The sequence below is a fragment of the Catenuloplanes sp. NPDC051500 genome (assembly GCF_044454585.1).
Lineage (GTDB): Bacteria > Actinomycetota > Actinomycetes > Mycobacteriales > Micromonosporaceae > Catenuloplanes.
In genome coordinates this window covers 1-57,671 of record NZ_JBITDX010000018.1, presented here as the reverse complement: position 1 = coordinate 57,671, position 57,671 = coordinate 1, and the positions used below count along the sequence as shown (strand labels likewise).

Here is a 57,671-nt window from a genome sequence, read left to right as displayed (position 1 = left end):
AAGTTCGCGTCGAGGCCCTGCGGCTGCACGTCCACCGCGTCGTGGCGCAGGCCGGCCGCGCGCAGCACCGTGGAGAGCCGGACGCCGTGCCAGCGCCCGACGCCGATCGCGCCGAGCTTCCACGCCGTACCGGAGACGGTCTGGCCCTGCTGGCTGGTGAAGAGGCTGCGCCCGTTCCCCGCGCACTCGACCGCGGCCGTGACCGTCGTCTTCGGCAGGCACTTGAGCTGGTCGAGGCTGAACTCCGCCGGGCCGCGCAGACCGGAGCCGAAGAGCCTCAGCCGGTACGCCACCGGGTCGACGACCGGCGTGCTGGTGTGGTTGCGGACGAAGAACCGGTCGACAGGCACCAGGTACCCGGCCCCCTTGAGCGCCTCCCACTTCGTCTCCGCGTTCGTCCCGAAGACCGTGAACAGCTCCGGGGGCAGCGGCTTCACGATCGGCCCGGCGGCGGCCCGTGCGGGTGCCGCGGCGCCGAGCACGCCACCGACCCCGAGCGCGGCCGCGAGTGTCATCAGGTCCCGGCGGCTGAACCCACGGCCGCTCGCCTGCCCGCCGCGCCACTGTTCCAGCCGCGTGCGGTCGTACGTCGTCTCCTCCATCGAGACAGCCAACCATATCTATCGGGCAAATAGGAATGGTGAGGCGGGAACCATCCCGTACCAGATGAGCCGCGCACGCGTCATCGGCCGAAGCGGTGGTGTGGGGGCGCCGTTGTCCGAACCTAAGGGCTCTTTCGGGCAATTCTCGTCCCTCGATTTCGATCCGAAACGGCCCCGTGCAAGGCTGCGGATTGTCCGGACAGGACCTATTACGGACAGTAGTCGTACGGCAGCGAATTGGCAACATGGTGAGCGGGGACAGCGGAATGGCCAGCATTGACATCGCACTGAAGGAAGCCATGACGATCGACGGCGCCATCGGCGTCGCGCTCGTCGACTACACGAGCGGCCTCACGCTCGGCGTCATCGGCGGCGGCGGCCTGGACATGACCGTCGCCGCGGCCGGCAACACCGACGTGGTGCGCGCCAAGCTGCGTACCCTCGAAATGCTCGGCCTTCCCGACGGCATCGAGGACCTGCTGATCACGCTCGACACCCAGTACCACTTGATCCGGCTCATGCAGCCGCGACGCCCGGGCGAGGCGCTGCTGCTCTACATGGCCCTGGACCGCAGCCGGGCGAACCTCGGACTGGCCCGCCACCGCCTGCGCCGCATCGAAGCGGAACTCGAGATCTGACCGTCCGCGCAGCGTGGGCGTGGCCGTGTGCCCGAATCCACGATGGACTGAATTGACAATCCGCCGGGCTGCCTCGACCATGTGCTCGTTCGCGGACCCCACCACGGGCGATGGAACACGCGCTGCCGGAGGCGTTCGGTGACCGGACCGGGTGTGGATCAGTCGGAGCACGAGTCGGAGAGGTCCCGGCCGCCGCTCCAGCGTGCGATCCCGCTGCGTGGCCTGCCGCCCTACGGCGAGCCGGCCGACGACCCAGACGATCCACAGGCATCAGCGGGTACGGGGAAGCTGCCCTCCTGGCCGTCCAGGCCGGTGCGCCCGGCGGGGCGGTCGGCGTCGGCGGATGCGTCAGGTGCGTCGGCTGTGCGGCCGGCTGAGGCCGTCCCGGATGCGAGGTCGCGTCGAGGTCCCGCGGTGCCGTCTGAGGCGGATGGCCCGGTGCCGCCGTCCCGTGCGACGGGTGCCGGGGGAGGACCGGGAGTGGTCGCGGGGCCGGGAGGTGCGTCCGCTGTGACGGCGGCGTCGGATTCGGCTCCGGCGGTGCCGAAACCCGCGCCGGGCTGGTCGGCCGGGACAACTGTTCCCGCCGCGTCGGGCCCGTCGGCGAGCGGGGCGACTACGTCGGGCGCGGTGCGCCCTTCGGCTGCCGTGTCGGCCGCTCCAACCGCGGTGAGCCCTTCGGCTGCCACGTCGGCCGCCTCAACCGCGTCGGGCTCGCTGTCGACCGTGTCGACTGCTGCGGCCGTGCCGGGGTCCGCGTCGGGCCCGGCGGCGGCGCTCTCCGTTCCGGCGACACGGCCCACTACTGCTGGTCCTTCCGGGACAGCGACGCCCGGCACCCCGGCCGAGCCCTCCGGTGCCGTACCCCCGGGGCAGTCCGTGTGGGCCTCGGACACGCGGCGGGTCAAGTCTTCGACCGGCGCCACCAGATTCGTGGATTCGCCCACGTTCGGGCCGGTGGAGACCGGGGAGACCACCGCCACCACAGTCATCGCGCCGGGGCGGGACCGGACCGGCCCGGCCTGGCGGCTGTGGCTCGTGCCGCTGGTGCTGATCGGCGCGATCGTGATCACCGCCGCCGCGCTTGTGAACCGGCCCCCGGGCTCCGGTGAGACCACCGCGGTGCCACCGGCGATCACGCCCGGCCCGCCACCGACCGGCGAGGTCACCATCGTCCCGCCGTCGCCGACAGGTGTCTCCGCGACGCCGTCCGCGTCCGCCGCCACACCGTCCGCGACGCCGTCCCCGTCGGCCTCGAAGAGTGCCGCGCCGACGCCGAGCAGGGCCGCCGCGGCAGCGCCCGCGGTGACCACCGGCGCGCCCGCGCAGCGCGGCCCGATCACCGGCGTGTCCGCCTGCTCCTCCGGCGGCACCGCGGTCTTCGCGGCGACGTTCACCGTCCCGTTCGAATGGCACCACGCGTTCATCGACGTGGACGGCAACGCCTCCACCGGATACGACGTGCCGGACGTGGGCACCCGCGTCGGCGCCGACTACATGGTCGAGAACGACTCGGTCTGGGAGTCGGCCGGCGCGGACTGGGCGTGGGACGAGGTCGACGGCAGCGGGCTGCGGTTCTCGCAGAACGGCAACGCGTTCCGGTGGCAGTTGCCGACGTCCGCGATCGGCTCGCCGGGCGGCAGCCTGCGCGTGGTCTTCAACGGCGCGGGCGGCACCCCGGACGTGAACAGCGCGGTCCTGACCACCGGCGCCTGCTGACGCGCGGCGCCCACGAGCGCGGGGAAGCGGACGCTGCGCGGGCCCGGATGCGGCGTCGGCCGCCCGTGCTCGCGGCCGCCGCCGTCCGCGACCACCTCGCCGGGTCCCCGCCGCGATCAGCCCAGGGCGTCCGCGACCGGGTGCCGGGCCGCGGTCAGCGCCGGGATCGCGGTGAGCGTGGTGACGGTCAGCAGGATAGCGAGACCGGCCGTGAGCAGCCAGGACAGCGGAGCGTGCTGTGCCGGTTCGCCCTCGAAGAACAGGTAGAGGTGCACGCCGAACGGGATACCGAGCACCACGCCCGGCACCGCGGGCAGCAGTTGCGCCGCCGCCAGTCCCAGCCCGGCCTGCGCGGGTGTCGCGCCGATCGCGCGTGCGACGGCCAGCGACTGCCGGGTGTCAAGCACCGCCGCCCGGGTGCTCACGATCGCGTTGCACAGCGCGAGCACGCAGACCGCGCCCGCGATCAGGTACATGGCCTGCAGCGTCCGGGCGACGCGCACGTCCGGCAGCTCGGCGTAGCCCAGGTCGACCGGGTCGAAGTTCTGCACAGTGAACGTCAGCAGGGCGGCTATCGCGACGCCGGTGATCAGCGCGTTGAGCGTGACGAGCCGGGCCCGGCGCGGGCGGCGTGCGTTGATCCGCACACCGATCAGCAGCGGGGCCGGCAGCAGGCGGGACAGCCGGATCATCGCGCCCCGGCGGCGTGGCGGCGTGGCGGCGTCGGCAAGCGCACCCGCGGTGTCGGTGGTGACCGCGCCGAGCACCGGCCCGAGCGTCGCCACGACCGCGATGACCAGCGCGAGGATCACGGCGGAGACCGCCATCCGCACCGGTGGTGGCTGGGCGCCGGCCGTGCCGATCAGGCTCTCGGCCGGGCCGAACAGCGCGGGCGCGGCGAACCAGCCGAGCGCCAGCCCTGCGCCGGCCGCGGCGAGCGCGATCACCAGGTACTCCGCGAGGTGGACCACGGCGATCATCGCGGGCCCGGCGCCGACCGCCTTGAGCAGCCCGACCCGGCGGCGCTCGCCGGTCACCCGCCCGGTGACGACCCCGGCGACCCCGGCGATCGCCAACCCGGTGACCAGCCAGCTGCCGACCACAAGGGTGTCCCGCGCCGGGGCGTTGAGCGCCTCGTGCGTGTCCGCGAGCTCCGCGCCGGTCCGGAAGTGCCAACCCCGGAACGCCGGATTCTTGTACGCGGGGTCCACGAGCCGCTGCCGGTCGACCGCGCTGATCCCGTGCTCAGGGTGTTCCAGCCGCAGATTCAGCACGTACGACGGCTGCTGGGTGCCGCCGAGCACCGGGATGTCGTCGCGGGGTACCCAGATCAGGCCGCCGCCCTCCATCTCGATCGTGCTGGGGATCCGCCATCCGGCGTGCGGGTAGGCGGTCCTGGCCGTGGAGACCGCCGTCCCGGACACGGTCAGCACGCGTCCGCTGATCGTCACCGTGTCGCCCGGCCCGACCCCGAGCGCGTCCGCGAACGCGCGCTCGACGACCACACCTCCCGGGCGTACCCAGGCGCCGTCAGTGACCGCCGGCCGGTCGACCTCGGCCGGTGCCGCGTCCCGCCCTTCGACGACGACACGCGCCGTGATGCCGTTCGCGGTAAGCGTCGTGAACAGCAGCGGAAACGGTCCACTGTGGGCAGTGACGCCGGGCGAGTCCGCGATCGGGGCGAGCGCGGCCAGCGCCGCCGGCCCGTTGCCGCCCGGCTCCACGGTCAGGTCCGGACCCGCGGTGACCGCCCTGGTGTCCTCGTACTGCCGGGAGACGAGCGCGTTGAGCGCCAGCCCGAGCGTCAGTGACGTGGTCGCCACCGTGATCGCGGCCATCAGCAGCAGCGTCTCGGCACGGCGCCGGCGCAGATCCCGCACCAGCAGTCGGCCGGCGAACAGCAGGCGTCCGGTCATCTGGCGTGTCTCCCCGCGGTCAAGTGCTGTGACCGCCTATGGATAACGGTTAGCTATGCATGTGTCAAATCCCGGGCCGGGCGTCACTCCTGCACCCACCCGAGATCGTCACCGAAGTCGTCGCGGGACGAGTTGAGTCGGCACCCCATCAGGGGCGCGGCCCGCTGCGCCGCCTCACGCACCCGGCCGGCGTCGGCGGGCGGGAAGGCGAAGCGGATCTGGTGCCGGTAGGCCGTCTCGTACAGCACCCGCCAGCGCCCGTCCGCGGCACCGATCCTGTCCTGCCTCGCCGCGTCCGGGCCGGTCGTCATCAGCAGCCGCGCCGGCGCCAGCGCCTCCAGCAGCGCCGCCAGCCGGACCTCGTACGGCGGCAGATTGCTGAGGGACAGGCCCACGGTGGCGTGCGCCAACTCCCGGGCCGGGTCGAACCACTGCGCGGTCGCCGTGAACTCCGCCGGGAACACGTCGGCGATCCCGCCGGACAGCCAGCCGTCCAGGAACCCCGCGACGCCGGTCGGGTAGAGCTTCCAGCCGGCGCCCCGCGGCTGCCAGACGACCACCGGCCAGGCGTCCGGCTCGCCCCCGGTCAGCCAGCACAGCCGCTCGCCGTTGCCGGTGCCGCCCCAGATCAGGACACCGCCCGGCTCGGGATGCAGCGGATACGGGTAGTCCTCGGGTTCGTCGTCGCGGTAATCCCGCTCCTCGTCGAGAATCTCCCGGTTCTGCGCGGCGAGCTGGTCCGGCCGGTACGCGAAGACCAGATCGCAGAACTCGCCGGCGCCGTACCGGCCGGTCAGCTCCTTGAAGTCGGCCGGCAGCGGCGTGCCCAGCGCCGCCTCGATCGCGTCCCAGTCGGCGTCCGCGTGGATCGGTGTGGCGGGCGGCGGTACCCGCAGTACCAGCCCGTCGATGATCGTCATGACTGATGACCCTACGAGCAGGCGACACGCCCAGGACCCCCGGTCACCCGTGGTGAGGACCGGGGGCCGATCAGGGCGGTGAGGTCACCTCGCGGCGTCGAAGAGCATCTTCACCCCGGCGCTGCTGGCCGCGCCCTGGAAGACGCGGACATCGTCGATCGCGCCGTCCCACTGCTCTCTTATCTCGCGGTCGCCGCGGGGACCGGTGCCGTGCCGGCGTTGAGGGCGGCCTCCTCGACCGGCGTGACGGGCTTGCCGCCGCGCAGCGGGACGTGCCGGATGAGCAGCGAGACCACGATGCCGAGTGCGGCGACCAGGCTGCCCCAGAGGAACAGGGTCGTGATGCCGTTCGTCACGGCCTGCTGGAACATGCCGCGGACGGCCGCCGGCAGTGCCCGCAGTACCTCCGGTGTCATCGACGAGACCGGGGCCGACGCGCCGCCGGTAGCGCCGGAGCCGGCGAACGAACTGGTCAGCTGGTGGGCGTAGATCGCGCCGAGCACGGAGACGCCCAGTGAGCTGCCCATGTTGCGCAGGAACGTGGACACACCGGTGCCGGCGCCGATGTCGCGCAGCGCGATGCTGTTCTGGGCGATGAGCGTGCTGGTCTGCATGAGGCCGCCCATGCCGGCGCCGAGCACGACCATGTAGAGCGCGGTGACGACCTGCGAGGTGCCGGTGTCGACGGTGCTGAACAGCAGCATGCCGGCCGTGACCAGGATGGTGCCGGCGATCGGGAAGATCCGGTAGCGGCCGGTGCGGCCGATGACCTGGCCGACGAGGATGCTGACCACCATCACCGCGATCATGAGCGGCATCAGGAGCAGGCCGCTGCTGGTGGCGGACGCGCCCTGGACGAACTGCTGGTACTGCGGCAGGTAACCGATCGCGCCGAACAGCGCGAAGCCGGACACGAACGCGATGCCGCCGGCCAGCACGAAGTTGCGGCTGCCGAACACGCGCAGCGGCATGATCGGCTCGGCGACGCGGCGCTGGACCACGATGAACGCGGCGAGTCCGGCGACGGTGAGCGCGATCAGGCCGAGGATCTGCGGGGACGCCCAGTCGTACTGGGTGCCGCCCCAGGTCGTGATCAGCACCAGCGAGGTGATCCACACGGTGAGCAGGCCGGCGCCGAGCCAGTCGATGCGGGCGTGGCCGGTGCCGCGGGGGAGCTTGGCGAGCGTGATCCACGAGACGACCAGCGCGATCGCGCCGAGCGGCAGGTTGACGTAGAACGCCCAGCGCCACGAAACGTGGTCGGTGATGAAGCCGCCGATCAGCGGTCCGCCGATCATGGCGACCGGCATGACCGCCATCATGACGCCCTGGTAGCGGCTGCGGTCGCGGGGCGGGATCATCTCGCCGACGATCGCGAGCACGCCGACGATCAGGCCGCCGGCGCCGAGGCCCTGCACCGCGCGGAACGCGACGAGTTCGCCCATGTTCTGCGACATGCCGCAGAGCACGGAGCCGACCAGGAACAGCGCGACCGAGGCGACGAACGTGATCCGCCGCCCGTAGAGGTCGCCGAGCTTGCCCCAGATCGGGGTGGCGACGGTGGACGCCAGGATGTAGCCGGTGGTGACCCAGGCCAGGTGCTCCAGGCCGCCGAGGTCGCCGACGATCGTGGGCAGCGCGGGCGCCACGATCATGTTGTCGAGCTGGGCGAGCAGCATGGCGATCATCAGGCCGCTCATCGTCACCAGGATCTGGCGATGGCTGAACCCGAGTCCCGCCCGCTCTTCGGTTGTCTCCATGGACGGGCCCCTTACACATAGCTAGACGACCGGTTAGGTTTCTAACCGTAGAGATTTGACTAGCCATCCGTCAAGTCATCTAATGATGAGCGAGAGGTGACACGTGACGCAGGACAGCACCAGGGTCGACAACCGCCGGACCGACACCCGCGACCGCATCCTTCAGGTCGCGCTGCGCCTGTTCGCCGACAACGGTTACGCCGCCACCTCGCTGCAGAAGATCGCGGACGAGCTGGGCGTCACCAAGGCGGCGCTCTACTTCCACTTCAAGACCAAGGAAGACATCCTCGGCGGCATCCTGCTCGGCCACCGCGGCAGCGTCGAGGACATGGTCGACAGGGTCGGGCCGCGCCTGCACACGCCGGCCGGCCGCGAGGAACTGCTGCGCCTGATATCCGACTACCAGGCCACCCGCAGCCAGTACCTGATCCGCCTCATCCGCGAGAACGCTGTCGAGATCGGGAACCTCTCGCTCGGCGCCCAGATCCGCGACGCCCAGCGCCGCCTGCTCGATGCGCTCGCCGGCCCCGACGCCACCCTGCTCGACCGCATCCGGGCGCGCACCGCCTTCTGCGCGCTGCACGTCGCCGTCAAGCACGGCGACGACCTGGACGCCTCCGCCGAGGAGATCCGCGAGGCCGCGCTCACCGTCGCCCTCGAGATCCTCCACGGCGTCGACCAGAACACCTGATCCGCCGGCAGTCGAAGGACTTCGCAATAGCCGACCCGGCAGTCGACGCGGCGCATTTCAGTCAAACATTTCGATTCTTCGACGTTACGGTGCCATCCGTGACGTTCTCCCCCGCGAAAGTCCTGGCGACACTGCTGCTCGCCGCCGCCTCACTGCCGCTGCCCGCCGCGCCCGCCGCGGCCGACCCCGCCTGCACCCGGCACCTGCTCAACATCGTTGCCCACCACGACGACGACATGTTCTTCCTCAGCCCGGACCTGTACGCGAACCTGGCCAACCCGGCGCTCTGCGTGCGGACCGTCTTCCTCGTCGCCTCCGACTACCACACCGACAGGGCGGAAACCCCCGACGTTGACGAGCGGATGGAGTACGTCGAAGCCCGTGAGGAGGGCATCCGGCACGCGTACGCGGCCGCGGCCGGACTCGACATCGACGACTGGCAATCATCCGCCTACTCCGCCGGCGGCGTCGCGGCGACCGGCTACACGCTCGGCGACCGCGTGTCAGTCATCGAGCTGCGCATCCCGGACAACGCCTCCGGCGGGCAGCTGTGGAATCTGTACGCCAACAACGGCGAACTCGTCACGGTGCAGGGCGAACTCAACGATCCGCAGACGCTGAGCCGCGACTCGCTCAGCGGCTTCCTGCGCGCGGTCGCCGCCGACTTCCAGCCCGACGTGATCAACACGGTGGATCCCACAGCGGACCAGCACCGGTGGGTGAACCTGACGGCCCTGCAAGCCAACGAGGCGATGAGGGCCCACCCGGACCACGTGACAGTCGCCCGTCTGGTCATGTGGACGTTCCCCGACGGCCCGGTGCGCTTCTACCGCGACTACTCCACGATGTACCTGCCGGAGAACATCACCGGCGCGGCCCACGACGCCCGGTACCAGATCTACGCGGAGTACGACGCGTACGACAGCGACATCCAGGTCTGCACCCCGAGCACGGCGCCGGACGCGTCGCCCTGCGATGGTTGGTGGTACTCCTGGCTGCACCGCCAGTACCGGGCCGAGGGCCCGTGGATGCGCGACCTCGTCGTGCCGCTGCCGGCCTCCATCCGCCCGGGACCGTACCTGGACCACGTCTACCGCCTGGAGAACGTGCAGACCGGACTGCGGCTCGGCATCGGGTCCGGCACGACCGGCGGCGCGCCGCTGATCTCCATGGACCCGGCCGGCGGCACCCACCAGCAGTTCCGCCTCCTCGCCACCGACGGCACCTGGCGGGCCGAGAAGGGCCAGGTCGGCACCGACGGCGGCTGGCTGCTGCAGAACGTCCAGTCCGGGCTGTGCCTGGCTGTCGAGGGCGCGAGCACGACATCACAGGCGCGCGTCGTACAGACCGGGTGCCGTGCGGGCCGGCAGGTCGTCCGGATCCACGGGAACGCGGCCTCCGGCTACCAGCTGCGGTTCGCCAACACCAGCAGCCAGGACGCGGCCGGTGTGCCGGACCTGGCGCTGACCGCCACCGGCGCCGCCACCACCGGTGTCGTCCAGCGGCCGGCCACCGACGGCCAGGAACAGTGGTGGCAGATCCTGCCGGTGAGCTGAAACCCGCGATCGCCGAGCACGTCAAAACCGGCTGACTGATCTTCCCGCTTCCGCGGTGGTGGCGGCCCGCACGCTCCCGCGGGCAAACCTCGCGTCGGGCTCCGCTGGCGCTCCGCTCGTCGCTCGGAGCCGGTTCCGCCGTGCGAAGAACACCACACCCCACGGTGTCCACAACGGACACAGCGGAAGTGTCGGAGCTCCGGCCGTACCCTCGAAATGGCTTGTGATGGTGGTTTCGGCGGCGGGACCCGTGGAGGGGCCCGCCGCCGGGGGAGTGCGAAAGTCAGGACCAGCCGAGGGCGGCGAGGGCGCGGCGGGCCTCGTCGGCGTCGTTCCAGTCGACCTTGCCGGTGGCGAGGATCTGGTAGTCCTCGTGACCCTTGCCGGCGAGCAGGACGGTGTCGCCGGGTCCGGCCTCGGACATCAGCTCGCGCAGTGCGTCGCCACGGTCGATGACGACGCGGACGTCGTCGGTGCCACCGGTGGCCTCCGCGGCGCCGGCGACGATCTCGGCGGAGATCGCCACCGGATCCTCGTGGGCGGGATTGTCCGACGTGATCATGACGGTGTCGGCCAGCTCCGCCGCGATTCTGCCCATCGGGCGGCGGTTGCCGGCATCCCGGCCGCCGGAGTGGCCGAACAGCACCCGCAGCCGTCCCTTGGTCTGGGCGCGCAGCGTGCGCAGGACCGTCTCCAGCGCGTACGGGGTGTGCGCGAAGTCCACGAACACCTCGAACGGCTGGCCGGCGGACACCGACTGCATGCGGCCGTCGACTGTCGCATGCGCGGCAGCGGCGACGACCGCGTCCAGGTCACCGCCGAGCCCGACAGTGACAGCGGTAGCGGCCAGCCAGTTCTTCACGTTCATCCGGCCCGGCATGGCCGAGACCACCTCGCGGCTGCCCCACGGGGTGAACATGGTGAACCGGCAGCTGTCCGGGGCGAGGCGGATGTTCTCCGCCCACAGGTCGAGGCCCTCGGACTCCAGGCCGAACCGGTAGAGCGTGGCCGGGCCGTCGCCGGCGATCAGCCGCCAGGACGGGTCGTCCGCGTTGACCACGCCGAACGAGTCCGAGCCGCGGGCCGCCGCCATCGTGAACAGGCGGGCCTTGGCCTTCGCGTAGTTCTCCATCGTGCCGTGAAAATCCAGGTGCTCCGGCGTCAGGTTCGTGAAGACCGCTGCCGAGAACGGCACCCCGCGCACCCGGTCCAGCTCCAGCGCGTGCGAGCTGACCTCGGTCACCGCTGCCGCACAGCCGGCCTCGACCATCTCGGCGAGCAGCCGCTGCAGATCGCCGGCCTCCGGCGTGGTGAACCCGGTGTGCACCGGGGGGTTGCCGCCGCCGGTGGTCATGCCGACAGTCGTCAACCGGCCGGTACGGATGCCGCTCTGCTCCATCGCCGCGTGAATCAGGTACGACGTGGTCGTCTTGCCGTCCGTGCCGGTGACACCGATCATCTTCATCGCGTCGCCCGGGTGCCGGTAGACGGCCACGGCCAGATCCGCGAGCGCCGCCCGCGCGGACGGCACCCGCACCAGCGCCGCGTCGCCGTCGATCTCGACCGGCCCCTCGGTCACGACGCCTGCCGCGCCCCGCTCCAGCGCCTGCCGCACGAACGTGCGCGCGTCATGCTGCGCCCCCGAGATCGCGACGAAAAGGTCACCCGGCGACACACGACGCGAATCGTGTGTGATGCCGGTGATCTCCCGGGTGGCGTCGCCCTGCACCAGCGTCGCCGCGGGAACCTCCGCGAGAACCTCATCCAGGTGCACAGTCGTCCTCTTGTCCATGGGTGTGTGTCTTACAGCGCGGCCGGCGGCTGACCGAGGCACGCGGCCTCCCAGGTACCCAGATTCTGCCGGTACCGTCCGCCGAACGACTGCTTGAACTCGGTGAACCCGGCCCACGGATGATCCGGCTCATCCTTCGGCGCCGCGCCGACGAAGTCGAACACCTGCTGACCGCGCTCCTGCGCGTCAAGCACCATCGTCGCCAGCATGACCGTGCCGGTGTGCAGCTTCCGCGCCTCCAGCAGGCTGCCCGAGTGGGCGTAGTAGCGCGTGGTGGGGCTGTCATAGACGATCGCGGCCGCGATCGGCTGGTCACCCTGCCGCGTGACGTAGAGCGTCGCCGCGTTGCGCTCCATCAGCGTCTTCGCCTGGATGCGGTAGTAGTCGTCGCCGTGCGGAATCATCCCGGTGTTCTTAGAAACGTCGTGAATCATCTGCAGCAGGATCTCGACGTCCGCCGGATCCTCGCTCGGAGCGACCGAGATCTCCTTCTTGTAGGCGTTGCGCCAGCGGTTACGCACGTTCGCCGCGAACTCGAGAACCAGCGCATCCCGGGTCTTGCCCTGCAGATCATCCTGAATCCAGGTGAGCCCCGGCTGCATGTTCCGCTTCGACGGGAGCAGGCCGAGCTTGCCGAGCTCGTCCCGCTCGACCGTCCGCGCCCACGGCTCGACACGGATGAAGCCGGCGCCCTCCTGCCTGCCGAGCGCCTGAAGCGCGTCCAGCGCCTCCTCGAGGCTGCTCTGATCGTCCGCCACGGGACCGTAGGGGCAGTAGAGGCGGCAGGCATCCCCCGCGCGCTCCACGATCGCCATGCACTGCCAGCCGTCGCCGCTGCCGAAATAGACCTCACGGCCGTTCGCGCGCTGGAAGGCGGCCCAGTGGCTGCTCTGCAGGAAGTGGCCGTCCCGCGGGGGTGAGAAGAGCTGGCCGTCCCAGACCTCTTCGTCAACTACACTCTGCCACGTTCCGGTTGTTTTCGGTGACATAAACCCTGCCGTCCGGTTCCTTGGTTCGCTTGAAGATGAGCCGGTGTACTGGTTCCCGGCGCCCAAGCATTCCCTACCGTGCCATCAGAGCACCGCGACACCCACCCCGCCACCGCCCATTCGGCGGTTGCCGCGAGTGAGGGTGGGGGCCGTGTGGAGGGGGCGTAGGGGCCGTGTAAAGTTTCCTCCTGTGCGGCCCGGAAGGGAGCGGACGAGGGGGTAAAAGCCCTGGTCAGTTCGGTGGAAGGGTTGTAGCGCAGGTCCGGGTGGCGGAATGGCAGACGCGCTAGCTTGAGGTGCTAGTGCCCTTAACGGGCGTGGGGGTTCAAGTCCCCCCTCGGACACAATCTTGGGGCATTCGTGCTCCTTACACACGCTGGGTGTTCAAGTGTGCTTGAACACCCAATTTTGCTGTCTACGTTCGGTTCCCTCGCAGAGGGGAGCCGTCGATGTCAGCCGTTCCTAGGCCCGCGCGGCTCGAAGCCCTGATTCCCTCGCCCGTGCTTGGCGAGCCGGACGCTCCGTCTCCCGTGCCGAGGAAGGCGTTGCCGCTGGCGCGGCTTCAGGCCCGGCGAAGCGGCCGGCTCGTGTACGGCCTTGCCACGCTGGACATGAAGGGGCGGGTGGCCGACCGCGTATTGATGCGGGAGCTGGGCTGGGAGCCCGGGACCCGCCTGGATATGCGCGAGCGTGGCGCGCTGTTGTTCATCACCGAGGACGAGGCCGGCGTGTTCAGCGTGCGGCGTGACGGTCGTCTCGTGTTGCCTGCGGGTGTGCGGCGTTGGGCGGGCTTGTCGGCGGGGTCGCGGGTGCTGCTGGTGGCCGATCCGAAGATCGGCCGGTTGGTGATTCACCCGCCGGTGGCGTTGGACGGCATGGTGGCTGCCGCGCAGGCGGCTGCGCTCGGCGGGGTGAGTGATCGTGGCTGATGCGGCGACGGTCGAGGCCGCGCTCAAGCTGTTGGGGACGTTGGGAGTCTCGGTCGAGGATCTGGCGAGGCTGCCGGTGGATCGGCCGGCGGTGCCGACGTTCTCGGAGTTCCTGCCGCGGGTCCGGAGCGCCACGACGGCCGGTACGGGGAAGGTGTACGAGTCGTACTGGCGGATGATGGAAGAGCGGTGGGGTGGTCGCCGGCTGGACGAGGTGACGGTTACGGAGATCGCGTCGGCGCGTAATCAGGTGCAGGCGAATGCGCGGGTTCGCCGGACGACGAGGGGTGGCACGTCGGCCGGGGAGCATTTCGTTGCGGCGGCCCGGCGGCTGTTCCGGTTCGCGGTCGACGACGGGCTGTTGAGTGAGAACCCCGCGTTGAAGGTGGAGAAGCCGCGCCGGCAGCCGAGCCTGCGGATGGCGATCGGCGACGCCCGCCTCGCGGAGATCTACGACGCGGCGATCACGCACTGCCATGATCCGTCGCTGGCGACGCTGTTGATCCGGTTTCACACGGAGACGGCGTGTCGGCGTGGTGGGGCGCTTGCGCTGCGGCCGATGGATCTCGATGAGGATCACTTGCTGGTGCGGCTTTTCGAGAAGGGCGGCCGGGAGCGGTGGCAGCCGGTGTCCCGCACGCTCATGGATCATCTTCTGCTCCATGTCGAGGAGCGTGAGGCGGGGGCGGGGGAGCCGCTGTTTCGTTCGTTGAGGAAGCGGCCGATCACCCGGAAGTTTTATGAGGTGATGTGGACGGCGATCAACGCACGTGTGCCGTGGGCGGCCCGGAACAACGTCAGCATGCACTGGATCCGCCATACGACCCTGACCTGGGTGGAACGGCGCTTCGGGCGTTCAGTCGCCTCCGCGTATGCCGGACACGCGCAAGGGCCGTCGCATGACGGCACGATCTCCGTCTACACGAAGGCGTCTCTCGCAGAGGTTGCTGCTGCACTGGCGGCGCTCGTTGGCGAGCCGCATCCGCTGGTGAGTTAGCGAGACGGTGGCCTGCGAAGCTTGCTCTGCGGGCCACCGCGCCTGGTGTGGTGCATCACCGCCGACGACGGCGCGGTCTACGAGGGGGCATCGAGATGACCGGCAGTGACATCAACCCGGTGGCGTTCCGACCTGTGCATCAGAACCCTGGTGTGTCGGTGGCGCAAATGAAGTGACACCCAGGCTGCGACTGCATACTCTGGTCAGCTCGGCATGGGATCCGGGCATGGTGTTGCGCCATCGACGACTCGTAGACCGGGCCGACATGCAGATCCTTACCCTGACTCAATTGCGCGAGACCGACGAACGTACACAGCGTTTCACCCCGCTTGGGCTCGGCCTGGATCGCATACTCGACCCGGAGTCCGCGGCCGCCTATCACCAGGAGTCGGTGGCCGAGTCTGACCTCGCTACCGTCGTGGCGCGGGGCACGCACAGTGCGTTCGAACGACTGCGTGAAATTCACGCCTACGGGGTGCTGTGCTACGAGATCTACACCCTGGTCAACGACCATGCGCTCCTGGTCATCGAGCAGGCGCTGCGAGACAGGTTCATCGACTTCCATGATGGATCCTGCGTCTTCGTGCATGCCGGCGGGCGCGAGGAGACGGTCCAGATCGGCGAGTACGCGGACGTGCACAGAGCCGCCAATCGGTTCTCCCCGAAGCGTCGCTATCGGCTGCGTGTGGGACAAGGCCCGGCAACAGTTGAGTTCAACGGCATGCTCGACGGTCTGCGTTCGTGGGCACGGGCCGCCGACCTGCTCCGCGGGCAACGCAACCGCCGCATCGAGAAACTGCTGGCGAAGCTACGCAACTCCGTAGCGCACCCCTCGTCAACGCATCTGCTCTCACCGGTCGACTGCGCGAGGACGTTGAGCGACCTGGCCGAGTTCATCAACCAGCTCTGGGGCGTACCCACGCCGGGCGGCCGCCTATACCCCGCGCCGGCCGAACGTGACGTGTTGTTCATCGGCTGGAACGCGACCGGCCGCATCATCATCGGTTCTGCCGATCACCTCACCGCCGACCACATGCGCTTCGACGACATCGAACAGTGCGCGATCGTACGCGCCTTCCTCAGCCCGGGAACCCCCCTGGTAGACCGCGACCTCCACTACTTCGACAGCCGCTACGAGAACACTCGGCTACCTGCCGAGTACCTGTGGGGGCCTGGCAGCCCTGCTGAAGCCGCCGCCTGGCTCGCCGCCACCCCTCCGGTGCGGGACTTTGTCGACCTGCTTGACCAGGTCTTCGCCATCCGGCACGACGGCGACCGTGTTTACCGGCCCATGAAACCCGGTATCGTCGCGCTGCTCGACCCGGCTGATCAAGCCGGCCACTGGTATATCGTCCAAGCCGACGTAGCTCAGGACGCCTTCGCGCACGTCCAGCAGCTCTTGACAGCCGCTGCCGGGTGCAGCCAGCACGGCGAATGCCCGGCATGCCCAGTCGAGACCATCGACCAGGGCACTGTGGAGAAACTCGTCGAACGCGGTCGTCTTGCCCCGACCAGCTCTATGCTGCCTCCGGCCTTTCACCTCTGCGACGACATCTCGCCCTGGCGGCTGGCACCGGTAAGCTCCAATCAGGAGTTGGGGCCACCTGGCAGGGGGTACCGCCGCCGGAGCGACGGTAGTTGACTCTAAGTAGTTGAAGTTGTGGTGGGACGACGATAGCGCCTGGATCTGGCTCTGAGGCCGGGGCGCGGAACGCTTCGCGACGTCGAACGACTTTCGTCAGGTTGTCTGCTGTGCCACAGATGGTTGGAACAGTGCGACTATCGTCGCCTCATGGCCGATGCAGTACCGCTCCGGATTTTTCTGGCGTCGCCCGACGATCTTGCATCTGAGCGCGAGGTCGTCCGCGTGTGCGTTGAGGAGCACAACGCCCGGCGAAGAGGGCATAGTGCCGTCACCTATGAGGTGGTGGGGTGGGATCAGGTCCGAGGAACGGCGAGGCGGCCGCAGGAGGCGATCAACGAGCTCATCAGCGAGAGTCACTTCATGGTCGTAATGTTCAAGGGCAAGTGGGGCAGTGAGCCGGGAAGCCCATGGGGATATACGTCTGGGACCGAGGAGGAACTGTTCACAGGCTTGCTCGAACTCGGCCGCGCCGAGCAGCCGATGCGGGATGTGTGGATTGCCTTCCTAGAGCACGAATCGCCTGATGATCAGATTGCGAGTCTTCGAGAGAGAATCTCCCACCGCCATTCTGTGATGTATGAGTCGGTTTCTGGCGCGGAAGAACTGAAGAGTCGAATTGCGGACCGTCTATCGACTTGGGAAACACTAGCAAGTTCCAAGTTTGTGCGGCACCTTGAGCTACTCCCTTCGTCCGGAAAAGATGTCTTGCGTGCTGCCAACTTGCGGCTGCGTGGCGAAAAGCTGGTCGAGCTCGGCCAATCGGAAGCAGGCAGGGAGTCGCTGAAAGAGTCCGCGACTCTGGGAGGGCCGAGTGAGCATCTGGCGTATGCAAGATTTTTAGCCAGGGACGGTGACTTTGCCAGCGCCCTGACCTCTACGCAACAGGCGATCAATCAGATTCTCGATGGCGCTTCAAATCTGTATTCGACGCTCGCAGCGGAGGCATTCGCAGCTCAGGCAGGAGTATTGCGTCGGGATGGGCGTCATGTCGATGCTATTGGAAGACTCGAGCAGGCGCTGACGCTCGTTTATGAGGGCGATGCCTTTGGTCAGAAGATTCGATGCAGGATTCTTGACGAACTTGGGCTTGCTTATCAGAACGTTGATGAGCTGTCGATGGCTCGGCAGAAGTTTGAAGATGCGCTGACGGTTAGACGTGACATGAGTGAAAAGCTCGATCTATGTCAGTCTCTAGTCAACCTTGCAAGGTTAGAGGTTCGTGCACGGAATCTTCAGGTGGCCGCCGAATACGCGGATGAAGCTATCATGACTTTGCGCGCCCTCCCTCCGACTGCGCTGCACGCCAATGCCGAGGTTCTAGGCGCTCAGGTACGGCTTCGGGAAGGTCGACCTAGCGAAGGGGTGTCGTTTGGTGAGCGGGCGATCTCACTCAATCGCCAACTCGGGAACAGGCGTGGGGAAGCAATCGCGCTGAAGGTTGTTGCGCAGTGCTACCGGGCGTCTGGCCGAAATGGAGAGGCTCAATCGTTTGCGCGCGCATGTGTTGAGCTGAATGAGTCTATGGGCAACGAGAGGGGTGTGCGGGAAGCGCGTTGGATTCTTGATAATCTAGATTCGTAATCAAGAAGTCATCCTATTTTAAGAGCGTGGCCGCTGCCGTCAACCTGCACGATCTTGCGGCTTGGCCAGAGGAGAGCGCTGAGTCGACCGGATTCGTTGCCGCAGCCGGTGTCGAGTAATGCCGAGTGGTGATCTACTCGCGGGAGCTTGCCGGCTGGAACATGTCCGCTGATACGGAACTTGGTCGTAGTTGCGGCAAGTGGAACGTGTTGGGCTATCAGATCGTCCGTCTCGTAGGTCTGCGGCATGGAACGCAGGGCGTTTAGATGCTCTCTCGGGAACTTTGCCCTGAACTCCTTAAGTACATCAGCCCCAACCCTTCCATTCATGTATGAACGTATTGTCATTGCACCACCCATTTTGAGAAATGGGGCCAAGTCTTCAGTCTCAAGCGCTTCTAGTAATGCGGACTCATGATTTCCCGAAAGCAGAGTTGCGCGACCGGAACGTGAAAGATCAAGGAGGTCGGCAACGACTGCGGCGGAATCTGGACCTTTGTTGATGTAGTCGCCGAGGAAAATCGTGTGCAGCCCGCTGTGGCGAGTGAGTAGTTCGCACAGCCCTCGCAGTGCATTTACGTTTCCGTGGACGTCGCCCACAAATGCAAGTTTACTCATAGGAGAATTTTCTCCACCTCAGCGTAATCCGATCCGTTTCCGGTGGCGCCAAGCGCCATAAAGGCCATAGAAAGTGTGTCGCTCGGTCGTCCCCACTCGTTGACGATGGTGGCCTCAAGGGAGCCGTTCTCGCTTACGGGAAATTCGCCAAGAAGTCTGCGTAACCATGACAGGCATTCAGTCAATTCGGCGATCCTCGGTTTGTCGAGCTGTCGCGACGCCAGAAGCTGCGTAAGATGGTGGTCTTGGTGTCGGATTGCCAGCTCGCGAACAGAGAAGCATGGTTTTCCGACCGCGATGGATTGTGCGTAGAGGCAACTGCGTAGCAGGTAGCGAGCCTGCCTCAGGAGGCCCGGTAGATACTTGGGAATGTCATGGTCGAGGTTGGTGAATAATGTAGACATGTTTTTCGCCCGATTGAAAAGCCGGTCGGTGTCGACCTCTCCCATCGACTTTAGGGCACGGCTCAGTCTGCCGTGTTGATCCCAAACGATTTTTGAATCTCGCTTCAGGTGGCTGCCGAAGAGCGTACCAATGCCGGTTGCTAGGCCTTGTGTCGTGTAAAAGCTGACGTTCACGACGCCCGAATAGGTGGTGGTGCGTGGGTTTGAAACGAGTGCCAAAATGTCCACATCGGAATCAGGTGTGGCGTCTCCTCGCGCTCGACTCCCGTAGACTAGAAGTGCTTCGGTGTCCGACGGGAGATGAGGGAAATCCATGGCAATATCTTCGGGGATGTTAAGGGCCAATAGTGCGGAAATTGCATCTCTACGCTTCATGTTCGATCGATTCCGCAGTGTCTAATTGCCGGGTATGTCGGTTTTGTTTGGTGAATAATGGTTACGGTATTCATCTCGATTCTTGCGCATCGATGATGCGGTTTGTGAGCTCGATTGTGGCGAGGTAGGTCCAGAAGATCCAGTCTAGATAAAAGTCATCGTAGTCGCGCTTCTGTTTTGCATCTTGATGACGTAGGTGAAAATTGTTGGCAAGATCAAAAAGTGCTCCCCGGTCGCTCTTGTCAAGCGCTTCGATAAGGACGTTGTGTCGGCGCTCCTCCAGCACTAATGCCAAGGCTACAACGGCTGAGCGTTTCTGGTTTCGGTCGGCTCCGCGTTGTCTGAAGAGCGTCAGTGCGTGGCGAACTTGATCGGCAGGACCGCCATCGGTGCGGTTCGTGACCGCCTGCACCAGTTCGGCTCTAGCAGTATCTGTAATGCCGACCAGTCTTCCAGTGTCGTCGCCCTCTTCGGCTAGCTGCAACCCAAATCCGCCGCGGGTGAGAATTTTGTTTACTCGCCAACGGTAGATGATTCGCCCTGGCTCCGCCTCGAATGTTTTGTGATGCCAGCCGCATTCTCCGTAGGTGTGCAACCAACGCGTTGTTGGCAGGGTGGCCTGATCGTGCAGTATCTCTACGATATCAAGAAAGATGTCAAGGTCGACTTCTAGCTTGCCTTGCTCTAGTGGCCAACCTTCTTTGATGCCCAGCTCGCGCTGAAAGAGGATTTCGGCAGATTTTTCACGAGGGCTGTCGATGCAGTCTTTTCCGAATCGTTGCTCGAAATAGCCTGCATTGTCGAGTTCGTCGACCAGGTGAATGAACTCTGAGATAGCGGATGCTTTGCCTGGCGTTGGGCCGGGGCGTTGGCCGTGCTTGCGCTCTCGCCAGTATGGCCGTCGCGGCGGTCCATCTTCGCGGAGCTTGTCAGCATTGTCTAGGAGGTTGCGCAGGAGTTGTTGCCTTGCATTCATGGACGAAGCGCTCGATGGAGGGCTTCCCCAGGATCCGGCGCCATCGACGATGCTGCGAAATTCGGCGGCAGGACCACCCGAGTATCCGCCGACAAAAGCCTGCTCCAGTAGCAATTCGACGTAATCGTTCCAATTGTCCCTAGTGTGCTGATGTAGTAGTTTTGTTGCTTGTGTTTTGAATAGGCTGCGAGGCCACGCCAGTTGGAAGTCTGTCTCAGAGAAGCGAGATATCACCGCTACATCTTCTCGCACGCGCCAGCGTCCTGCTACAGCAGGCGGATGCGCCGGGTCGCTGGTCGGCGTGTGCATGCCGACTGCACGCGTTCTGTCGAATCGCTATCAGCGGTATTGGCCGTGGTGTCGCCGCCGTAGGTCCCCTCTGGGCAGTCAGCCGACCTGTGAATCTGGAGGTAAAGAGAGGGTTAGGAGGGCTGGTAGATCTGCGCCTTTGGATCGATATACCGGTGCTGGATAGCTCGCGAACAGGCATCGAGTACGTACGTTTGGTGGGCCATCAGGCTGATGGCCCACCAAACCGCCTCGAGCGGAATGTCGTTGTCGTTAGAGGCTCCGCCAGTTCAGGCCCCGAGTCCGACTGCGGGTAGGCAGGGTTCATTTCGATGAGTTGGCGTATCCCGTGTGGCATGATCGCGCGGCACCGCGAGTGGGTGGTCCTCGTTGGAGAGTGCGGCGAGGGCGGTGGCGACCTCGCCTAGGTCCGCCTGGACGTAGGTGGAGGTGGTGCCGATGTCGCTCTTTCCGGTGTGACCGGCGTATGCGCGGGCGACGGCGTAGCTGAAGTGGCGTTCGACCCAGGTGAGGGTGGTGTAGCGGAGCCAGTGGGTGCTGATCTCCTGGGTCGCGACCCATGGAAGGTGCTTGCCGATCCGTATCCACAGGTGGTCGTACCGGCGCCTGGTGATGGGGTTTCCGTTACGGTAGCGGAGGAGCTGTTCCTGCTGATCGGTGTGCCCTCGCTCGGTGTGGTGGGTGAGGAGCTGTTGCATCAGCGTTGGAGAGACCGGTTGCCAGCGGACGGTCTCGCCTTTCTCCCGGAGGAGGACGAGGCATTGGTCCGGGTCGAGGTCGGCGCGGCGGAGGGCGAGTGCGCCGCCGCGACGGCAGGCGGTTTCGATGTGGATGCGCAGGAGTAGCGAGTCGAGGTCGGGGTCGTTGCCGGTGGTGGCGGCGACTCTGATGATGTCGGTCAGCCGATCGGGTGGTAGCGCGCGGCGGGTGCTGGGGAGGCGCCTCGGTTTCGCGACTCGGATCGCGGGGTTGGCGGCTTCGGGGATGAGGCCGTCGGCGACCGCGTAGCTGTAGATGCAGCGGAGTGCGGTGATCAGGTGCTCGGCGGCGCCGCGTCCGCCGCGGGCGTTGCTGCGGACCACCGCGGACGCCTTGGTCCGCTCGGCGAGCTGTTTGATCTCCAACGCGGTGGGCTCGTCCAAGCGCCGGGTGCCCCACTCCTTCTCGATCCGTTTCCAGTAGGTGCTGTAGAGGCGGCGCGACGCTGGGGACACGGACAGCGCTACCTGACCGATGTAGTCGCTGAATGTCGGGATCTGGATCGCGGTGTGTCCGCCGGCCTGGACGAGTTGCTCGGGAGTGATTCCCAAGCGGGTAAGGAGGAGACGGGCTGCCTCCAGTTCGCCGTTCACGCGCCCGGCCCCTTCACTGCTCGCCCCGGAACGTCCGTGACCGGTGATAGGCCAGGAGCACGCTGTCGAGCACCGCTTCCGGGTAGAGCAGCAGGAGCCCTGAGCCGACCTGCGCCGTAGCCAGGAGTCGGTCGCCGGCGTGCACGTGGCACTGGTGCCGGATGGCGGCGGGGAGGTGTAGATACCGCCGGTCGGAGATGGTGATGGCGGAGTCGTCGTCGACCTCGACGACGATCGCACCGTGCGCAATCGTGATGGACAGCGGCGTGCGCGGGAGCCATCCGAGCGCCGCCAGCGGCGCACGGCTAGCAAGCCGGCCGGAGGCGCCGATAACGGTGACGGCGTACTGCGCTCCTGGCGGTACGAAGGCGGGCGGGGTCTGCGGCAGCGGCAGTCCTCCGCCATACGGTGCCACCGGCGCTTGGGGCGCGCGGAGCGCCGCCCTGACCAGGCTCGCGATTGACGGTGGGTGCGCCTCGCTGTCCGCGTGCTGACGTGCGCCGCGGGAGGGGTGTTCGGGCCAATTCGGCATAGGGAACTCCTAGCGGGCTCGACGTGGTCGGCGCTCCGAGCGAGTCCGTCGCCCGCGCCGCTACCGCGCATTCTTGGCCCGCGCGCGGCAGCGATCGGGTTAGCGACCTACAGTCGGCCGGCAGCCGGGTCAGCCTGCGCTGACGATTTCCGGCATCAGGGTGATGATCTGGCGGTATGTCGCGGCCGTGAGGTCTTCCGGCACCTCGGCATCGCGGGCCTGGACCAGGTCGTCGAGCAGGGTGCGTACCTCGGTGCGGTGTCCTGCCTGGTACGCGATCCGCATGGCATCGAGCCAGGGATGGTCCTCGGCGCGTTCCTGGTCGGCCTGCCAGGCGATGTCGACGGCCCATCGAGCACCGGCGAGGTCGCCGGTGCTGAGACACAACCCGACGTACTGGTGGACGGTGTCGACGATCGCGGAGGTCAAGTGGTGTGGCTGGATGTTGCTGTCCGGCAGCCACGCGTAGGGGATGCGATAGCGAGCCGCGTAGGCGAGATCGGCACCCGCCAACGGCTTTCCGCGGACGAGTTCGAGTGCCTTCCGGAGGTCGGTGATACCGTCCGAGCCGGTGAGTTCGGCGCGGGTCCGGAGGCGGCGGAACAGGTGCCAGTCGAGCAGGAAGCCGTCGTTGAGACGATAGGTGCGCTCGACGCTATTGTTCGGTGGGAGCCAGGGTTCGCCGTCGGGAGTTTCGCCCAGCCAGCGACGGGTCCGGCTCATCGCGACGCGGCGGCTGCGTGGGCTGACGATCGTTTCGGGCCAGAGCGCGGCGTCGAGTTGCTCGCCGGTGGCGCCGTGCCGGCCCCGTTGGGCGAGGTAGACGACGATCTCGCGGTGGAAGCGCAGACGTTCTTCGGGTGGCGGGCCGGCCGCGAGGACGTCGACGGGGCCGAGGATCGCGATGCGCAGCCGAGCGGTGGCCGGATCGTGCCAGGAGTCCAGGTCGGCGTCCAGCTCCGGATCGTCCTGCGAGCTGCGGCGACGATGCGATTCGACCCCAGCGGCGGGTACGCCGGCACGCACGGCTTCCTGCGGCGTAGTGGTCTGGGGGTGTGTCTCGTTCCGGGGTAGGAGATGCCCGTGCGCGTCGGTCCCTTCAGCCCATTCTTCCGTGGCGGGCGGTACCGGCTCGTCAGTCGGCGGGGTAGCTGAGGGCGAAGGGCTGGGCCGGTTGGTGCGCGCGGTGCGGAAGAACCGGGCGAGGTTGGCGAGTTGGTCGGCTGGCAGGCCGGTCGCGACGAGCCCGGTCGTGTCGAGCCAGTCCAGCGTGACGGTGCCGTTCACGTCGAGGTGCAGCCCGAACGGCGTACCCGTGCGTTGAGCCGCAGCGACCGCCTGCGCCCCGGTGACGGAGCTGGGGAGCCCGATCGCCTCCGCGCTGTCCGGTCCAGCGGCGAGGACGACGACCGGCGTCGGCGGATCCTCACCGGCGCCGGTCAGCCGGGCGGCGATACGAAGCGCTGCCGAGGCATGCGTGTCCTGGTTCTCCAACCGGTTCGCCGCCTGGACCGCAGCCATGCTCCGGATGCGGGACCCGGCGAGGGCGGTGAGATCGCGGACGTCCGTGGCGGGCAGTCCGGTCAGAATGATGTCGGTGTCGTCGCTCCAGGTGCTGGTCGCGAGTTCGGCGGCGAGATAGCGAAGCATGTCCGCGGCCCGTTGCGGGTCGCCGGTGATGGTGAGGGCGCCGAGGCGTTCGAGGTCGACGAGCAGGTGGTGGCCTTCAGGGTGGGAAGCGATGGTCACGAGCGTCGGCAGCAGCGCGGTATCGCTGTCGCCGTGTATGGGAAGGGCCGCGTCTGCGGCCAGGACCCAACGCCGTCCGCCGACGTCCGTGACGAACGGTGCGGGAGCTGCGGCGGCGGTCGGAGTGGTGAGAATGAGGTGGAGCCCATCCGGGCCGATCCAGACCGCGATGACGTCCGGTAGCTGATCGGTCGGCATGTCGCGCAAGAGGTGCGGCAGGGCGCGAAGCGCGTGGCCGAGACGTCCACATCGGCGGGTTGGGCTGCCGCGCGGACCACCGTCTCGGTGCGGGGCCGCGAGGGTGTCGCCAGCCGGTGATGGAGCCGACGGTGCTGAAGCTGACGGCTGCGCTGCCGCAGCAGACGGCGGGTCAGCAGCGCGGCCAGCAGTCCGGACGTGGCGAGCGTCGCGGTGATGGGCAGCGCCAGGTCGAGGGGGTCCGTGCCATCGGTCTCCTCGCCCGCTTGAACCGGCGGCGTGGGACTGCTCCCGGAAGGCTCGCCCGGTGTGAGCGAGACGTGCGGGTCCGGGCGCTCCGGACGCGGTGCGAGCGGCGACGATTCCACAGGCGGCCGTGGCACGGTGAGGAAAGAGCCGCGGGCATGGGCGCGTGGCCCGAGGTCGTGTGCCTCGGTGGGGAGGTTGAGGGTCCAGCCGGGTGCGATGATGTCGGGGAAGTCGGGGTCGTCGGCGTATTGGGGGTTGAGGTCGGCGATCTCGAGGTAGCGGTCTGCGGCACCGAGCGTGCGGGCGGAGATGTGCCACATCCAGTCGCCCTCGGCCACCCGATACCGCGGTGCGGCAGCAGCCTGCGGCGTAGCCGGACGCTCTGGGTTCACCGTGCCGAGTCGGGCGGCGGGCTGTGCCTCCGGGACGGCGTCGATGTGGCTGACCGCGGCGGGTGGGGAGGCGAAAGCGATGCTTCCGCCGACACCCGCAGCCGCGGTCCCCGCCAGGCCGGCCGCGAGCGTGCGCAGCGGGCCGGGCAGCCGCGGTCGCGGTAGCTGGATCCCGGCGGTGACGGCGAGGATTTCGGCGGTGGTGACGTAGAGCAGGGTCGCGGCCAGGACCAGCCACAGCAGCGCCAGGATGACGGCCGCGCCGGTCACGATGAGCGATATCGGCGCCTGGCCTGTTTCGGTGAGCAGTTTCTCCAGGTCGGCGGAGGTCGGCAGATACGGACCCCACCACCGGTACGTCAGCACGGCGATCGCGGGCGGCCCGCCGACGAACGCGATCACCCCGAGCAGCGACCAGACGAACCGCGCAGCACGCCCGACCCGAGCGCGTACTGACGGCCGGGGCTTCCGCGCCGGTGCCGGTTCCCAGACGGAGTCGAGTCGGGTGATGTGGCGGTCGGTGTCGCGGTTGCCGGTGTTCTCGTGCTCGGACACGGCACTCCTCCGGCCAGGGATGCAGAACAGTGGGCGGTGGCGACCGCCGAACGACCGTCATACCGCTGCGTCCACGCGGGCGGCCACCCGATAACCACGGATCTTTCACCATGCGCATATGCGAGATCACTACATGTTGAATGGTGCTGCCTCGTCCACCCACGTGCGGCAGACTTCCGCACATGCCGGCCCTCACCGCGCACCTCTGCATCGACTACGGCACCGCCACCACCACCGCACTACTGTCCACCCCGGATGGACGACGGCTACCCGTCGTCATCGACGGCACCACCACCATCCCCAGCGGCGTCTGGTTCGACAGCTCCGCTAACACACTGCTCACCGGCGCCGCCGCCGTTAGCGCCGCTCGGGTACGCCCCGATGCGTGGATCGCCACGCCACTTAGGCACCTCGGCGGCGATCCCATCCCAGTAGCGGACACCGCGCTGGACCCGACCGATGCGGTCGCCGCGGTGCTCCGCACCGTCGCCGCGCACGCGTCCGCGCTCGCCGGCGTGCCGATCGGCGGGCTGACGCTCATCGTGCCGTGCTGGTGGGGACCGCACCGCCGCCACCAGCTCCGGCTCGCCGCCGGCAAAGCCGGCCTGCCCGAGCCAAGGCTGATCGCTGACGCTGTCGCCATCGCCACTCACTGGGCCGTTTGGTCGGCTACACCCGTTGCCACCGGTACATGCGTTCTCGTGATCAACGCGGGCGCGAGCGGGCTCACCCTCGCTGTCGCCCAGCACAACGACGACGGCGTCCACCTCCTCGCCCACCACACCATCCCGCGCTCAGACGCCGCCCACATCGACGCCATGCTGATCGACCTCGCGGTGTCGCACGCCGGAGAGCGGCTGAAGGAGTGGCTGGCCGCGCCGGAACGCGCCGTCGAACGGCATCACCTGCTCGATGCGGTCCGCACGGCGAAGGAGAGCCTCGGTCAGCACGCGGCTCGCGCCGCGATCGTGCTGCCCGACCCGTACCCACCGGTGGTCCTGGACCAGGACGCGCTCAGCGTGGCGACCGCCGAACTGCGAAAGCAACTGCCAGAAGCAGCGGCACGGGTACTCGAAGCGGCCGACACCCGGCGCGAAGACCTCGTGGCCCAGCTCCTGACCGGCGGCCACGCTAACCTGCCCGGCCTCGCCGACACGGCCCGCGAAACGACCGGGCTTCCGCTCATCCCGATCAGCCGACCGGACGTGACCGTCGACGGAGCCATGCACATCGCAGCGCCAAAGATCGTTGATGCCCCGGCCTCAGTCGCACCGGATGCGCCCGCACCGCAGGTCAGATACCGGATGCGTAGCCTCGCCGCGCCGCTGCTGCTCGCGTTCACCGCGCTCGTCCTGCTCACCCACACCCTGACGACCGCCTGGACGCGAGACAACGGAGGCGTTCCTTACGCCGCGTTTGTTGAGCTCCCACGCCTGGGCATCAGCGGCCTACTGATCGCGCTCGCCGGCTGGAGCAACGGCACGACCATCGCCTACCTGCTCCACGCGGCCGCGACCACACCCGCCGAACTCGCCGCCAGCACCCGCATCACCCGCCGCGCCCTACTCGCCGCCGCCGCGGTAACCCTCGCCCTCGCCGCCGCGTTCGGCGTCGCCGCCAGCGCCCACTTCAACCTTTACCAGGACACGTTCCCCCGCTGGCCCGTCCTGTTCGCCCTCCCCGTCGTCGTCCTCACCGCGACCGCGGGCCTGCTCATCACCCGCATCCCACCCACGGAGATCCCCACCTGGGTCCGCGACGCCCGCACACCCATCACCGCCACACTCGTCGCCGCCCTCGGCGTCGCCATCCTTGGCATCGGCATAGCTCTTGCGATCGTGAACAGCCGTACCGCCCGCCTCGTCACCGCCAGCGGACTCGCCATCGCCTTCGGCGTCCTCTACACCTTCCGTACCAGGGACTACTACATCTGGGCCTTCACCACCATCTTCATGTGGTGGGCCGTCACCGCCTTTGTTCACACCGTTCGAGCAGCCTCGCCTCCGATCGATGCACGGATACGGCAGATGTTCGGATAGATGGACCGACCACGATTCGAGCGCGGTGCCCACTGCGCGCGGTCGCAACCCTGATCAAGGACTCGAAGCAGTTCGTCTCCGTTGGCGACGACACGGTCGCCGAACTCGGCGGCACACCCGTGCCCCGGCCGGTTCGGCCGCGAGGACCTGGAGGCCGTCGCCGTGCTGATGGCGGCCGGCGAGCTTCGGCCGTACATCACCCGCGTGTACGCCTTCGCCCAGGTCGACGACGTCGAGACCGGCCAAGCCACCGGCAAACTCACCACCGCGATCCCGGCCTGACGACCGCCGAGGTCGTGGGGTGGCCCGATCCCGAATTGGGCCGCTCGGTTCGCTGAGCAGATTCAAGGCCCGCGCCGGCGGCTTGCTGACCGCTCTTGCCGCCAGTGGCGGCGTGGTTGTATCACGCACATCCCACCGCAGCTCTCAGCTCTGTACGAATCGGACCCGGAAGCTTTACTACCTGACGCGGGGAGGCTGTCTGCCAACGACGCTACGCCTGCCATCGTGACGTTAAAGCCGTGTTCCTGTTGGAATTCGTTGTGTCGTAATGGCGGCTGAGTCGACTCGGTGCAGCCGATCTCGTATCGGCAGCCGGCAGTCCAGATTCTATTAATCGGCAGCGCGAGGTGCGCCCATGGTTGATTCTATCTATGTCGACTTGGCTGGGTCTGATGAGTCAAGAATTGATGCCAAAATTCGCAAATGGTGAATACTTGTGACTGTGTTGTGACGCGTATGTGACAGTTGTGACGATCGCATCAAAGGCAATGATATCCCACGTGAGTGAATTTGACACAGATTGTACTTGCGGCTGCTTTGCCTGTTGGTGTTTGGTTGGCAACTATCGTTATATTGGCGCTTCAGATACCTTATTTAGTGTTTATTGAACTTCGCACGATATCAACTTTTGTTGAGAATAAGTCTAATGGGTCTATGCTTGCGGTTTTTGGTATCGCATTACTTGCTTCTTATGACTACGCTATTGCGGCACCGGTGCTTGCAAGGATGCATCATAGTGTGGCGCATGGAGTTGCAGAGATGTGTGCTCTAGTCTTTCTGGCATTGTACGGAATTGGCGGATTGGCCTTTACGTTTCACTACAGCATTTCGGGCGTGGTCCAGTTTGGACGGAGCACTCTCCTAATGTTCCCGAAGGTCGTGTATGGGCGAGATAAGATTGCGGTCACGCGCTGGTGGATTAAAATATTCAACGCCACTGGCCTTATTCTCCTAACGGTCTTCTCTCTTCTCAATGTTTGGATTTTTCTTTTTACGAGTGTGTTGGGCAGGATGCATCAGTATGCAGTGCTTGCTTACATGGTTGGCTTGGGTGTTGTTACAATTGCTTTTAGGTCATTGTGGAAAGTGGTTCTGCGGTATCCAACAAGGCTAAGCCTGATAGCCGGCCTGAATCGGATTATTGCTCGAAATGCGCAGTCGGCGGAATTTCGTCGCGCGCGTTCGGAGAGGAGTCACGACCCGCTTGGCTGGGCGCGGTCCGACCTTATTCGGATCTCTCGTATTCTTGATGTGCTGGCCGCTCGTGATGATCGCCGGGTGGGTGGCTCGGCGAACAATCCGACATCCGCAATATATCGAGCCATGGCGCATGATGTCCGCCAATACTGTGGATCTCCTGGTTCTGCTGCTGACTCCACTGTGCCGGCACGCCTAATCACGAAACTTCGAGACGTTGAGGGGTGGATTATTGCCGGCAACGCCGGTCAGCAAAAGCAATTGATCAGAAAGCTGGATGTATTCTTGGCGGACGGTACTCCTCGAGTTCCTCCAAATGGGCGGCTGATGAGCGTGGGAGTGACTACGGCTTTTCGTTTCTTTGACGTATTTCTTGAGTGGGTTCAAAAGCGATGGCAGGCCATCGCCGTCGTTCTTGCTGTGATTGCTTTCCTCTTTGGTGTTCTAGATCTACAGACACTTCTTGGAATAGCGACTTGAGCAAAGAGGGGGCGCGGGGCCGTCAGGCGAGGGCGAGTACCGGTGGCACCATGAACGTCCGCCCTCCGCCCGCAGCTGCGGGCGGAGGGCGGACGTGCGCCTGCACCGTCTGCGTCCGGTCACCGCCGTCGTCGTTCATCAGCACGATCCCGCTCGGCCGCAGCTGCACGTGGAGCGCCGCCACAATCGCGTGCTCCCCGGCCCTGCTCCGGTCACGCGGATCCATCGTTCAACCCAGGCGGGCGATGCTGAGACCGGCCGCTACCTGTGCGGACTGCCCTGACGCGTCGTACGGCGCACGCGGGTAGGGAATGTTCGCGCCGGGCGCGGCTGCTCGGATTGCCGCATTCGCCGTGTGCGGATCCGCCTTGACCTGCGCCACCGTCCACGTCGACATCTTGTCGTGATTCAACGGATGCAGTAAGCAATAGGATGGGTCAAGCGCCGTGCTGCTTAGAAAGGTGCAGTTCCGGGTCGGGATCGTTAGCCGTGCTACACCATCTTGGGCTCACCCTTGATCCATGCGTACTGCCGATAGTTGAAGCAGTATTGACTGATTTACATGATCGCCGTATCGCGATTTCGCCATACGCAAAGGGCGCTGGAGGTCGTAGCCAATATCCCTCCGCTTTGGAGAATTGAGACGCCACGTGGATCGGCAAGACAATCCAGTATGGATGCGGGTTGCATGTCGATCCACAGTCGAACGGTGCGATCGCTGCTACCGGATGCAATGATGTCTCGATCGCCGAGTCGTCCGACCGTGACCGATGCAACTGGACCGGTATGGCCGACCAGGGGCGTAGCGACCAAGTTGCCATCGGCATCCCATACTCGCACCTTGCCATCGCCGCCGCCCGACACGATGATGTCGGACCCCTCTAATCGACCAACCGCTACTGCGTACACCGGGCTGGCGATCGACTTACTAATCGAAGACCCAGCAGAATCCCAGATACGCACCTCGCCGCTGCTCTCATCGTTGTCAGAGAGGGCATGGAAGGCGCTGCTGGAGACAATGACATCGCGATCGCCGATTCGGCCGAGAGTTACCGCGGAGATTTCGCCACTGTGGCCAATAAGCGGCTCGCCTATTGGGCGCCCTGCGGCATCCCATAGATGCACCCTGCCATTCCGATCTCCGCAGACGATGACGTCGCGTTCGCTGAACCGTCCAATTGCCACCGCGGTCACACCTGCGGTGTCTTCGGGGAAAAGTTCGTAGATGAGTTCGCCGTCAGCGTCCCAGACGCGAACGTCTGCGTCACGGCCGCCGCCACCGCAAGAGACGATGACCTCCTGGCCTGCAAGGTCTCCAACGGCTACATCCCATACTGCATAGCCGTGGCCAGTAAAGGGCTTACCAATCGGCTGGCCAGCCGTGTCCCACAGTCGTACGGTGGCGTCGCCGAATCCGCCGGATGCTATGACCTCTCGACCACCGAGCCGACCGACCGCTGCCGAACCCACCTCGCCAATGTGCCCGATGAAGGGTTCACCGATTGGTCGACCAGTGGTGTCCCACAGCCGAACCACCGGATCGTCGAAGCCGCATCCCGAGACAATGACGTCTCGGTTTCCGAGTCGTCCAATTGCCACTGCGGTCACTTCCTCGGTGTGACCAGTTAGAGGATCACCAATCGGATGGCCAGTAGCGTCCCATAGCCGAACCGAGTGGTCGCTACTGCCGGAGGCGATAACATCTCGGTCTCCTAGCCGTCCAACTGCCACTGCCCACACGCTTTCTGTATGGCCGACGAAGGGCTGGCCGATCAGGCCACCTGCCGAGTCCCACATCCGCAGTTCGCCGTCGTAACCGCCAGAGACGATGACGTCTCGGTTGTTGAGTCGACCGACCGTCACTGCGGCGACTGCACCAGTGTGGCCGGTAACAGGTTCACCGATCTGGCGGCCGGTAGCGTCCCACCGTTGTATGACGCCTTCCCGGTCCTGGTACTCTCGATGGTTGCCCCTGCTGCCGCCAGAAACAATGACGCCTCGGTCGCCAAGACGACCGACTGCTACTGCACTTAACTGACCAGCAGTAATGATAGGTAAACCGATTGGGCGACCGTTGATGTCCCAAATCCGGATCGTGCCCTCGCCGCCCCCGGAAACGATCACATCGTGGTCACCGAGACGGCCGACAGCCACCGCGACCACCTGACCGGTGTGGCCGACGAGAGCCTCACTGATTGGATGTCCGGCGACGTCCCACAACTGCACAGCATTGCCACCGCAGGAGACGATCACATCGCGGCTGCCAAATCGACCGACTGCCACCGCCTCCACACCACCGCTGTGATTGGCGAATGCTTCGCCGATAGGGTGGCCGGTTGAGTCCCACATTCGGACCTGGCCGGCGTGGTCGCCGGATATGATGACCTCTCGGTTACCCAGTCGGCCGACAGCCACCGCGCTTACCGGGGCGCTATGGCCGGTGAGCCGTTGGTGTGGTGATCCGGAGCTATGAGCCCACGAGACGGCGTGACTCGGCGTAAGGGCGTTGAAGCGTCGGAGCAGTCCGTGTAGACCGAGGTGTGCTGCCGTCAGTGCTAGTAACCTTGCGCGGCGTTGTGGGGAAAGTAGTCTGGCACCGTGCGCGGCTTGCCGTAGGAGCAGGGCAATCGACAAGTCGTCGCCGTGTGCTTGGTGCGGCAGCAGCGGCATGAGTCGGTCGATGTCCGCAGCACACAAGAACGTTTCATCGTGTAGGAGCCGTGACAGCTGCGCACCTGCGTAGGCATGGTCGGCGGCGTGCATACGTGCATAGGCATCAACGGAGAGCCATGTGTCGCCGTCACCGGGTCGCAGGGTTTCCAGCAGCTTCTTCTCATCGGAGCGTTTTCGTCCGCGGGCGGCGATGAGTTCGTCAATGAGAGCCTGGTGGAATAGGCGGCTGGTTCGTCCGTTGTCGCCGGTGTTGGTATGCAGCAGGTAACTAGCTGCTGCGGTCAGGCGAAGTGTGTCGATGTCGATCTGGTTAGTCGGGTAGCCAAGGACCGTTGCGAACCGCGCCCACCGGTCGTCGTCTATCCCATCACCGCGACCGTAAGCCAACGCGGTTAGCCGACCTCGCATCAGCGACTGCTGGTCCACCGGCAGCCCGTCGAGGTACTTGGTGATGGCCTCACCGACCGTAGCGGGAATTTGCGTCTGAGCGAACCCCGGCCTGGTCGGGTCTACGACCCGATCGGCACTGCTGAGCTGACTGGCAGAAAGTGCACCGACCAGATAGTTTCTTCCGGCGCGATCGGCAATTATGTCGGCCAGCCGTGCGGTCAATACTTCGTCGCTCCGGTATCCCGCCCATGCCCCGTCACTTGGCGCGGGGTGAGGCGAGGCGTGCTGAATCAGAACGGCTGCGACGAACGCGACGAACCCTTCGCGATCGAAGTACTCGTCGCTGTCCAGATCAACTAGGTTCCGCGCGTGAGCGCTATGCACGCCTAGACTGGGTAACACTGCGCCGACGCCGTAGCGAGCACCGGTCGATAGCGCTCGCGTGGCGACCGCCACCCGCGCCCGAGGTAGCCGTGCGACTTCCATGAGCAGGTCAACTATCTGCCGTCGGTCCGACAGAGTGTCAACTTCGTCCAAGGCGTCTACCGCCACCACCAATTCCGGTCCGTCGTTATGCAGTGTCCTCATCAGGGCATCCGCGTCATCGATCGATCCGATGCCCGCCGCCTTGCCAAGTGCGTCTACGACGTCGCCGTAGGTGATGCCGCGCGCATGTATGCACACCCCGTTGCTGACTGGGCTATCCCACATAGTCAGTACGGCGCGAGCCAGTACCGCTGACTTGCCGGCACCAGGTTGGCCGGTCACTACCAGCGGTTGTCCTGGTGAAACGGTCTGCTTCACCCACTCTACAATTGCAGATACCGCGGCGGATCTGCCCCGAAACAGATCAGCGTCTGCGATCCCTCCGCGGTGACCGCGGGAGCGGCGAATGAAGTGCATCTCCGCTCCAACGCCAGTCCATGCCCAACGTGTACCAATGGGGTTGCTTGACCTGGTGGGCAGCGCGGGACGTCGGCTGGAATCCAGTCGATCGCGTGCAGTCATCCAAGCCGCACGTTGCCCCTCCGATAGCCCGCAACCACTCAAGAACGCCTCTACTGACTCCGGCCGCGGGATCGCCTTTCCAGCCAGCAAGTTGTAGACCGTGTTTCGGTGTATTGAAAGCCCGCGTTGTTTGCAGCGCGCAACAACGCCGTCCGGCAGAACGCCTTGAGACTTCATCAAGGCATGTAACGCGGCGCCGAACTGCGCCATCGTCATGATGGCGTCCGGATCCGGTGGTTGCGGGGCCGGAGCCTTTCTCGCGTTCGGCATTAGTACTCCGCCCTGGTCAAATCCGATGGTGCATGGCTTGCCCAGTCTAGAACCCGTCGAGGATCTTCGTCTCGTCCCTCGATGTCCAGCCAGTCCAAATTGACCTGTCTATGGACCGATGGACGCCAACCGTGTAGCCGTCGTCAACTATCACCGCACCGACGAAAGGTGTCACCCATGATCACATCGTTAAACCGAGGGCTCTGGCTCGCCTGCTGCGTCCTACTTGGTGGTCTTGTGTCCGTCATCGGTGGCCTCTTGGACTATGCGAGCGGTCGCGAGATTACCCAATCAATCATCACCGGTGCCGCTGCCTTTGCCGCTACGCTCACCCTCGCCATTCTCGTGCTGAGCTTCTACCGGCAGACCGATAAGTCCTAACTAGTCCGGCTTTGTTGGTGCCTATGGTCGCTGCGCAACATGTACCGGCGGCCATAGGTAGGCGCCTTGAGTGGAGTCTTGTCCGTAACGCTCTCGACATCCACATGTCCGCGCGCGTGAAACTGCTGTAGCACCCCGGTCATCGTCAGCGTATCGTCGCGAATAGTCACCCTTGTTCTGGAATAATGGCTGCTCGTACGGGAGGTTTCGAGATGCGCGCAGAGGGTGATGTGCCCGACCTGACCACCGGCCAGCGGATCAAGCTTTACCGCGAACGCGCGGGCAAGAGCCGTCCGGTGCTGGCCGGGTTGGTCGGCAAGAGCAGTGAGTGGGTCAAGGCCGTTGAGACCGGCCGGATTCTCGCCCCGCGGCTGTCGATGCTGGGCCAGATCGCCCGCGTTCTCCGGGTGGACGTGCAGGACCTACTCGACGGTCCCGAGGACAACGTCGTCATCACCGCCGGATCCGGGCACCCGGCGCTCGCCGAGGTCCGCGCGGTGCTCAACCGCCTTCCGCTGGCGAGCCGTGAGCCGCAGTCGCTTGATCACATCGCCTCGCGGCTCGCGCTTGCGTGGGACGCACGGCATCGAAGCCCTGAACACCGTACGGTCATCGGCGCTCTGCTCCCCGCCCTGATCAGTGACGCCCAGGTCGCGGCCCGGGCATACCGCGGCGAGGACGGCCGGCGTGCGCTGGCGCTGCTTTCCGACGTGTTCGGGCTCGCACAGATGTTCCTCGCCTATCAACCGGCCGCGGACCTGCTCTGGCGTGTCGTGGACCGGGCGCTGCTGGCCGCCCAGGAGTCAGAGGACCCGATCGCGCTCGGCCAGGCGGTGTGGTTCGCCATGGAGGCTCACCGCGACTCCGGCGACTGGGACACCGCGATGACGATCGGCGAAGACGCCATTCACTCGCTGAGCTCCCACCTCGACGACGGCGGCGACGCGCTGGCCGGGGTGTACGGCGCGCTCCAGGCCGGGTGCGCCTTCACTGCCGCCCGCGCCGGCGACGACGGCCGCGCCTGGCGGTACTGGGACGCCGCCGACGCCGTCGCGCAACGCCTTCCCGCGACGTACTACCAGCGGGTGACGAGCTTCAGCCAGCCGGTCATGGTTGCGCACGCGGTGACCCTGGAGGTGGAGCTCAAGCGCGGCGGCCGAGCGCTGCGCGCGGCGTCGGGACCGGCGACCGCGCCGATCCCCTCACGGCCGCGCCAGGCGCGGCACCTGATCGAGGTCGCCCGTGGGCACTACCTGCGCAAGGACCACGCGGCCATGCTCGGCACCCTCCACGACGCACACGCGAGCGCACCGGAGACCATCCGGTTCAACGTCTATGCGCGGCAGATGGCTACCGCGGCGATGTCCGGTCCGCCGTCGATGCGGCGCCAAGCACGCGAGATCGCGGCGAAGGTCGGCCTCGTGGGATAAGGGGTAGGAACCGTACCCCTCGGCACCTCCGAAGGCTCTTACGTTCTGTGTAGGCAATCACGCCGGATGCGTAATCGCCTGGCACGGCAGCGACCCATTCGCGAAGTCGTCAATGAAGTCGCCCCGATCGTGACTTCCGCGCTGCCGTGCTGACCAGAGGTACGGCAGTCCTGCACATGCGGGGCTGCCGCACCCTCAGAACCACGTGCAGTCGCCGGTGATGGATAGCCGACGCCGTGCGTCGTCGGCTTCCGGAGGCGTTGATGGATGCTTGTCACGAGTTCTGCCAATCGTTCTGCCCTGCCGCGGCAAGCGCCGATAAGCGGCTCGGTGCCGGTGCCTTCTCCGGGGTGTCTTGATGGGCGGCCGGGTGCTTCAGAGAGGGGCGGTACTCCAGCTCGCGGTCAACGACTACAAGTTCGGCACGCTCGACCCGCTGCATCTGCGGATCGTTCAGGTCGTCCGAGTTCATAACCTGGATGACGGGCGGTGGATCGAGGTGGCCGCCGTCATGCTCGACGCCGAGGGAGCAACCATAAGGCCACGCCCGTACACATTGGTGCGCGCCGAGGCGATCCACAGGTCACAGCCCAGCACGAAGGCAGCCGCATGCTGACCAATGCCGAGGGCCAGGAAGCCAGCAGGGCACTACACACCGCGGTCGCCGCCGCCCACAGCGCAGAGGTTGCTCATCAAGCCGGCCTTCCGTGCCATCCAGGTTGCGCTGGTGACGGGTGTCCCATACCGCAGGGTCTCCGATCCGGCGCCCTGCTGGCAGCAAGCCTGACCATCGATACGCACGCGGCCGGCCTTCCCTGCGATGGGCAGTGCGGCGGCGACGATGACTGCGATCGTCTGGACGAGGCTCTCGCTCTCATGGTGGCCGAGCAGGAGTGGTACCGCCTCGTCGAGCCGTGAGCCACCGGATGCCGTCCTACCGCGCTCGCCGCGCGCGGCATCGTCGTCCTCGAACTCCCGCTCCCGCCCTTCGCGAGCGGACCAGGCAAGCCGCTACTCCCTGCTCGCCACTCGGAAATCGATCTAAACGGCCTGCCCACCGGTGTGCCGCCGCCCCGGCCCTCCCGAGCTGCGCGACGGCGCACTACCAACCCACGCCCAGAAGCCCAAGGAGACCATCGACATGGCCCACACTGACAGCACCGTCCTGCCTTCGCCCGACATCGAGAGGAACGATGACCGACTGCACATCACCCCTGCACCGTCAGGCGGACTGGCGCTACGGACCTCCACCGAGCCGGCCAGCCAGGCGCTCGTCATCTCCGAGGTGGCCTTCCGCGCGTTCGTCCACGACATCCTGAAGAGCACAGCCGACGAGCTGCTCACCCACCCGGACTGGTGCCTGCGGACCGAGAGCCCGGGAGGCCGCCACCGGTCGAGAGAGCTCTGGGCGTCCCTTCCGGGCGAGGAGACCTGTACCCGCTTCTGGACCATCCAGGACCCGGGCGACGCCGCCCCAACTCTGCTGTTCGCGGTCGAGGAGGAGGACTACGACCGCAAGACCCTCCGCCTGAATAGCGAACAGGCCGTCCGTCTCGCCGAGGCCGCAGACCACCTCGACCGTACGGCCGTCGGCGCGACCGGTGTTCTCGCCGACGACGAGCACCCGTATTGGTGCACCGGCGTCGAGGAAGTGAACGAGCCGCACCGCTCCGAGCGGCTCGCCATCAGCGCCGACGACGACCTCCAGGGCATCTGGATGTACCTCGGATGCACCAGGTCCACCGGCGAGCTGCTTCCCGCCACCACGTCCGCCTGGCTGGAGATCCGCGAGGACAGCCACTCCAACATCTGGATCCTCGCCCCGCACCAACTGCCGCTCATCCGGTACGCGGTCACCGAGGCGCTGCAATGGCAAGGTCGTGCGACGGCAACCGATCGCCAGCTCATGAGTTGAGGCTGGTGGCTTTCTGCCGGACGAAGCCCCGGCGACCGGCCCGCTCCCCGGGGAGGAGTCAGGAGCGGGCCGGTCCGCGTTCCAGCACGAAAGGAGCGCAAGTGTTCCGAGCGGACGGCGCTCAGCCGGTGGCCTCGGCGAGCGAGTACCTGCTGCTTCGACTCCCGTAGGACTGCGCAGATCAACCTAATCGATTAAGGTGTTCGATTGTCGGTGTGCCACCCGATCGAGTTAGGGGATCGACCTCGCGCGGCGCGCTCCGGTCACCGGTACAGGGACCTGCTGGTTCGGTGATGGCGCGGTTCGTGTCGTCGGGCCGCGAGCAACGGGAACCAACGGCCCGACACTGTCCAGCTGCGCCGCGATTGCAGCAGGTGACCCTGACAGCCGACGACCATCGTGCCGCGGGGCGGTGCTTGGATCGGCGAGTTCACCGAGGAGATCGACCAGAGTCAGCACGGTGTCGTCCAGGGAGGTCGCCGGCTCCCACCTCTTCTCCGTCAGGTGAAGCAGGCCGGTGCTGCTCCGGCTCAGTACCGTGAACACCGCCAGGATCCGGCCGTTGGTCAGCTCGCGCTCGAGTGCTTGACGCGTACCCGCCGCAAGATCTGCCAGCGCGGCAGCGATCGAGGGATGGTGCCGTGGCGCTCGCCGCTGCGTTCGGAACGGTGGATTGGAAAGAACGGTCACGGCGTCAGAGACCGAAGCCCGCAACGCGTACCCCGTATCCGGCTTCGGACCCAGATCGTTAGCGATCTTCGCGCTCTTCCTCCACATCTCCTGGACGACGAATGGTGCTGTAGCCTCGGCGGCGCGAAGTCCGAGCTTGCACGCGTCGGAGATCCCGCAGATCGTCGCGTTCTCCAAGTTCCGGTACAAGCCTGCGGCAACGGCACCCATCACGGCAGCCACATCGTCGAGACCGTGAACCCTGTGGATGGACACCGTTGCCGAGTCGGCTACGTCGAGCTTCCGCAGGCCGGACGGCGGAGCGAAGGCGGCCATCTCGCTGAAGTGCGTCTCCAGAGCAGGGTCTGCCAGCACCCGCATCGCCCGGACCTCATCGCCATGGAGCGCACGCAGATCCCGATGCCGACGCATACCGCGTTGCAGCCACTTACGGATCTGTCGGTCCGCCCCGCACATCGCCGCTGCCACCGCCGCCAGATCGCCGAGCGCGCCAGCCCTGCCGGCCCCGTCACGTAATGCCTCGCCAGCAGGGCTGCGCACCGCTCCACCGGGATTGACATGACTGGCGATCACATCGCCGCCGGCCCGCAGCGCCCGACCGGCTCTGTCGAGTTCCGCAGCCACGGTGCCCTCCGCCCGTGCCGCCAGCGGCGCCGCCCGCCGCTTTTGCAAAACCATCGACGGTACGGCGCGCAGCAGCCGATCGGCGTCCTCGGGCCCCACGAGGTTCACCGCGATCAGGAGGCGAATGTCCGTCGCCGTTGCCGGGGCCGGCCTCGGAGAGTCTGGCGACGGATTCACCAGATGCCGCAGGCGATCCAGGTCGGCGTAGAGCGCCCGGCGTGCATGCAGAGCGGCCACCGCGGCAGGGTGATCGGCCGGGCGGTTCTTTCGCGCCGCCTCGGCCGCCGCATGCACGGACTCCTCCGCGAGGTCGAGCCAGCGGCCGTAGGTCACAGCGGCTCTGCCAGGCTGCGAAGGTTCGCCGCGGCCTTCCTGAGGGACCTGCGCCGTTCGTCCGAGGTGCCTGGCTCGCCACTCAGGAAGTCCAGGCCGTCCGCCGCCGCCAGGGCGAGTTCCCGGCCGGCGACGACCAGGTCCGGGTCATCGGCCCGGCCGGTGACCATCAGCGCGTACCGCTGCTGGTCCGGGAAGAGCATCCCGACGAGAATGCTCGCGCTCACCCCGAGCCGATCCCAGGCCAGCCCTTCCGGCGTGCCCTGCGAACCGCTCGTCCACCCATGTTCCAGCAACGCCAGCGCCAGCGGCACCGCCTCGGCTACCGTCTCCAGATCCCGCAACGCCGCATGGATCCGCCGGATCGCCTCCGGGAACTCGTCGTAGACGATCTCATCCGCACCGGACATGACAACCTCCTCAAAGCCCGGACGCGGACGACACGTCCGCGCCGAGCAGGTCGAGAATCGACGGGACCGGCACCCGATAACGGCGACCGATCCGCAGCAGATGCACCGGGAACTCACCCGACTTCGCCAGCTGATAGGACTTCGACCGGCCGATCCCGAAGATCGCCCCGGCCGTCGCCACGTCCGTGGTCGAGCCCAGCTCCCGGACCGCGTCGATCGTCCACACCCTGCGAGGCCGCGCCGTCTCGTCCGCGCCTGCCGTAGCCGTAGTCATACGTCTCTCCGCTCCTGCCAACGGCAGTTGCTGTGGACAGCGAACTGCCTGTGGATAACGCGAAAGACGCTTCCGTCCCGGTGTTAGCGGCGCCGCTACGTCGGATTTCGACAGCCCGAACCGAGGCGAAGCACGGCGGGGTCTTACCGGCGGCGGCGCGGCTTGTTTCCGGCCTGCGCCCGAGGCGCTTCGGCCGCGATCCGGCGCAGAACTTTCCGTCCGTAGTCGTGGGTGCCGAACTGGCGGTCGAGCGCCGCGCCGGAGAGCTTGTCGCCCGCCGCGAGCCGTTCGCGCGCGAACGTCTCCATCTGCGTCCCGACAGCGACCGGGCTCTTCTTCTCGGCCGGGGTCGGGGCTGGGGCTGACGGCGGGGGCAGCGTTGCGACTACCGGTGGTTTCGGTGTGTCGGCAGGCTCGTGCCAGGTGAGCACGAGCTGCCCGTTGGGCTGCGGAGGCTTGGGCGGTGCCGCGATGGCAGCAGCATTAGCGGTTTCGGCAGCCACGCTGATCCTCGGAGGGATCGAAGGCTTGTTTGCCCTCTCGGGGATCTGCGCACCTCGACGGATGGCCTTCCGCGCCGCGCGTACCGTCCCGAAGGCCTTGACAGCCGTGAAAGCGGCCTGCCATGCGGAGCGCGTGGTGGTGTGACCGTCCCGGAGCGCGATCAGCCAGGCCAGATGCGTCATGCCGCGGAAGTGGAGCCACCGGGCCGCGCCGAAACGGGGCCGGACGGCCGTGAGCCGGCCTTCTGCGCGCATCGCCTGGCGGTGTTTGAAGATCGACCAGAGTTCCCAGAGGACGACGCCGGTCATCGACATCAGCCCGTACGAGACTGCCTCCCCGGTCGGGGCGAACCCCGGCCCGGCGGCGTGCCAGTAGTTCATCACCGCGGCGCCGGCCGCGAACGCCCACGTCGCCGCTCGGAATAGCACCCCACCATCACCTGCGGCCCGTGACAGCCAGTCGAGGCGGGCGACGTACGCGGTCGACAGCTCGAACCCGGCCGCGAACACCACCGCGCCCGCGGTCGACCAGCCCATCACCTGAGTCGCGAACTGGATCTGGCCCGCCCACGCCACCGCCATTGGAAACAGGATCGGCAGCACGAACAACGCCCGCTCCGCCGCCCGCGGCATCCGCGCCCACACCGCCCGACGGCGCACCCGCCGTCGCTCAGTACGGTCCCGCCGTTCCTTGTCGCGGATCTGGCGTTCCCGGCGGGCAGCTGCGCGACGCTCCTGCCGCAGTTCGATTGTCAGCCGGGCGGTCTTCGCTCGCCGTTCCAACTCCGCGTCCGCGTCGATCCGCCGCTGCTCCGCGCGGACGACCCGTCCGGACGCTCGCGCGCTGAGCGCGTGCGCGCCGTTCTGTCCTGCGACCGGATCGGGCTGCTCCGCCTCCGGGGTGTGCGCGGTGATGTCCATCGACCTTCTCCGACCTCGGCGCTCAGCTCCACTGGCGCGGGCCAGCGTTCACCGCCGTGGTTAGCAGCTCGGCTGCGCGGCCTGCCGCCATCGGAGTCCTGACATCGAAGACCTGGCGTGCATCAGGCGCCGGGTGCCGCGTCGTCCTGTTGGCTCCGTTTCTGCTTCAGCCGGAGGACCGTCTGCAACGACACCGGCCGTCCGAGCCGCTCACTGAGCGCCGTCGCGATGTTCCGGTTCTTCAACGTGCCGCCCACGTCGTCGTTGAGCACGGACTCGAGGTCGGCGACCGTGGGTGCGCGGCCCGGTGTGCGGCCGCCAGTCCGTGAACGCTCGGGGAACGCCCATGCGACCGCGTGACGGCGTTTCCAGCGATAGGTGCTGCCGTTCCGGGCTGCCGTGATCTCGTCCGGGTACGGCAGAAGTCCGTCGCGGTGTTCCTGCCAGTCGTTGAGGGAGTGCCTGACGTAGCTGCGGAACGTTCCCGCTGTAACCCCGCGCAGCGCCGCGAACTCCGCGACCCCGATGAGCCCGTCAGGATCAGCGTCCGACGTCGGCGCGGTGACGGTGGCGGACCGGGAAGCGCGATACGCGTCGAGGTCTACGAGCGCGAACCAGTCGCGCCGGTCGTCACGGTCGGGAAGCGGAGCGGGAAATCCCGTCGTCGGGCGTTGTGCTGGCGAGGAGAAGATGCGCACGGTGCTGAGCGCCAGCCCCAGGTACTCCGCGGCGCCGACGCGGTCGACGGCCTGCTGTCCGCTGACGGTCCTGATCTCCACTGCTGTCCTGGCCTGCTGGTAGATGCGGCGGCCGGGGACACGCGCTGCCGAAGCAGCGCCGGCAAGCCCCGGCCGCCATCCAGAAATCCGCCGTGAGCAGCACCCACCGCAGAAGAACGTCACTCTAGCGCGCTCCGCCGATCACGAGGCGACACCGCCTACTGACCGCCGTCGGCTCCCAGCGCATTCCGAAGCGGCGGCTGACGTACGGGTTCGGCTTCGCGGCGCTGGCACGACCCGCGGTTGCGGAGGTCAAAACCGGCATCGAAGAAGAAGGTACGCGTGGGCGCAGGTTGATCGTCTGGCCGCCGGAAGGCGGTCGGCAATCAGGCGAGCCGCCGTGGGTGTGGTGGTCCGGCCCACGGGCCGAACCACCACACCCACGATCAGGCTTGGGCATCCGGCGCCACCGGATCGGGAGCCTCACCGCAGGCGCGTTGCTCGATCGCCGCCAGCTCATACCTGCATTCCTGGAGGAACCGCAGGTAGCGCACGGTGCTGCTGCCGGGTTCGCGCCAGGAGCTCTTGTCCTTCAGCGGCTCCTCGTAGGCGGCCAGCACCAAGCCGAGCGCAAGAACCTGCGCCCGCGCCTCGCTGGACTTGCCGACCAGGTCGGCGAACGCGTTCGACTCCCGGTGCCAGGACGGGCGCGGGCCGTCGACCCGTATCAGCTCGTAGGCGAGGTCCCAGCCGCGCTCCAGGACCAGACCCGGCCGCGCCAGGCTGTCGGCCACGAACGCCGCCGCCCCCTTCGGCGCGGTCTTCCGGGAGAGGAACCCAGTCAGCCACTCGCGGCGTACGGTGGTCGCACTGACCCAGTCCTTGTTCGCCTGGATCACGTCACGGCGCTCGGCGCGCTTGGCCTCCCGCTCGGCGTCCGTCACCACCGCCTTATCGGCCTGGGCATCCGTGTCGGGCGCGCGATAGCGGTTCACATGGCCGTAAGCGGCATAGTCGGTGCACACGTACCGAGCGGTCAGCCCCCGCACCCGCCGGGTCCGAGGACCCTCATTCTCGCCGGTGATGTCCTCGTCGTACCAGCTGTAACCGACGAACGCGGCGTGCCCAGGACACTCACTGTGCGCGGCTGCCTCCAGCTCCTGGCCCTCGTCGTCGACCAGCCGGAACAGCTCCTTTGTCTTCGGGTCTCCGTGCGCCGGTTCGGCGACGATCGTCAGTCCGGCCGCGCTCAGCTCTGCCGTCTTTGCCACTTGGGCCGCTGCCTCCGCGCGTTCGTCGCGCAGCCGCTGCGCGAGATGGTCGAAACCCTGGCCCTCCTTCGCCGCCACGATGAGCTGGGTGCAGGCATCCTTGTCATCGTCGAACTCGGCGACGACCGCCGCCTGACGCAGATCGAGGAACTGGTAACGCTTTGCCGCGCCCGTCGCCAGCTTGCTCTTCGATACGGCGAGGGCAGTGGTCACCTCGGTCTTCTTCGTCCCGGTCCGTTTCGCGATCTGCCCGGCGGAAAGCCCGAACATCGACATCTGCTCGAACGCGGCGACCCGGTCGGCGTTCGACAGCCCTGCCCGGCGGTCGTTCTCGCTCACCTGATCACCGAGTCGATCCACCTCCTCCGCAGGCTTCTCGACCACCATGACCGGCACGCTCTCCCGTCCGACCTGCACCGCCGCCACGGTACGGCGCTGGCCGAACAACACCACCAGTCGCTGATCGTCATCGCGGTAGGCGGTCACGGCCTGCAACACGCCCCGCTCACGGACACTGTCCACGAATTCCCTGTCCAGGCGCGGATCAAGCCGGGCATTCGCCCCGATTATCAACTCCTGCGGATCCACGCGCACGAACTCTTCCCTGCTGGTGATGGTGCTCGTCTCGCTGTTCACGTCTCCTCCGATACGGACGGATATTTGGATCGTGAGCCGGGTTGCCAGTCTCGCGCTCACATGTTTAATGATACGTCTTTAGGAAGATCAAAGCAAGGTCATCAATACCTTGTTGGGTGCCTTGAGCAGGCTAAATAGACAACGGCGGAGGGTTGATGGCGCGACTCGTTGCCGCCTGGTCGCCGAGTTCGTGAACGGGTCCTTCCGTCCGTCATGGAGTAGCGCCATGATCAACACCAGGAGCGAACCGGACGGCCCGGGTGCGGGAGCAAGCTATGCATCCGGCTGCCGGATCCCGACCGGGCGCGGTCGTCCACCCACCTGGAAGAGCGCCGCTCCGAGGAGCGGCAGCGGAGCGCGCTAACGCGTCCCGTAACGGCTCGCGTCGAGCCTCGCCACATGCCAGACGCCAACCCGTCGAAGGTGCGTGACGAGCGCGGCCGTGACCGCCAGCATCAGAGGCCGGGCCGTGAGCACCGGCTGACTCCGCGCTTCAGTGCCGAGGAGCTGGCCGCGATTCAGGAGGCCGCCGCGCAGGTCGGGATGACGGTCACCGGCTTCTGCGCGGAAGCCGCGATCGCTCAGGCCTCCGGGGTGCGGGCGGCATCGCTGGATCCGATCCGGGAGATCCTGGCCGACTTTCAGGCCGAGCTTTACACGGCCCGGATTACGGTCGGTCGGATCGGGACGAACCTGAACCAGGCCGTTGCCGCCCTCAACACGACCGGGCAGGCGCCCGAGTGGCTGCTCACCGCCGCGTTGCTATGTGAGCGGCGGATGGAGCGTATCGACGCGGTGATCGCGTTGATCGATCGTCGGCTGCGGTGATCCCGAACATCCGCCGCGGTCGGCGCGTCGGTGGTCTGCTGCGTTACCTCTACGGTCCTGGCCGGCGGGAAGAGCACGTCAACCCGCACCTCGTCGCCGCGTGGGACGGTGCCGGCCCGCTGTCCGCCCTCGAACCCGCCGCCGGTCATCTGGGAAAGTGGGACTTCCGCGCGCTGGCGGACGTGCTGGAGCAGCCGGTGCGCAGTGGCCGGAACCCGCCCCGGCAGGCGGTCTGGCACTGTTCGCTGCGCACCCATCCGTCCGACCGCCGGCTCAGCGACGTCCAGTGGGGGCGGATCGCGGCGGAGGTGATGGCGCAGGCCGGCCTCGCCCCGCACGGCGACGAGGGCGCGGTGCGGTGGGTCGCGGTCCGGCACGGCGCCGACCACATCCACATCGTGGTGACCCTCGTCCGTCAGGACCGCCGTACCGAGTGGGCTCGTCACGACCGCTGGCGTGTCCAGGCTGCATGCCGTGATCTCGAAGAACGCTACGGCCTTCACCGGGTAGGGCGCGCCGCGACCGCACGCCGTCGTCCCACAGCACCGGAACTCCACAAAGCACGCCGACTCCAGCGGTCCGAGGCCGATCGGGACGTGTTGCGGCGCGAGACCCGCTTCGCCGCCGCAGCAGCGAACGGTGCCGAGGAGTTCTTCGCGCTGCTACGCGAGGACGGTCTGCTCGTCCGCCCGCGCATGAGCAGCACCCGGCCCGGAGAGGTTACCGGCTACAGCGTCGCCATCGACCGGCCGGACCCGATCTGGTACGGCGGTGGCCGGCTCGCCACCGATCTCACCCTGCCTCGCCTGCGCGCCCGCTGGCAGGAGACAACAGCCGCACCATCCACCGGCGAGCAGGACGACCTCATCGACCGGGCGATCCGTGAGGTCCGGGCCGCCGGGCTTGAGGGCGGCGATGCATGCGATCTGCTGTTCGTCGCCGCCCGGCACGTCCCCGGCAAGGCGAAGCGCCGGATACTGCTGCGCGCCGCTGACGCGCTCGACCGGGCCGCCCGGCCACGCCGAAGCGCTCCGGCGCGTACCCGTGCGGATCTTCGGGTGTTGGCCCGTCTGCTGCACCTGACCGGGCAGCTCGGCGACGACCGCAACACCGCCGCCGTCCTGGAACTACTTCTCGCTTTCGCCCGGCTCGCCGAAGCTCTCGCCGACCTCAAGGCCGCAGGCCGTCAGCTCCACCAGGCGCGTGACGCCCGCGAGGCGGCCCGACTGCTGCGCACCGCCGCAGGCCCGCTTTCACCTGGGGTAACACAGCCGCTAACCCCCGGGCGTGACCGTCGCCAGGACCCGGCAGCAGCGGACGCGCCGGGCCGTCATCCGTGACGGCGACCAGCAAGGGGAGGTACCCGGTGGACGGGATCGGCCAGGAGCAGCACCCGGACTTCCTTGCCGAGAGCGGGCAACGCCTCGGCCAGAGCCTCGCCGTCCTCGCTACCCTCGGCGAGGCCGCCGCCCGCCTCGCCGCCGTCGAGATCCGCCGCCGGCAATGGCGCGAGGCCCAGGACGAACGCCGGTCCGGTCGTCTGAGCAGCCCGCCCAGCCCGACCTCACCCGATGCCGACCTTCAGCGCGCCAAGAAGCACGACCGGCGCCTCATCGCCAAAGCCCTCGACGACATCTGGCTCGACCGCGCCGACTTGCTCGACCTCGCCACCGTCTGGCGCGCCGCCCGCCTCCGCGAAACCCAGATCCCCGAAGCGCGGGCGGCCGCGGAACAGGTCGAGGATCGGCTCCGTGGCTATTACCCAGGACCGATGCGACGGTATGACGATGCGGTCCGCGCCGGCACCGGTCGGGCGGAGGCCATGCGCGCGGCCGTCGAGGAGATGGCCCGCACCCCGATCATGCGCGCCCACGGCGGACGCCGCTCCGCCGCGATCAACGGCGGCATCGGCATGGTCGTCGACCCCGACGACCTCGACGCGGCAGTCCAACGCGAACGGAGCCGCCTGGCGGAAGGCCTCGACAGTCGATGCGTCGCGGATCTCCGGCGGCACGGTGCCGCAGGCCATGCGGCTGCGGATCACCTGGAACGAATGCTGGCGGCGCATCGCACCGGCGCCCCAGGGCGTGCTCCCGGCGCGCACACACCGCCGCAGACGGCTTTCACCTGGTATCCCGAAGGGACGCACGGCGCCGGGATGCTGCCCGCGCACGTCGCAGGCCTCCGCCCGGCGAACACGTCGATCCAGGCGGCACCCTTTCAGGCCGCCGCTCGGAGGGCCCGATGACCGAGCAGAACGACGAACCGGACCGGGCCGGAACCGAGGCGGGCGTACCGCTGTATACCGATGTCGAAGGCTGGGTGGCCGGCTACTTCGCGCCGATGTTCCTCCACCGCGTCGTCGGCAGCACCCGCGTGCGCTGGTGCCCCCGCTGGTGGGACCACGCCGAGGTCATCGCCCGCCTCACCCTCCTCTGGAACACCTGGGAAGCCGCCCGATGGGAACCCGCGGCCAAGCCCGGCTGGTGGCTCGACCTCGACCACCACCTACCCATCCTCCTCAGCCCGGACGGCCCGTTCCGCAACTGCCGCCAGACCGACGAGCACCGCCCCGGAAAGCACGAGCCGGCCGAGCTTCCTGCCACCGAACTGACACCCGAGAACTGGTGGATCAGTTGACCCATTCCGCCTGTCGAGTTGGCTATTTTGCCTGCATGGCGGACACATCATGGGTGGACGTAGCCGGACTGATCACCGGGAGCGTCGGCGCGGCAACGGGTATCGCGGCGCTGATGCTTTCTCTCCGCTCGACGACTGCATCTGAGGACTCAGCGGTTTCGGCGCGTCTGTCCGCAGAAGCGTCGAAGGAAGCGGCAGCAGCCGCCCACGCGTCAGTCGGCGAAGCCACCGAGCTCAACCGGATCGAACGAAACCGCGATCACATGCAGCTCGGCCCTCCCAGGCCGACATCGCTGCCGATCAAGATCGAGCAGGACGAACGGCTCGGAGGCGGCCACCGCAACGTCTGGTCACAGTTCACCCTGCCACGACCTTACAGAGTGAAGGCATGGGCGTTCTCCAGGGCGAGCAGTCATCCCCTCAGCATTGATCTTCTGGTCCGTGCGGGCCAGGTCCGGTTCTTTCTGGAGGACTGGCCGCCCGATCGGAAGAACGAGGATGGGCTGAAGACCGACCGCGTCGTGGTGCATTTCTGGTGTCCGGCGGAAGTCGACGATGTTGAGCACTGGACCTGCCCATGCGGGAGGCCGGAGGAAGGCGATGGAAGCGGACCGGGTCACTGGGAATGGCAGGTGAGTCTCGATCCGCCACCGCCGAGCGGCGGTGTGCGTCGGGCCGGCTGAGTGAGATCCGGATGAGTCCGGTGTCCGATTGCCGCCAGGCCGCCGAGTCTTGATGGCCGGTCTAACGGCGGGGTGCCTGCTTCTCGTCGGGGTTCCCGCGCGGCGCACTCCGCGGCGGCGAAGGCGGTAGCGCCGGTGCGGTGGCATGGCGGGTTAGCGCGCGGCCTTCCTGTGCTGCGATTCGGGACGCGTTGGTGCCGAGCCGCACCACGACGATGTTCGCCGCCGGGGCCGAGCGCTGGAACTCCTTGACCGCGCGGTCCGGGCGGTGCCCATCGACCAGGCCGTGCAGAGCCTTCGTCGGTAGCGCAGCCGCTTCGCGTCCGGCGAGGACGATCTGGTGGCAGGGCCTGTCGATGTGGTTGGTGTTGATGGTGCCGCTGCGGACGGTGGCTTTCGGTGTGCTGGACGGGTGGTCGGTGAGGGTGGAGAACCAGCGGCTTGTGGCGCCGTAGGCGGTGATGTTCCCGGCCCAGGCGACGGTGAGCCGTCCGGCCGCGGCTCGTCCGGGGCTGAGGAGGAGCGCGATGGTGGCGTCGCCGGTTCCGGTGCCGGGGCGGGAGAATCGGGCGTTGACGGCGGTGCGGGCGAGCTCGATGGCGTTGCGGGCGCCGATGGTGACCGCGGTGCGCGCGGCGATCTCGGCGGCCAGATGAGCCGCCACCCGGTCGCCGGTTGCGTCCGTGAGCCCTTCGGCGAGAATCCAGGCGGTGACGCCGGTGGTGGGATCGTGCTGAACGCGAACGGCAGCCGCCGCGTCCGGCGGGCAATGGTAGGCGTACTCGAGCCCGGCAGGGCGGGCGTCGGGCAGACGAGGGAGCCCGACTGCGAGCGTCTCGCGCTGGCGTTCGGCCGGCTGGGGCGGAGGTTCTTCGGGGTCGGGGTAGACGGCTTCGAGGACGGTGAACGGGTCGAGGCGGAGCCGGTCCGCAAGCCGGGCGCACAGGGCGCTCGCGCGATCGGTGTCCCGGCCCGCGATGTCGGCGACGAGCGGGGCGACATGGCGGAGCGCGGCGGCCTGGCCGGGAACCTCGTCGAGGCGGTGCCGCCCGAGGCGCTGGGCGATCAGCAGCTCTGCCAGCGGTCGCCGCTCGTTCTCCAGGAAGTGTTCCGCAGCATCACGTCCGCGCGCGACAAGCTCGGCCGGGTCGGTGGCGACAGGCAGAGCGATCGCTTCCAGCGGTCCAGGCCAGTCGCGCAGAAGCGGATAGGCGTGTTCGGTGGCGTTACGTCCCGCGTAGTCCGCGTCAAGAGCCAGGACCAGTGGTGTACCGGCTGGCAGCACGGTGCGGAGAGCGGCGACGTGCTGGGCGGTGAGTGCGGTGCCGCAGGGCGCGACGGCCGCGCACGGCCCGGTGCTCGTGCCGAGCCGTGCGAGCGCCACGACGTCCGCGGGCCCTTCGACGAGGAGGACGGCGCCCGGTGGTGTGTCTCGGGCGGTGAGTTCGGCGAGGCCGTGAAGGTGTTCGCGTTTGCGGTAGATCGGGTTGTTGGCGGTGTTGCGGTATCGGGGTGCGCCGGGCCAGTCGGAGACGTCTCGGCCGGTGAACGCGATGACCGCGCCGTCGTCGGTACGGCGGATGGGGAACATGACGCGCTCGCGGAACACGTCGATCAGGCCCCCGGTCCGCGAGCGGCTGACGAGTCCGGCGGTGAGAAGTTCGTCGTCGGTGTAGCCGAGCCCATGAAGGTGGTCACGGAGCGCGGTCCAGCCACGGGGCGCGTAGCCGAGTGTCCACGGTGGTTGGTGCGCGGTGGCGGCGATGATGCCGCGGCTGTTGAGGTACCGAATCGCAGGGAGCGCGGTCGGCAGGATTCGCCGGTAGAACGCGGCGGCGTCTTCGTGTGCGGCTACAAGCCGCGCTTTACTCATCGGCTCCTCCTGCCGTGTGGGGTGCGGGAAGGTGCTGGCGAGCCCCGGCGATCAACTCCTCGAGTCGCTCACGGTCCGCCGCGTCGGAGATCGCGGACACCGCCGCGGCCGTGTCGGCCATGAGCGCGGTCGCGTCCGGGCCTCGGAACCAGGGATGGAGAGCGATGAGGGCGGGCCGGACGCCGGTGGCGAGGAGGATCGCGTGTCCGCGTCGGATCGCCCGGACGTCCTCCGGACCGAGGATCCGTTGCCTGCGCACTGATACCTGCCGGGAGACGTGCCCGGTCGCGTCGCGGGTGAGGGAGAGCGTCGCGACGTCGTGCTCACCGACCAGCGTGGAGATGTCGGCGGCGAAACGTGGGTCGTCGGCGCCGGCACCGACGAGTTTGATGGTGGCCGCGCCCCAGAGGGTGCCCATGCCGCGTTCGCCCCAGACGGTGACGCCTTGCTGGTAGGTCTGCAAGATGGTGACCAGGTTGATCCCGCGCCCGCCGAAGTGCGAGTACAGCTGCGGTAGGTCGGCGAGCGGGCAAATGTTCGCGGCCTCGTCGAGCGCGCACAGCATCGGCGGATCGAGACGGCCTCCGCGTGCTTCAGCTCGGCGGACGGCGTAGCGCATGATCTGGTCGGTGAGTGCGGCGACGAGCGGCCCGGACGACCCGGCGCCGTCCTTGGACAGCAGGTAGATCGTGTCGGTGGAGACCGGGAACGCGTCTGGGTCGAACCGGGGCAACGGTACGGCCGGCGCGTTCACCCAGGCCATCACCCGCGGATCCTGGAGGCACTTCGCGGCGGTCCGCGCGGTCTCGTAGATCCCGTCACGGGTCTCAGCAGCCCCGGCCTGACGGCCACGCAGCGCGCGGGCGGTCTGCGGGAAGCCGTGGTCGAAGAGCAGTCCGACGGGTTCGTCGTCGGTGGCGTCGGCGAGCCAGGTCTGCACGTCGTTCATGCCGGCGCCGGAGGTGGCGGCGGCGAGGATGAGGCTGGCGAGGAGGTCTTCGGCGGCGAGGAGCCAGAAGTCTTCGCCGCGGTCGCGGCGCATCGGCTGGATGAAGTGCGACGCCATCCGGGCCGCGTCCTCCACCGTGACGATCGCGGTGAGCGGATTCCACCACCAGTGCTGCCCGGTGCGGGTGATCGCTTGCGGGTCGAACAGCCACACCGTGCCGGCCTGCGCGCGGCGTCGGTGGGTGGTCGCCCATACGTCGGCGCGGTTCGAGGTCGCCAGCACCGGTCCGGGGGCGTCGAGGATCTGGGGGACGGCGATCGCGGTGGTCTTCATCGCCCGCGGCCCCATCACGGCTAGGATCCCGTCCTCCCACGATGCCCGCAGCACCGGACCACGTCGCCCGCCGGGAAGCTGGAGCGTGCCGAGCACCAGCCCGACATGCGCCGGCTGCACCTGTTGCCCGGCAAGTCCCGGCCGCAGCGTCCTGGCGCGAGCCTCCGCACCGGCCGGTGCCAACCCGGCTACGTCGTCCGCGCGTGCGAGCGAGGGGAGCGGGTCGTCCGCGTGACCGCGGCGGGTTTGCCACCACACCCAAACCCCCACCGCCGGCACCACCACGGCCGCCGCGAGGAGCGCGAAGAGGACCGTGATGCTGAGCAGGTTGAGGTGCGGGTACGCGATTTCCCACCGGCCGTGCAGCACCGCGATCACGAACTCCTGCCCGAACCCCGGCCCGCCCGGTCGCCCGCTGAGCCGCGCGGTCAGCCAGCCGGCGGCCCAGGCGAGCCAGGCCAGCACGATCGCGGTCCAGAACGCGCCGAGGACGACGAACGGCGTCAACGGGACGGTCCCCGCGCTGGAGCGTGGGGTGACCGGACGTGCGCCGAAGCCGCTCACAGCCGTACCGCCGTGTCGGTGTCGTAGATCGTGGGCTCGTCACCGACGAGCCTCATCCCGACCGGTAACCCCGGCCCTTCACCGGTCTTGATCAGATACCGGCCGCGCCCCGGGTGCGCCCTGCCCGGAACCAGCGCGTCCGGTGCCGCCCACGACGACACCAGCGACCGTTCCGCCGCCGACAACCGCACCACCGCGCCGACCCGGTCGAGCTCACGGCCCGGTAGCGCGGCCAGGATCTTGATCGCGGCGCGCTCGAAGAACCCGCGCGCTTTCGCGCGATCCTCGTCGGTGGGCAGGGCATCGAGGTCGTCGAGACTATGGGTGATCATGAGGGTGCCCATGCCGAGCGGCCTCGACAGCCGCGTCAGCGCATCCGCATGGTCGACGAGCCCCGGGGCTCCTCGCAGGGCCCGCCAGAGTTCATCCATGACGCCGAAGAACTGCCGGCGCGGCACCAGCCCGCACGCGGCGAGCGCGGCGGCGGCATCGACCACCGCGAACGTGTATGCCCAGGTGCACAGCATCGCGATAGCGACGAGCTGATCCCCGGCTGCTGCGGTCTGGGAGATGTCCACGCTGACCGCGGGCGCGTCGAGGTCGATCGGTGTGCTGGTCGGCCCGTCCAGGACCCCGCGCAGAGACCCGTCACACAGCAGCGTCAGCGTCGCCACCAGATCCGCCGCCTGCCGATCGTGATCTGCGCCGAGCCGGACCTCATCAGGCCCGGCGCGGAGCACGCCGAGGACGTCCGGGATGGTCGGCTGCCGGTCGAGACGAGCGTCGAGCAGGTCGACGGACCGGCCGAGCAGCACCTCCTCGGTGTTGGTGATCCGGCCGCCGCGCACGAGCGTGGCGAGCGCGAGCAGCAACGCCAGCCGTCGTCCGCGGACCTCCAGCCGCAGCCGCTCCGCTTCCCGCTGCGGCAACCGCCCCAGCGCGGCACCGAGCGGGCCCGCGTCGAGCGGATTGATCCGGTCCAGGCCACGTCCGACCCGGATCACCTGCCCGCCGAGCCGGTGCACGAGCAAGGTGTAGTCGGGTTTCGTGTCGCCGAGGATCAGCACCCGCGTCCCGAAACCGGCCATCCCGGTGATCAGACGCTTCGCGAGCGCGCTCTTGCCCGCACCCGGCTGGCCGAGCAGAAACATCCCCGGGTTCGTCACCAGCCCCGCCCGCAGCCACTCGAGCGGGTCCAGGCAGCAGGTCTCGCCCCACAGCAGGTGCCGGCCGATCGGCACCCCGAGCATCGGCGCCCCTGACCCGGCCACGAACGGAAACAGCCCGGCGAGCTGCACCGTCGTCCCCTGAAACTCCACCCCCGCGTCCACGTGCGACGCGCGCCCGGCACCGGGGGAGTGCCAGCCACGTCCCGGGGCGGTCATCGCGGCCACTCCGCCGCGAGCTGTGGCGGGCAGATCCCGCACGGCAGCGTGACCGCGAACCCGACGGCTTGACTCGCCCACATCCGCCGCAACCTGATCCGTGCCGATTCCGCCCGCGCCTCCACATCCGCCACCGCCGCGGCGAGCGCGTCCCGGTCGGTCACGGTGACCGTGACGAACATCGACATCAGGCCGACGCCCGCCCCGGCGGCTTCCTCCCGCGCGGTGCGCAGCGCCCGTGTCCGGTCGGCGCGTTCCCGCGCGTTCTCGTCCCGCCGGGACACCGTCCGCATCGCGTCCCGGAACACGGCCGCGTTGGCCTCCTGCTCCACCAGCCGGGCCGCGTCACCCGCCGCGACCGGCCGATAGATCAAAGACACCCGCAGTGGGTACGGGCCGGGCGCCAGCAGCCGGCCGAGGACCTCCGCATACACCTCGGTACGCGGCGCCTCGTGCCATGCCCACGACACCGACCAGCCGCCGTCGTGCCGGTAACAGCCGTACTCCTCGTCCGCGGCGACCGGCCCAGCCGTACCCCAATCGGGGGGTTCGCCATCAGACAGGAGGTCGTCGAGCGGGAGCGACGGGTCGAACGCCGCACGGACCGTAGCGGCGAGCCGGGGCGCGGTGGCCCGGCCGAGGACGGTGAGCCCGCACGTCCCGAGCGAGTCCTCCAGGCCGTGCAGCAGCCGGTCGGTCTCGGCGAGCGCGTCCTCGGTGGTCCGCGGTCGCGGCCGGGCACGGGACGGGTCGACGGTGACAGCGACGTGTGTCTCCACTTCGGCGTCCGTGCCGGTCGCGTCGTCGACGAGGTGCTGTAGGAGCCGGCGTGCGGATTCGGGTGCGCCAGGTGCGGTCCGGCCGCTGATGTAGCCGGCCAGGCGACGGCCCGCGGTCGGGCCGGTCCGCACGGTGACCGCGATCCACCGGACCGCTGGTTGGTAGCCGAGGCCGGACAGCCAGCCGCCCCAGTTCGCCACCCACGCCTCGGCCTGCTCCGGCTCCGCCAGCCAGGTCGATGACGCGGCCACCCGCAGCGTCGCCGTCAACCGCCCCGACCGTCGATCCCGCACCACCCCGAACGATTCGCTCCTTCCGGTCGGCACGTCGAGCAGATCGGTCGGTGCGAGGACACCGGGCAGCTGCCAGGCGTGCGGGTGCGCGGCCATCAAACCCGACCGGTAGGCGGTGAAATCGCGCATCACACCCCACGACCACCGGACACGGCGCACCAGACGGGCACCGACCGCGAGCCCGTCCCATCGCAGGACGGTCAACGCGAGCACCACCACCGCCGGCCCCAACAGCACCAAGAGCAGGGTGCTGCTGACCGCCCCGGCCGTCGCCATGACGGTGACCGTCGCGACGACGACGAACGACTGCGCCGAGCCGAGACCGGCCAAGCCCATCCCACGGCGCCGCCGCCACCCGCCGTACAGGCGGCGACCTTCCTCAGCAGACATGCTCACCCCTCCTCAGCACCCGCGCCGGCATCGCCGGCACCCGCGGCGGCCTGCGACGCGGAGCGAGCCGCCCGCGCGGCGGTCTCGGACGCGACCGTCGTCCCGATCACGACCGGTGCCGCAGGCCCGGACGCCGCTCCCGCCGCGGCGGCTGTCCCGCCCGCGCTTCCCGCAGTGTGTCCCGCCCCGGCAGCGGTTCCCGATCGTGTCCCGACCGCCGTTCCCGCTCCCGTCCCGGTGTGGCCCGCTCCCGGATTGCCGGTGAAGGACGGCGGCCGGGCCGATCCGGTCCCGCCGTCGGACGACGGGCCGCTCCCGGTTGATGCCGCGTAGTCATACCGGGCGTGCGAACTGCCAAACCCGGACATGTCCCGCAGTGACGCGGTGGCGTGCAGACCCGCCGCACCCGCGGAGAACGCGCTCGCGAACCCGCCACCACCGGACTGAAGCCCGCCGACGGTCCAGGTGAATAGCCGCAGCAGCGCCGGGAGCGCGACCAGCGCGACGATCATCAGCGCGACGCCCATCAGCAGCACCCGCGGATCGGAGGCGGTGTCGTCGCCCTGCAACCAGATCGCCGACGCGTACACCAGCGCGGCAGCAGGCTTGTAGAAGATCAACGCCAACTGCCAGGCCAGCACCTTCCGCAACCAGCCGGACGTCGCCCCGGTGAAACTCCCCGCCGCCGCGAGCGGCATCGCGGGCGCGAGCAGCAACACCGACACGTCCCGGAACGGCATCAGCAGCGCCTGGACCAGCGCACATACCGTCGCGATACCCGCGATGACGATCACGAGCAGCATCGGCAGACCGCCGGTCCCGGACTGCGGCACGACAAGGATCGACATCCTCCGCGCGAAACTCTGATCACCGACGCTGTCCAACGCCGACGTGATCACGAAGAACGCGAACTGATCCGCGCCGTGCAACAGCAGATTCGTCCCGAACAACCCGGCCGCCGACCACAGCGCCGTGTTCCACAACCCGCGCAGCACGTTGACCAGCGGCGCCGGTTTCCGTGACAGGACCAGCAGCAGGCTGTTCCACAACACCCCACCCACCGCTACCGCCGCCGTCAACGGCAGCAGCAGACCACGCAGGTTCGCGACCGCCTCGATCGGCGGATCACCCGGCCCGTTCGCACCTGCCGGGAACAGCTTCAGCGACGGCACCAGCACCCACCAGCTCGCCGACAGATCGATCAGGTACTGCTCGGCGGTCACGATCATCCGCGCGATCTCACCGAACAGCCCATCCGTCGCCAGCGACATCAGACAGGTCGTGTCCCACGGCGCGCACATCACGCTCACCGCTCCACGGGGAACCACAGGAACCCCGCCGTGTCCGCCGCCACCCGCGCGTCATCGCCCCACAGACCGTCCCGCGGAGCGACGATCCGCCAGTCCCCGTCCGACCACCGGGCCCGGACCGCCACCTCGAGGAGCACCGGCTGCCACACACCCGGCCCTTCGATCAGCAGCCGAACGTCAGCCTCCAGCCCTGACACGACGACCTGATACCCGCGCGCCACCGCGTAGAGCCGACCGGCCGGCTCGCCGTAGGGAAGACCGAGCCGCGTTCGCGCCTGCTCGTACTCCTCGGCCAGATTCCGCTCCAGCGCGGCGACGTCGTCACCGACCACCTGATCCCGCAGCGTCGCCTCGAACACCCGCGGACCCACCTGCGGTGACAGTCGCAGTGTCACGTGTGCCGCGGTCAGCACCGCGCCCAGCTCTGAGAACGCGAACCCGCGCGCCATGCCCGCCGACGTGTCCCGCGGACCGGCCGAGCGGGAGATCGGCAGCCGCGCGCCGGCCACCGACACCCAGTCCAACCCGCCCGCCGACGGTGAGGCCGTCCCGCTCGGCGACGGGGACGCCTCGCCAGTCCCGGGAATCAGCACTACCATCTCGGAAACCGCGGGCTTCGGCGCGGTGCTGTCCCGCGGGCCGCGAAGGCCGATGATCCCGATCGCCGCCGCCACGACCACCATCACGACCGTCGCGCCCACCGCCACGACCGCTGCGGTGCGGCAGCGGGCCTGCTTCCCGATCTCGTCCCGCATCGCCGGCTACCTGACCACCACGCCGACCACGGTCGCCCCGACCGCCGCCAACGTCAGCCCACCCAGCACCCACGGAATCCCCGCCGCACCATCCACCGCCGTCGCCGACCGATTCCGCCGACCCAGGATCATCATCCCGCCGCAGATGAACATCCCCAGCACACCCGCGACGACCAGCACCCACTTCCCCCAGGCCAGGAACGTCTCCACCACCGGAGCCAGACCCGGAATCGGCGTCGGCACCGGATCCGGCACCAACGGCGTCGGCGCAGGCGCCACCACCATCTCCGTCACGACGGCCAGAACCCAACCCACCAACATCAGCCACCTCCACGCTCAACCACCCGGCACAGATACGCAGGTGGATGGCGGAAACGTCCATCGATGGAGTTAGCGGCTACGTAGACATGGACGCACCGGATGGCTTTGCTCGTGAGTTCGGGCGCCACCCCTCAGAGAAAGCCGGCTCAGATGTCGCCGTCCAGTGCGCTGCTTACGCCCTGGCACTGGTACCGGAACAGGGCGTGCCTTGTCTGCGGCAGATGAGGATGTAGTTACCTGATGTGACGCCTGATCGCAGTCGTGGGTAGCCGCGCTGCTGTAAGTTGACCGATTGACTCCCGGAAGAGTCGACGAACACGTTTCATTGACCCATGGGTTCCGATTCAGATATGCGCCCCCAGGGCGGCGCGGCGGACGTTAGCGGTCCCGAGCTCGTGTTCGCCTTGGTCCGCCCGACTGGGACGCCAAACGACGCGTTGCTGGAGGCTCTTGATGGAATTCTGCTGTCGTACGGCTACAAGTCATGGCGAATCGACCTAAGTGAAATTCTTGCCGACACCCTGCATCAGCAAAGAAGATTAGAGATCAATGAATCGACAGAAAAGCGACTAGTCGGCTTAATGAGGCTTATTCAGCAAGCCGCTTTAGTCCACAGTAGAACCCCAAGATATAAAGACGGTCCGCTCTTCAGTAGGATGGAGTTACCACACAACAACC

At 67.8% G+C, this 57,671-nt stretch carries 50 protein-coding genes and 1 tRNA gene (1 of these 51 running past the window's edge); 22 read left to right on the top strand and 29 right to left on the bottom strand.

Annotated features, from left to right (window positions below; genetic code table 11):
- Positions 1-602 carry the 5' end (the start) of a sulfite oxidase gene (locus ACIA8K_RS29955; protein ID WP_396065227.1) on the bottom strand. 622 nt of this gene lie to the left of the window's left edge, so the window shows 602 of its 1,224 coding nt (coding positions 1-602); its start codon is at positions 600-602; its stop codon lies beyond the left edge, outside the window.
- Positions 603-868: 266 nt separating this feature from the next.
- On the opposite strand from ACIA8K_RS29955, the gene ACIA8K_RS29950 reads away from it, so the two are divergent.
- Together ACIA8K_RS29950 and ACIA8K_RS29945 are read left to right on the top strand one after the other, a co-directional pair.
- Complete coding sequence (locus ACIA8K_RS29950) at positions 869-1,240, top strand: hypothetical protein (RefSeq protein WP_396065225.1); 372 nt, start codon at positions 869-871, stop codon at positions 1,238-1,240.
- Positions 1,241-2,197: 957 nt separating this feature from the next.
- Positions 2,198-2,959 carry a hypothetical protein gene (locus ACIA8K_RS29945; protein WP_396065223.1) on the top strand — a complete coding sequence of 254 codons (762 nt, stop codon included), beginning with the start codon at positions 2,198-2,200 and terminating at the stop codon, positions 2,957-2,959.
- 116 nt (positions 2,960-3,075) lie between these two features.
- On the opposite strand, the gene ACIA8K_RS29940 is transcribed toward ACIA8K_RS29945, so the two are convergent.
- From ACIA8K_RS29940 to ACIA8K_RS29930, 3 genes are all read right to left on the bottom strand, one after another.
- Positions 3,076-4,875, bottom strand: a complete 1,800-nt coding sequence (locus ACIA8K_RS29940) for an FtsX-like permease family protein (RefSeq protein WP_396065221.1) — start codon at positions 4,873-4,875, stop codon at positions 3,076-3,078.
- An 83-nt stretch (positions 4,876-4,958) separates the two neighbouring features.
- Positions 4,959-5,795, bottom strand: a complete 837-nt coding sequence (locus ACIA8K_RS29935; RefSeq protein ID WP_396065219.1) for an SMI1/KNR4 family protein — start codon at positions 5,793-5,795, stop codon at positions 4,959-4,961.
- 179 nt (positions 5,796-5,974) lie between these two features.
- Positions 5,975-7,555: an MDR family MFS transporter gene (locus tag ACIA8K_RS29930; protein ID WP_396065217.1), complete on the bottom strand. Its 1,581-nt coding sequence runs from the start codon at positions 7,553-7,555 to the stop codon at positions 5,975-5,977.
- A gap of 103 nt (positions 7,556-7,658) precedes the next feature.
- Here ACIA8K_RS29930 and ACIA8K_RS29925 point away from each other — a divergent pair, with 103 nt between their 5' ends.
- Positions 7,659-8,246 carry a TetR/AcrR family transcriptional regulator gene (locus ACIA8K_RS29925; protein WP_396065215.1) on the top strand — a complete coding sequence of 196 codons (588 nt, stop codon included), beginning with the start codon at positions 7,659-7,661 and terminating at the stop codon, positions 8,244-8,246.
- A 98-nt stretch (positions 8,247-8,344) separates the two neighbouring features.
- Positions 8,345-9,802 carry an RICIN domain-containing protein gene (locus tag ACIA8K_RS29920; protein WP_396065213.1) on the top strand — a complete coding sequence of 486 codons (1,458 nt, stop codon included), beginning with the start codon at positions 8,345-8,347 and terminating at the stop codon, positions 9,800-9,802.
- 283 nt (positions 9,803-10,085) lie between these two features.
- On the opposite strand, the gene ACIA8K_RS29915 is transcribed toward ACIA8K_RS29920, so the two are convergent.
- Together ACIA8K_RS29915 and ACIA8K_RS29910 are read right to left on the bottom strand one after the other, a co-directional pair.
- On the bottom strand, positions 10,086-11,594 hold the full coding sequence (locus ACIA8K_RS29915; protein ID WP_396065211.1) for a UDP-N-acetylmuramoyl-L-alanyl-D-glutamate--2,6-diaminopimelate ligase: 1,509 nt from the start codon (positions 11,592-11,594) through the stop codon (positions 10,086-10,088).
- 11 nt (positions 11,595-11,605) lie between these two features.
- Positions 11,606-12,583, bottom strand: a complete 978-nt coding sequence (locus tag ACIA8K_RS29910) for a lipid II:glycine glycyltransferase FemX (RefSeq protein WP_396065209.1) — start codon at positions 12,581-12,583, stop codon at positions 11,606-11,608.
- A 260-nt stretch (positions 12,584-12,843) separates the two neighbouring features.
- Between ACIA8K_RS29910 and ACIA8K_RS29905 the strand changes: the two genes are divergently transcribed.
- The 5 genes from ACIA8K_RS29905 (at position 12,844) to ACIA8K_RS29885 (ending at position 17,735) form a co-directional block, all read left to right on the top strand.
- Positions 12,844-12,927, top strand: a tRNA-Leu gene (locus ACIA8K_RS29905).
- Between the two features lie 105 nt (positions 12,928-13,032).
- A complete protein-coding gene (locus ACIA8K_RS29900; RefSeq protein ID WP_396065207.1) occupies positions 13,033-13,512 on the top strand; it encodes a hypothetical protein in 480 nt (159 codons plus the stop codon).
- Entirely contained in the window at positions 13,505-14,509 is a 1,005-nt protein-coding gene (locus ACIA8K_RS29895; RefSeq protein WP_396065205.1) for a tyrosine-type recombinase/integrase, read from the top strand. Before ACIA8K_RS29900 ends, ACIA8K_RS29895 begins: the two co-directional genes overlap by 8 nt.
- Before the next feature lie 265 nt (positions 14,510-14,774).
- On the top strand, positions 14,775-16,151 hold the full coding sequence (locus ACIA8K_RS29890) for a hypothetical protein (RefSeq protein ID WP_396065203.1): 1,377 nt from the start codon (positions 14,775-14,777) through the stop codon (positions 16,149-16,151).
- Positions 16,152-16,301: 150 nt separating this feature from the next.
- Entirely contained in the window at positions 16,302-17,735 is a 1,434-nt protein-coding gene (locus ACIA8K_RS29885; RefSeq protein WP_396065201.1) for a tetratricopeptide repeat protein, read from the top strand.
- 8 nt (positions 17,736-17,743) lie between these two features.
- Here ACIA8K_RS29885 and ACIA8K_RS29880 read toward each other — a convergent pair whose 3' ends face one another.
- The 7 genes from ACIA8K_RS29880 to ACIA8K_RS29850 all read right to left on the bottom strand — a co-directional run bounded on the left by ACIA8K_RS29880 (position 17,744) and on the right by ACIA8K_RS29850 (position 25,443).
- Positions 17,744-18,352, bottom strand: a complete 609-nt coding sequence (locus ACIA8K_RS29880; RefSeq protein ID WP_396065199.1) for a metallophosphoesterase — start codon at positions 18,350-18,352, stop codon at positions 17,744-17,746.
- Positions 18,349-19,131, bottom strand: a complete 783-nt coding sequence (locus tag ACIA8K_RS29875; RefSeq protein ID WP_396065197.1) for a nucleotidyltransferase domain-containing protein — start codon at positions 19,129-19,131, stop codon at positions 18,349-18,351. The genes ACIA8K_RS29880 and ACIA8K_RS29875 overlap by 4 nt, the downstream gene beginning before the upstream one ends.
- A 70-nt stretch (positions 19,132-19,201) precedes the next feature.
- Positions 19,202-20,416: a hypothetical protein gene (locus ACIA8K_RS29870; RefSeq protein ID WP_396065195.1), complete on the bottom strand. Its 1,215-nt coding sequence runs from the start codon at positions 20,414-20,416 to the stop codon at positions 19,202-19,204.
- A 269-nt stretch (positions 20,417-20,685) separates the two neighbouring features.
- Positions 20,686-21,768, bottom strand: a complete 1,083-nt coding sequence (locus ACIA8K_RS29865; RefSeq protein WP_396065193.1) for a tyrosine-type recombinase/integrase — start codon at positions 21,766-21,768, stop codon at positions 20,686-20,688.
- A gap of 13 nt (positions 21,769-21,781) precedes the next feature.
- Complete coding sequence (locus ACIA8K_RS29860) at positions 21,782-22,300, bottom strand: hypothetical protein (RefSeq protein ID WP_396065191.1); 519 nt, start codon at positions 22,298-22,300, stop codon at positions 21,782-21,784.
- Positions 22,301-22,429: 129 nt separating this feature from the next.
- Positions 22,430-24,049, bottom strand: coding sequence for a hypothetical protein (locus tag ACIA8K_RS29855; RefSeq protein WP_396065189.1), 1,620 nt, complete (start codon positions 24,047-24,049; stop codon positions 22,430-22,432).
- Positions 24,046-25,443, bottom strand: coding sequence for a LysM peptidoglycan-binding domain-containing protein (locus ACIA8K_RS29850; protein ID WP_396065187.1), 1,398 nt, complete (start codon positions 25,441-25,443; stop codon positions 24,046-24,048). Before ACIA8K_RS29850 ends, ACIA8K_RS29855 begins: the two co-directional genes overlap by 4 nt.
- A 182-nt stretch (positions 25,444-25,625) precedes the next feature.
- Between ACIA8K_RS29850 and ACIA8K_RS29845 the strand changes: the two genes are divergently transcribed.
- The 3 genes from ACIA8K_RS29845 to ACIA8K_RS29835 all read left to right on the top strand — a co-directional run bounded on the left by ACIA8K_RS29845 (position 25,626) and on the right by ACIA8K_RS29835 (position 29,441).
- A complete protein-coding gene (locus ACIA8K_RS29845; RefSeq protein ID WP_396065185.1) occupies positions 25,626-27,482 on the top strand; it encodes an Hsp70 family protein in 1,857 nt (618 codons plus the stop codon).
- An 81-nt stretch (positions 27,483-27,563) separates the two neighbouring features.
- Complete coding sequence (locus tag ACIA8K_RS29840; RefSeq protein WP_396065183.1) at positions 27,564-27,764, top strand: hypothetical protein; 201 nt, start codon at positions 27,564-27,566, stop codon at positions 27,762-27,764.
- Between the two features lie 504 nt (positions 27,765-28,268).
- Positions 28,269-29,441: a hypothetical protein gene (locus tag ACIA8K_RS29835; protein WP_396065181.1), complete on the top strand. Its 1,173-nt coding sequence runs from the start codon at positions 28,269-28,271 to the stop codon at positions 29,439-29,441.
- A 22-nt stretch (positions 29,442-29,463) separates the two neighbouring features.
- Here ACIA8K_RS29835 and ACIA8K_RS29830 read toward each other — a convergent pair whose 3' ends face one another.
- From ACIA8K_RS29830 to ACIA8K_RS29820, 3 genes are all read right to left on the bottom strand, one after another.
- Positions 29,464-29,667, bottom strand: coding sequence for a hypothetical protein (locus ACIA8K_RS29830; RefSeq protein ID WP_396065179.1), 204 nt, complete (start codon positions 29,665-29,667; stop codon positions 29,464-29,466).
- Between the two features lie 3 nt (positions 29,668-29,670).
- Positions 29,671-29,838 (bottom strand): hypothetical protein, encoded by a 168-nt coding sequence (locus ACIA8K_RS29825; protein WP_396065177.1) that lies wholly within the window; start codon positions 29,836-29,838, stop codon positions 29,671-29,673.
- Between the two features lie 161 nt (positions 29,839-29,999).
- Positions 30,000-33,407 carry a hypothetical protein gene (locus tag ACIA8K_RS29820; RefSeq protein ID WP_396065440.1) on the bottom strand — a complete coding sequence of 1,136 codons (3,408 nt, stop codon included), beginning with the start codon at positions 33,405-33,407 and terminating at the stop codon, positions 30,000-30,002.
- Between the two features lie 552 nt (positions 33,408-33,959).
- On the opposite strand from ACIA8K_RS29820, the gene ACIA8K_RS29815 reads away from it, so the two are divergent.
- The 4 genes from ACIA8K_RS29815 to ACIA8K_RS29800 all read left to right on the top strand — a co-directional run bounded on the left by ACIA8K_RS29815 (position 33,960) and on the right by ACIA8K_RS29800 (position 37,508).
- Positions 33,960-34,163: a hypothetical protein gene (locus tag ACIA8K_RS29815; protein ID WP_396065175.1), complete on the top strand. Its 204-nt coding sequence runs from the start codon at positions 33,960-33,962 to the stop codon at positions 34,161-34,163.
- Positions 34,164-34,375: 212 nt separating this feature from the next.
- The gene (locus ACIA8K_RS29810) at positions 34,376-35,593 is read left to right on the top strand and encodes a helix-turn-helix domain-containing protein (protein WP_396065173.1); all 1,218 of its coding nucleotides are present in this window, start codon (positions 34,376-34,378) and stop codon (positions 35,591-35,593) included.
- 358 nt (positions 35,594-35,951) lie between these two features.
- A complete protein-coding gene (locus ACIA8K_RS29805) occupies positions 35,952-36,209 on the top strand; it encodes a hypothetical protein (protein WP_396065171.1) in 258 nt (85 codons plus the stop codon).
- Positions 36,210-36,734: 525 nt separating this feature from the next.
- Positions 36,735-37,508 (top strand): hypothetical protein, encoded by a 774-nt coding sequence (locus ACIA8K_RS29800; RefSeq protein WP_396065169.1) that lies wholly within the window; start codon positions 36,735-36,737, stop codon positions 37,506-37,508.
- Between the two features lie 231 nt (positions 37,509-37,739).
- On the opposite strand, the gene ACIA8K_RS29795 is transcribed toward ACIA8K_RS29800, so the two are convergent.
- The 6 genes from ACIA8K_RS29795 to ACIA8K_RS29770 all read right to left on the bottom strand — a co-directional run bounded on the left by ACIA8K_RS29795 (position 37,740) and on the right by ACIA8K_RS29770 (position 43,889).
- Entirely contained in the window at positions 37,740-39,155 is a 1,416-nt protein-coding gene (locus tag ACIA8K_RS29795; RefSeq protein ID WP_396065167.1) for a hypothetical protein, read from the bottom strand.
- A complete protein-coding gene (locus ACIA8K_RS29790) occupies positions 39,152-39,565 on the bottom strand; it encodes a hypothetical protein (RefSeq protein ID WP_396065165.1) in 414 nt (137 codons plus the stop codon). The genes ACIA8K_RS29795 and ACIA8K_RS29790 overlap by 4 nt, the downstream gene beginning before the upstream one ends.
- Positions 39,566-39,575: 10 nt before the next feature.
- Positions 39,576-39,839, bottom strand: a complete 264-nt coding sequence (locus ACIA8K_RS29785) for a DNA-binding protein (RefSeq protein WP_396065163.1) — start codon at positions 39,837-39,839, stop codon at positions 39,576-39,578.
- A gap of 143 nt (positions 39,840-39,982) precedes the next feature.
- Entirely contained in the window at positions 39,983-41,263 is a 1,281-nt protein-coding gene (locus tag ACIA8K_RS29780) for a hypothetical protein (protein WP_396065161.1), read from the bottom strand.
- A 122-nt stretch (positions 41,264-41,385) separates the two neighbouring features.
- Positions 41,386-42,042, bottom strand: coding sequence for a hypothetical protein (locus ACIA8K_RS29775; RefSeq protein ID WP_396065159.1), 657 nt, complete (start codon positions 42,040-42,042; stop codon positions 41,386-41,388).
- A 386-nt stretch (positions 42,043-42,428) separates the two neighbouring features.
- A complete protein-coding gene (locus ACIA8K_RS29770; RefSeq protein ID WP_396065157.1) occupies positions 42,429-43,889 on the bottom strand; it encodes a ParB/RepB/Spo0J family partition protein in 1,461 nt (486 codons plus the stop codon).
- Positions 43,890-44,312: 423 nt separating this feature from the next.
- On the opposite strand from ACIA8K_RS29770, the gene ACIA8K_RS29765 reads away from it, so the two are divergent.
- From ACIA8K_RS29765 to ACIA8K_RS29745, 5 genes are read left to right on the top strand one after another with little or no spacing between them, the layout of a single operon-like run.
- Positions 44,313-44,717 carry a plasmid mobilization protein gene (locus ACIA8K_RS29765; RefSeq protein ID WP_396065155.1) on the top strand — a complete coding sequence of 135 codons (405 nt, stop codon included), beginning with the start codon at positions 44,313-44,315 and terminating at the stop codon, positions 44,715-44,717.
- Entirely contained in the window at positions 44,714-46,057 is a 1,344-nt protein-coding gene (locus ACIA8K_RS29760; protein ID WP_396065153.1) for a relaxase/mobilization nuclease domain-containing protein, read from the top strand. The genes ACIA8K_RS29765 and ACIA8K_RS29760 overlap by 4 nt, the downstream gene beginning before the upstream one ends.
- Before the next feature lie 26 nt (positions 46,058-46,083).
- A complete protein-coding gene (locus tag ACIA8K_RS29755) occupies positions 46,084-46,965 on the top strand; it encodes a hypothetical protein (RefSeq protein WP_396065151.1) in 882 nt (293 codons plus the stop codon).
- Positions 46,962-47,357 (top strand): DUF4913 domain-containing protein, encoded by a 396-nt coding sequence (locus ACIA8K_RS29750; RefSeq protein WP_396065149.1) that lies wholly within the window; start codon positions 46,962-46,964, stop codon positions 47,355-47,357. Before ACIA8K_RS29755 ends, ACIA8K_RS29750 begins: the two co-directional genes overlap by 4 nt.
- Entirely contained in the window at positions 47,345-48,040 is a 696-nt protein-coding gene (locus tag ACIA8K_RS29745; RefSeq protein WP_396065147.1) for a hypothetical protein, read from the top strand. The genes ACIA8K_RS29750 and ACIA8K_RS29745 overlap by 13 nt, the downstream gene beginning before the upstream one ends.
- 61 nt (positions 48,041-48,101) lie before the next feature.
- Here the strand turns inward: ACIA8K_RS29745 and ACIA8K_RS29740 are convergent, their stop codons facing one another.
- The 7 genes from ACIA8K_RS29740 to ACIA8K_RS29710 are packed head-to-tail and all read right to left on the bottom strand — an operon-like array spanning position 48,102 to position 56,993.
- Positions 48,102-49,913 carry a toprim domain-containing protein gene (locus ACIA8K_RS29740; protein WP_396065145.1) on the bottom strand — a complete coding sequence of 604 codons (1,812 nt, stop codon included), beginning with the start codon at positions 49,911-49,913 and terminating at the stop codon, positions 48,102-48,104.
- Positions 49,906-51,759 (bottom strand): type IV secretory system conjugative DNA transfer family protein, encoded by a 1,854-nt coding sequence (locus ACIA8K_RS29735; RefSeq protein ID WP_396065143.1) that lies wholly within the window; start codon positions 51,757-51,759, stop codon positions 49,906-49,908. Before ACIA8K_RS29735 ends, ACIA8K_RS29740 begins: the two co-directional genes overlap by 8 nt.
- On the bottom strand, positions 51,756-53,144 hold the full coding sequence (locus tag ACIA8K_RS29730) for a hypothetical protein (RefSeq protein ID WP_396065141.1): 1,389 nt from the start codon (positions 53,142-53,144) through the stop codon (positions 51,756-51,758). Before ACIA8K_RS29730 ends, ACIA8K_RS29735 begins: the two co-directional genes overlap by 4 nt.
- Positions 53,141-54,607 carry an SCO6880 family protein gene (locus tag ACIA8K_RS29725; RefSeq protein ID WP_396065139.1) on the bottom strand — a complete coding sequence of 489 codons (1,467 nt, stop codon included), beginning with the start codon at positions 54,605-54,607 and terminating at the stop codon, positions 53,141-53,143. The genes ACIA8K_RS29730 and ACIA8K_RS29725 overlap by 4 nt, the downstream gene beginning before the upstream one ends.
- Positions 54,608-54,609: 2 nt before the next feature.
- Positions 54,610-55,878: a hypothetical protein gene (locus tag ACIA8K_RS29720; protein WP_396065137.1), complete on the bottom strand. Its 1,269-nt coding sequence runs from the start codon at positions 55,876-55,878 to the stop codon at positions 54,610-54,612.
- Between the two features lie 35 nt (positions 55,879-55,913).
- Positions 55,914-56,672: a hypothetical protein gene (locus ACIA8K_RS29715; RefSeq protein WP_396065135.1), complete on the bottom strand. Its 759-nt coding sequence runs from the start codon at positions 56,670-56,672 to the stop codon at positions 55,914-55,916.
- Positions 56,673-56,678: 6 nt separating this feature from the next.
- Entirely contained in the window at positions 56,679-56,993 is a 315-nt protein-coding gene (locus ACIA8K_RS29710) for a hypothetical protein (protein WP_396065132.1), read from the bottom strand.
- A 332-nt stretch (positions 56,994-57,325) separates the two neighbouring features.
- Here ACIA8K_RS29710 and ACIA8K_RS29705 point away from each other — a divergent pair.
- Positions 57,326-57,671 (top strand): hypothetical protein (locus ACIA8K_RS29705; RefSeq protein ID WP_396065129.1); only part of this gene is annotated, 346 nt, incomplete at its 3' end.

What these genes read in the sequence shown, in the direction of transcription:
- ACIA8K_RS29750 (WP_396065149.1), top strand. Translation starts at nt 46,962, where the DNA reads ATGACCGAGCAGAACGACGAACCGGACCGGGCCGGAACCGAGGCGGGC.
- ACIA8K_RS29715 (WP_396065135.1), bottom strand. Translation starts at nt 56,672, where the DNA reads ATGCGGGACGAGATCGGGAAGCAGGCCCGCTGCCGCACCGCAGCGGTC.
- ACIA8K_RS29915 (WP_396065211.1), bottom strand. Translation starts at nt 11,594, where the DNA reads ATGGACAAGAGGACGACTGTGCACCTGGATGAGGTTCTCGCGGAGGTT.
- ACIA8K_RS29885 (WP_396065201.1), top strand. Translation starts at nt 16,302, where the DNA reads ATGGCCGATGCAGTACCGCTCCGGATTTTTCTGGCGTCGCCCGACGAT.
- ACIA8K_RS29845 (WP_396065185.1), top strand. Translation starts at nt 25,626, where the DNA reads ATGCCGGCCCTCACCGCGCACCTCTGCATCGACTACGGCACCGCCACC.
- ACIA8K_RS29810 (WP_396065173.1), top strand. Translation starts at nt 34,376, where the DNA reads ATGCGCGCAGAGGGTGATGTGCCCGACCTGACCACCGGCCAGCGGATC.
- ACIA8K_RS29780 (WP_396065161.1), bottom strand. Translation starts at nt 41,263, where the DNA reads ATGGACATCACCGCGCACACCCCGGAGGCGGAGCAGCCCGATCCGGTC.
- ACIA8K_RS29900 (WP_396065207.1), top strand. Translation starts at nt 13,033, where the DNA reads ATGTCAGCCGTTCCTAGGCCCGCGCGGCTCGAAGCCCTGATTCCCTCG.
- ACIA8K_RS29935 (WP_396065219.1), bottom strand. Translation starts at nt 5,795, where the DNA reads ATGACGATCATCGACGGGCTGGTACTGCGGGTACCGCCGCCCGCCACA.
- ACIA8K_RS29870 (WP_396065195.1), bottom strand. Translation starts at nt 20,416, where the DNA reads ATGCACACGCCGACCAGCGACCCGGCGCATCCGCCTGCTGTAGCAGGA.
- ACIA8K_RS29910 (WP_396065209.1), bottom strand. Translation starts at nt 12,583, where the DNA reads ATGTCACCGAAAACAACCGGAACGTGGCAGAGTGTAGTTGACGAAGAG.
- ACIA8K_RS29800 (WP_396065169.1), top strand. Translation starts at nt 36,735, where the DNA reads ATGGCCCACACTGACAGCACCGTCCTGCCTTCGCCCGACATCGAGAGG.
- ACIA8K_RS29940 (WP_396065221.1), bottom strand. Translation starts at nt 4,875, where the DNA reads ATGACCGGACGCCTGCTGTTCGCCGGCCGACTGCTGGTGCGGGATCTG.
- ACIA8K_RS29930 (WP_396065217.1), bottom strand. Translation starts at nt 7,555, where the DNA reads ATGGAGACAACCGAAGAGCGGGCGGGACTCGGGTTCAGCCATCGCCAG.
- ACIA8K_RS29730 (WP_396065141.1), bottom strand. Translation starts at nt 53,144, where the DNA reads ATGACCGCCCCGGGACGTGGCTGGCACTCCCCCGGTGCCGGGCGCGCG.
- ACIA8K_RS29860 (WP_396065191.1), bottom strand. Translation starts at nt 22,300, where the DNA reads ATGCCGAATTGGCCCGAACACCCCTCCCGCGGCGCACGTCAGCACGCG.
- ACIA8K_RS29725 (WP_396065139.1), bottom strand. Translation starts at nt 54,607, where the DNA reads ATGTCTGCTGAGGAAGGTCGCCGCCTGTACGGCGGGTGGCGGCGGCGC.
- ACIA8K_RS29820 (WP_396065440.1), bottom strand. Translation starts at nt 33,407, where the DNA reads ATGCACTTCATTCGCCGCTCCCGCGGTCACCGCGGAGGGATCGCAGAC.
- ACIA8K_RS29805 (WP_396065171.1), top strand. Translation starts at nt 35,952, where the DNA reads ATGGGCGGCCGGGTGCTTCAGAGAGGGGCGGTACTCCAGCTCGCGGTC.
- ACIA8K_RS29710 (WP_396065132.1), bottom strand. Translation starts at nt 56,993, where the DNA reads ATGTTGGTGGGTTGGGTTCTGGCCGTCGTGACGGAGATGGTGGTGGCG.
- ACIA8K_RS29875 (WP_396065197.1), bottom strand. Translation starts at nt 19,131, where the DNA reads ATGAAGCGTAGAGATGCAATTTCCGCACTATTGGCCCTTAACATCCCC.
- ACIA8K_RS29740 (WP_396065145.1), bottom strand. Translation starts at nt 49,913, where the DNA reads ATGAGTAAAGCGCGGCTTGTAGCCGCACACGAAGACGCCGCCGCGTTC.
- ACIA8K_RS29830 (WP_396065179.1), bottom strand. Translation starts at nt 29,667, where the DNA reads ATGGATCCGCGTGACCGGAGCAGGGCCGGGGAGCACGCGATTGTGGCG.
- ACIA8K_RS29880 (WP_396065199.1), bottom strand. Translation starts at nt 18,352, where the DNA reads ATGAGTAAACTTGCATTTGTGGGCGACGTCCACGGAAACGTAAATGCA.
- ACIA8K_RS29790 (WP_396065165.1), bottom strand. Translation starts at nt 39,565, where the DNA reads ATGTCCGGTGCGGATGAGATCGTCTACGACGAGTTCCCGGAGGCGATC.
- ACIA8K_RS29785 (WP_396065163.1), bottom strand. Translation starts at nt 39,839, where the DNA reads ATGACTACGGCTACGGCAGGCGCGGACGAGACGGCGCGGCCTCGCAGG.
- ACIA8K_RS29825 (WP_396065177.1), bottom strand. Translation starts at nt 29,838, where the DNA reads ATGTCGACGTGGACGGTGGCGCAGGTCAAGGCGGATCCGCACACGGCG.
- ACIA8K_RS29950 (WP_396065225.1), top strand. Translation starts at nt 869, where the DNA reads ATGGCCAGCATTGACATCGCACTGAAGGAAGCCATGACGATCGACGGC.
- ACIA8K_RS29720 (WP_396065137.1), bottom strand. Translation starts at nt 55,878, where the DNA reads ATGTCGCTGGCGACGGATGGGCTGTTCGGTGAGATCGCGCGGATGATC.
- ACIA8K_RS29815 (WP_396065175.1), top strand. Translation starts at nt 33,960, where the DNA reads ATGATCACATCGTTAAACCGAGGGCTCTGGCTCGCCTGCTGCGTCCTA.
- ACIA8K_RS29890 (WP_396065203.1), top strand. Translation starts at nt 14,775, where the DNA reads ATGCAGATCCTTACCCTGACTCAATTGCGCGAGACCGACGAACGTACA.